The following is a 57,671-nucleotide window of genomic DNA, read 5'->3' as shown; positions in this document are numbered from 1 at the left end:
CTGTCTCAATATTTTCAATGGGTGTATTCTTTGAACCCCCTTCTTGTACTGTGAAATTAAAAGGAAGTGAAGTTCCCGTAAACTGAGATAAAGCTGAGGTAGCTTTTGGTACCAAGGAAATGACTAAATCAGCAGAATCTACCACAATAAACTCCGTTAATTTGTAAGTTCCGGGGTCCAACATTATTTCATCGGTTACATAATCACCTTCCTGCTCAATAACATCAAGTTTTTGTCTGTCCAAAATTTTATTGCCATTACTGGTTTCTACACTTACAAAAACATAGGCTGGTATAAATTCCTTGGCGGCAAGATTGGTAGAATTTTTAGCAGTGATATCTTTATTACTAATACTAAAAGATTGGGCACCTTGTTCTACTGCATTAGGGGTTTCGGGTGTCTCAGGAGGTGTAGGTTCTTCACTTTCCGAACATGAGATAAATAAAGTTAATAACAGAAGTAAACTGAAAGCTCTTTTCATAAATTGTTTTGGTTAGCTAAAGGCACATAAATGACTCATAGAAAATAATTTGTCAATGTTTTTCATGTGCTCTAAAAAAGTAGGATTAATTAAATTTTACTGTGCGGATTAAAAGTAGGATTTTTCTAAAAATAATTGAATGATATACTACAACCTGTATAATTTAATAGATAAAGTTTCCTGTTACTCATCCTTCAAATACTTCTTTGGAATATCCTTGCCATCATCTACACTTATGGCCCAAACCATATTGGCAATCCACCATCGGCCTTCGGAATACACCAATTGATAGCTGCCAACCCCTTTGCCTGTTTCGTTATCGGAATCTTTACCTTCAAAACTTTGTATAACCTGGGCCATGCCGTTGTATTCCTCAACAATTTCACCAGTGGATTCTTCGTGATACCCCAAAGAATAATATTCATCGGTAAGTGTTTCCAAAAATTCATCGAGACCCATGGTTTCCTGAGTATATTCTCCATCTTCTTTGCCGACCACACTAAAGTGTGCCGTTGGCAAAAATAAAGTTCGGAAATAGGCCGTGTCAATCACTTGTCCTGGGGCAATGGAAATAACTCGCTGTGTTTCCTTTACCAGTTTATTGGCATTTTGAAACACCGTTTTGTCCTGCGCGTTAGATAAGGTTCCTAAGTGTACTAGTACTAGGAGTGCAAGAATTTTGATTTTATTCATAGCATGTTGAGAATTTATTAAATATAGCCATAAACCCAGCTATCTTGTCTTCAAACCACTCTTATATAATAAATAACTGATGCCTTTGCTCTATCGTATTACTATATTTATACCTTGACAACCTATTCAACAATCAATTGTACTTGCTTCCAATTAGTTTAACATACCAAGACCCCGTAATATCCTCTACACTGGAGATTTCAAAATTTTATGGATGGTGGCAGTTTGTGGTTTGCCTATTCGCTTTTCTGGCCCTAATGTCCATTTGGTATCATATTGGGAAAAAACAGAAAGATTTTGGACCAGTATGGTTGGCCCTTTCCATTCTTTGTTGGGCATTTTCTGGATTGGTAGAGGTAATATATTTGGATGTCAATGAGGCTAGTTATCCTGTTAAAGAAGGTCTTAGAAGTGTATTTTCCTTATTGAACAGTCTTTTTATTTTATTGGCGCTGCCGTGGTTCAAATATTTACCCAAACCTTTTGCTGGGTTGATAAAAAATAAGTTTTGGCCCTACATTATAGGTATCCCTTTTGTATTTGCGCTACTTCCTACCCTACACAAAATGTTCCTTGGCCGGTCGGCATCGGCCATAAACGAACTCGATGTTTATTATGCGCTGTTGACCCTTGTCTTTTTAGGTTTTGTACTTTGGGAATCGTTTATTAAGCGACGACTTCGTTTATTGGGGGTTTTGGCCATCATCACGGTGCTGATTACCTTGATTGCACAAGTGTATAAACTGATGGACAATACCATAAACCTTTTATTGTTCTCTGCAATTTTCAAGACTTCGCTCATCATGCTCTTTTTTGCGCTGGCCTTGAGCTGGGTCAAAGAACTCACCGAAACCGTAATTCCCGAAACATACCAATTAAGGCTTCTCTTTAAGAAACGTGACAAATCCAACGGTTCCAACCATTATGAAGTGACCCTCAAGGGTTTTCCGGGCCATGGTGATAGAACGGTACAGCTAACCCCTGCCCTCCATCGGCTACTTAAAACTTTTGCAGAGCGAAGGCTGGTAACTACCGAAGGTTGGCTCGAAATCAAACCCAAAAACTTCGATGGTGCCAAAAACTATGACATCAACGATCATAATGAGCTAAAACGGTTGATGGAAGCCTTGCTCAATGGCCTTTTTGGGAAAAAAAATTGGACAAAGAACAAGCATTTTACACCGCTTAAAACCACTTTGTTCGAAATGTCGGAAAATAGGGAACGTAAAATTAGACTTCAGCTTCCCAAAGAAAATATTCATATTGAAAATGAATGACTTACAACAGATTTGTCAGCTTTTTGGTTACTGACATTTCAAGATTCTTTCCGACAACCGTCCATAAATTCAAATCAGCAATCGAAATTTCCAAAAATTTCAAGTTATGGGCAGATTACTGTTATTCAGTTTATTATCATTTTCAAGCACCTCATTATTCGCATCTTCTTCTGAAAAAGGATTGGATGAAAAAATAAATGACGGCTTTATGCCATTTGCTGAATGGTGGGAAGGTTTTGTTTTGGCCGAAGTTCCCATTTTTGGCCATAACATCCCTTTGGTCCTTATCATTCTGATATTGGGAGCCCTCTTCTTTACCCTGTACTTTGGCTTTGTCAATATTCGTCATTTTCCAACCGCCATACAGGTGGTACGTGGCAAGTATGACGATCTTGAAAAAAATCAACCCTATTTAAAAGCACAAGTTTATGAAGTGGAGGGCGATTTAATCGATACCATCAAAGATGAAGGTCACTTAGGCGAAGTAAATCACTTTCAAGCCCTTGCCACAGCCGTATCGGGTACGGTGGGTCTGGGCAATATTGCCATGGTGGCCGTTGCCATTTCCATTGGAGGGCCAGGAGCCACTTTTTGGATGATCTTGGCCGGATTGCTCGGGATGTCCTCAAAATTTGTGGAATGCACCTTAGGTGTAAAATACCGCGATATTGATAAAGATGGGACTGTTTTTGGAGGGCCCATGTATTATTTGTCCAGAGGATTAAAAGAAATGGGATTGACCCGTTTGGGCAAATTATTGTCCGTTGTTTTCGCCATTCTTTGTGTTGGCGCCTCTTTTGGAGGTGGAAATGCCTTTCAGAGCAATCAAGCCGCAGCGCAGATCATTGAACGCTTTGGACTTTCGGGGGAATCTTCCGGTAGTATCATTGGACTTATTTTTGCACTATTGGCGGGAATTGTCATTATTGGTGGAATAAAACGTATCGCCAAGGTTACAGAAAAAGTGGTTCCGTTCATGGCCATTTTGTATGTAGGTGCATCCTTGTTCATCATTTTTTCCAATATTCAATGGGTTGATGATGCCTTCGGTCTCATTTTTACGGAAGCCTTTACCCCCAAAGCCACCATTACTGGAGGATTCGTAGGGGTACTTATCCAAGGGTTTCGAAGAGCGGCATTCTCCAATGAAGCGGGTGCCGGTTCAGCCGCGATTGCCCATTCTGCGGTGAATACCTCTCACCCGGCATCAGAAGGGTTGGTGGGTTTGCTGGAGCCTTTTATAGACACCGTACTTATCTGTACTATGACGGCTATTGTCATCATTCTTTTTAATATGGATGGCATGTTTGTTTATGGCAATGTAGTGGATGGTCAAGCTTTGATGCATGATGGCAGCCGTTTGGGAGGGGTCAACATAACTTCCATGGCTTTCGAAAACGCGATCAGTGGATCCTCTTATGTACTCATGGCAGCCGTTTGTCTTTTTGCATTTTCCACTATCCTATCTTGGTCCTATTATGGTCTGCAAGCATGGAAATACCTTTTTGGGCGCGGAAAGCTTATTGATTTAACCTATAAGGTTATATTTCTTCTGTTTACCGTATTGGGTGCGGCCATCACCTTGGATGCCGTAATAAAATTCTCCGATGCCATGATCTTGGCCCTGGTATTCCCCAATATGATCGGGTTGCTGATTTTATTTCCAAAGGTGAAAAAAGAGTTTGTGAAATATATGTCACTCATTTCCAAAGGCTGATTATATGGAACCGGCTTCAGGAAATCTATCCCAACCCTTCAACCAACCGCAAAGCCTTATCAATTTCCTCTTTGGAATTATAAATATGTACCGAGTGACGTAGCATTTTACTGCCTACCGAACGGGGCTGCAAGCGTTCCTTTTCCCACATATATTTTTGGAGCTCTGGTCCGCTCATTCCCTCCACACCGTAAGTGGTGATTCCAGCGGCCATAGCTTCATTGGTGGAAGAATAAAATGTGACATGCTTCATCTCCTTGAGGCCATCACGCAAATATTTGCCCAACTCCTTTACACGGCCCAGCCATACATCATGGCCAATCGTATTAAAAAAGTCTACAGCAGCGTCATAACCGGCCATAAGACCGGCATTACCCGTTCCGTTTTGCATCAACCGGAAACCATGATCATCCTCATTATCCCAATTGTAACTAGCTATGGTGGTCCAAATATCGCCCACCACATCTTTATTAATGTACAACAACCCGCTTCCCGCAGGGGCCAGCAACCATTTGTGCAAACTGGAATAATAGGCATCGCACCCAATATCCTTAACATCCACAGATATTTGCCCCACACATTGTGCACCGTCCAAAACGGTGAAAATGCCTCGTTTTTTAGCCTCGGCACAGATTTCCTTTACCGGCATTACCGTTCCAAAACCGGAAATAATATGAGGAATGGCAATCACTTTGGTTTTTGGGGTGACCTCTTTAAAAATTACATCTACAATTTCTTGCGGGTCGTTTGCAGGCTCGGGCATCGTAGCCATTTTGTACACGCAGCCTTTGCGTTTGGCCAACAATCGCCATGCTCCAAAACCACCACCGTGTTCTTGATTGGTATTGAGCAATTCATCGCCTTCTTTGAGGTTAAGTCCCATACCCACGTAGTTCATGCCAAAAGTGGCATTTTGGGTCAGGGAGATTTCCTTAAAATCGCAATTGATGATCTTGCCCAGCTTGGTCCGTAGTTCCTCATAAGGGAAATAGCCGGTCAACAACTCGGGGCCCGAACCATTTTTGTAATCCACCGTAGCGGCTTCCACGTTCCAGTGCATCATGTGGTCGAACATTTTGTCCAATACATAACCGGGGGTAGGCCCCATCGTTCCATTATTAAAATAGGTCTGTCCCTCTTTCAAAGGAAATTGTTTGCGCACCATTTTCCAATACCCCTCATCCTTGGGTGCATTGGTTTGTAAAGATGCTATGGACCAGTTTTTTTGAGGGTCAAAGGATAATAATGGCAAGGAAAGCGCCGCCATGGCGCCTTGTTTCAAGAATTTTCTGCGTTGTGACATGTTATTTAGGTTGGTAGCACCTAAAATAACCATTATTCATCAATATTGAACTATCCTCTAAATGTCTATTTTGACACGATCATACCCTTTAAGGACCATAAAACGGCAAGTACATCCTTTTTAGAGTCTTCATCTATTCCGTTCGCATCCAATGCAAGCATAATATCATCCATTACATGATAATACTCGCTAGGACTAATGTTCATTCCCGTGTGGGCGGTTACCATATCCATTCCAGTATAATTTGCCGGTCCACCACTACCCATACTGAAAAAGTCAATCGTATGATCTTTAATGACCCTCAAACGTTCTGGTTGGTCTTTTAAAGGAAGAAATCTGGGATTGACCGCAGGATTTTCCATGTGGTTGTTAACAGTGGTATCCACAATAGCAGATATACCTTCTCTTCCTCCGAGCCGTTCAAAAAGTGTGCGTTCCATATGTTGTTTGTTTAGGTTGTTACGTATTCAAATAAATCGCTCGTATTGTAGGAAATGAACGATAATCATTGAAAGCCATGGGGTGATAACTACGACAAATAGATAAATCTATCTGCCTATATTTCAGAAAGTTAATCAAAATAAATTAAACCGATGATATCGCAGCGTTTAATTGTTTATAAATGATAGAGAGACGAAGGTCAATAAAAATCTATCTCTCGTTATACCCCTTTCCTTTGTAGATATTGGGAATACATTTTTCTATACGGTTGATACGTGTTTTGGACTGTTTGGCCTGAGCGATATGAAGCATATACCCACGCTGCCGTCCCGGGGTCAAGGCTTCAAAGGCTGTTTTGAACGCTTCATCTTCATCCAGTTTATTTTGAAGCTCTTCGGGCATATCAAACTCAGCCGTTTTCTTCAGTTTGACTTGCAAACCTGCTTTTTCTACTTCAATCGCTTCATAAATGTATGCTTTTAATACATTTTCCAGCTTACTAATCTGGTCAACCTGAGTAAACCGCAATACGCGAGCAACCTGCGAATTCTCGCCCGGCTTCTCCAAAATACCCTGCTCGTCCTTCAACAAGGAACCCTTAAAAAAGCTGAGCGTACAATTATTTTTAAAAGCCGTAATCATTAAGATATTCTTACTTTGATGGGTGTAGCAGGGCATGCTCCATTTCAATTCTTCGGTCAGTCCGCAGTCCAATACCAATCTTCTGAGGTATTTGAGTTCATCTTGCCAACTATGTACTTTGCATTCCGGGGTGCCGCCCAACGAACAGCGTCCACAACCTTCCGACAAGTAATGATCTATCTCGGCATTCATTTTGTGTCTTTTAATTTGAATGATGCTTTTCAAAGAAAATGCAATTTTTTTGAACATTTGCCATCACTTCTCCCCTTTTTGCTTTATTACCTTTAAACAAACCCTTAAATTTAAGTGCTAATTCAAACCAATGAAAAACAAATTACTTCCCCTACTCCTATTGTTAGGGACAATCAGTATTACGGCCCAAGACAAGATTATTGGGTTCAGTGAAAAAGCTTCCGAAGCGCAAGTACAGCTCGAAGCAGACTACGAGAAACAACTTTCCTCCGACAATTTGGACCAATGGATGAAACTATTGGCCGCCGAACCCCATTGGGTCGGTACCGAATACGGTGAAAAGAACGTAAAATGGATGGAAAAACAGTTCAAATCGTGGGGGTACAAGACCCGCATCGACACTTACCAAGTGCTTTTTCCCTATCCAAAAGTGAGGGTTTTGGAATTGACAGGCCCCACCACATACACCGCTTCTTTGAAAGCTATTCCCGTGGAGGGTGACCCGTACACCGCACAGGGCGATAAATTACTGCCCAGTTACAATGCGTTCTCCACCGATGGGGATGTGGAAGCCGAACTGGTCTTTGTAAACTACGGAATCCCCAGCGATTATGAAGAGCTCGAAAAATTGGGCATCGATGTAAAAGGCAAGATCGTTATTGCCAAATACCAAGGTTCTTGGAGAGGTATCAAACCAAAATTGGCTGCCGAAATGGGTGCCATCGGTTGTATCATCTATTCCGACCCTAAAGATGATGGGTATTACCAAGGCGACGTGTACCCAAAAGGTCCGTACAAGAACAAAACAGGCGTGCAGCGTGGTTCCGTAATGGACATGCCGCTCTACCCTGGTGATGTTTTAACGCCCGGCTATGCCGCCACCAAGGATGCAAAGCGTTTGGACCGTAAAAATGCACCTACCATCACCAAGATTCCGGTGTTGCCTATTTCTTATGAAGATGCACAACCGTTATTGGAAGCTTTGGAAGGCCCTGTGGCTCCTGCAAATTGGAGAGGTGGTCTTCCCCTAACCTATCATATTGGGCCCGGACCTGCCAAAGTACACCTAAAATTGGAGTTTGACTGGCAGTTGAAACCTGCCCATAACCTGATTGCTACTTTGGAAGGTGATGAGTTCCCAGATGAGTGGGTAATTCGTGGAAACCACCACGATGCCTGGGTACACGGAGCCAGCGACCCTATTAGTGGGATGGTCGCCTTGATGGAAGAAGCCCGCGTGGTCGGAAAATTGGCCAAAGCAGGCAACAAACCGAAGCGTACCTTGGTGTACTGTGCTTGGGATGCCGAAGAGCCCGGACTTATCGGTTCCACCGAATGGGTTGAGGACCATATTCCAGAGTTAAAAGAAAAGGCCGTGGCCTACATCAATACCGATGGCAACAGTCGTGGGTATTTGGGTGTTGGAGGTTCCCACTCCCTACAAGCCATGGTAAGCCAAGTGGCCAATGCCGTGACCGACCCACAAAAAGGGGTTTCCGTAGCGGAGCGTCGCAAAGCGGCCAATGTAATCCGTGGTGGTGACAACTCGTTTAAATTGAGCGCCCTTGGTTCTGGTTCGGATTATACGCCTTTTATACAGCATACCGGTATCGCCTCATTGAACTTGGGCTACGGTGGTGAAGGCCGTGGAGGAGAATATCACACCATTTACGATACCTACTCCCACTACACCCGATTTAAAGATCCTGGGTTCCAATATGGCGTTGCTTTGGCAAATACTGCCGGACGTATCTCTTTACGTTTGGCGAATGCGGAGGTATTGCCGTTTGAACTGACCCAATGGCACAGCACCATCGAAACCTATTTGGGCGAGGTCATCAACACCTTGGAAAAAATGCGTGGTGATGTGGAAAAACACAACAAATTGGTAAAAGCGGATACCTACGGATTGGTGATGGACCCGAAAAAACCGATAGCTCCCGCAAAAATGGAGGCCGAAGTACCTTATTTGGATTTCTCGCCCATCCAAAATGTGGTGGCAGAATTAAAGAAAAGTATCGAGACCTTTTCCAAGGCCGATGTACTAGCCCTCTCCCCTGCTAAACAAGCACAACTGAACCAAGAGTTGATGGGCATGGAGCAAGTATTGTTGCAAGAAAAAGGACTTCCCCGCAGGGATTGGTTCAAACACCAAATCTACGCACCCGGATTTTACACGGGTTATGGGGTAAAAACACTTCCAGGCGTGCGCGAGGCCATTGAGCAAAAGGAATGGAAAGAAGCTCAGGAACAAATCGGGGTATTGGCCACCACCCTAAAAGATTTTGATGCGCAGGTACAAAAACTGAACCGCATAGTGCAGTAAATGGATTAAGACTGATAAGCCAACACCGCCCCTGCGAACAACGTTTGGGGCGGTTTTTATTGAAAGAAACCTACTCCGGCCAATTGATTTGATTGTACAGGGCCACATACCGGGGGTCATTTGCCTTTCTGTACGGTTGTAGCCAATATTCCGTTTTCAGCCACAAGGTTTCCACATCCTTGCGTTCGACCGACTTTTTCAACCATTCAAAAGCGGTATCCTCATCCTTCAGGTAAAAATAGTACATGGCCAAAAACCACGCTGGCGAGCCTGCCATGCCTTGATCGTACTGTTCTTGCAGCAGGTCCAGTTTTTCCTGAATTTTGGCCGGGTCCACACCATCGTGGTGCAGGGCCACCGCATCGTAATAGAGATGTACCGACGCATTGTCCAGAAAGTTGGTTCGTAGGATATTGTTCATTTCCTTGAACGCCTCAAAATTGCCCATGTTCAGGTGTACCATGGCCACATCCCGTGTATAGAACAGATCGTGCTTGAAACGGCTGTCACAACGGTTCATCAAACTGTCGGCCTTGGCCCAATCCCCCGCCAGAAAATAGGCGCGGATCATCTGTGCATACCCGTTGCCCGCATCGGGGAAACGGTCGATGTAGTTTTCCGCAAAGTGGATGCTCTCGTCAAATCGGCCCAACATATTGCTGTACACCGAGTAGAAAGCCCCATCCGGAAAGGGAGGCAATATGGCCACCAACGACAAATGTTCCTCCGAATACTTAAAATCGTGTTCAAAGAAAAATTTGCTCACCAACAAATATTGTGACGCCTCCAAAGTGGGTTTCAACGCTATGGATTTTTCCAGGTACTCTGCGGCCCTCGTTCTGGACTCCTCTTGTTTAAAATAGCCCCAGATCATGCCGCCAATAGTGTAGATGCGGGCCAGACCGATATAGCCCTCGGCCCTATTCGGCTCCAATTGGATCACTTTTTGGTACAATGGCATGGCCTGGTACATGGATTCCTTATCCATTTTATTGGTAAGGGCATCGGCGCGGGCCAACAATTCGTTCACATCCTTATTGTCCAAAGTTTGGTTTTGGTCGCTGGTCTTTTCCCGATTCCGGTAATGAGTGCTCAATTCGGTGGTGATCACCCCACTGGTGCGGTCTTGCAGGGTGGCTGAAATATTGTCGCCCGATACATGGTCGTACCGTTCGGACCAGAGGTACACCCGCTCCAGGGCATCGGCCAAACGCAGGTCCAGATTGTACAGACTATCCGAATGGTGCAGTGCCCCTTCCAAAATATAGCCCACCTCCAATGCCATGGCCATTTGTTGTAACGATTTACCTTGGTCCAGATAGTCCTGCACCAAGGATTTGGGCACTACTTTTATGGTGATCAGCTTGTCGGACAATTGCGCTATCAGGTCGTCGGTGATGGTTTCGCTCAGCACATCGTTTTGTGCCTCGCCGGTAAGGTTCTGAACGGGCAACACGGCAATACTGCCCAACGCCTTGTTATTTGCGACGGACGCTTCTGCATTTCCTTTGCTAAATGCATTATAACCTACCACCAAAAGGCCCAGCACGATTACCGCGGCCACTGCCCACAAACGCAGCTTACGTTTACCGCCCCCTTTGTCTCGATATTTAGACAGCAAGTCGGTAATTTTCCCGCTAGGTTCCTTTTCGTATGTTATGCGTTCCGGTACCTCCAGGTGCTCATCCACAAGGGTGAAAACGGGAATGGGTTCCTTTACGTTCTTAAAATGAAAAACGTTGAGAAAGCGGGTCTCGAATTTTTTATGGCTTCGCAGTTGGTCGTTCACCAAGCCGGAAAAGAAGATACTGCCCGGCACGGCTGCGCTCTCTATTCGGGAAGCGATATTTACGGCATCGCCCATAATATCGTCCTCGGTCAATACAATGTCGCCCACATGGATTCCAATGCGTACGGGGATCACCGGTTCCTCCCGTAACCCTTTTTGGAGAGCCAGGGCACATTCCACGGCATCTACTGCGCTGTCAAAAATAGAGAGGGTGCCATCGCCAAAGTATTGCACCAAGGTACCCCGATACTGCTCGGTAAGCTCCTTGAACAGGGTACGGTGCCTTTGACGCAACACCAATGCCTGCTGTTCATCCTCGTGCATAATGGCAGTGTACCCCTGTACATCGGTGAACATTATGGCGGTCAATTTACGGTGCATGCCCATGGCGCTAACAATTGTAATCTCTAAAATAGTAAAATGGGGCCATACTGGAACACCCAAGGACTATTTGGTGCCCCAATGGGCCTATTTTTGTTTTTCTCGCGGGCATGGATTACCTTTCCCAGACCCAAATTACAAGACACCTACCATGAATGTACGGCTTACCAAAGAACAAAAGATCAAAGTGCTCAACTCCGTGGACATATATGCGATCATGCAACAGGTATTGCTGCGCGAAAACAAGATACGCCGCAACCAAGAGCATTTTTGGGTGGTGGGCCTAAACCACAACAACAAAATACTGTTCGTGGAACTGATCGGCCTTGGGGCCAGCAACCGGGTGAACGCCGACCCGCCCGATGTGTTTAGGATGGCGATCTACAAACTGGCCAGTAAACTGATCTTGGTGCACAACCACCCCAGCGGCTCGCACGAGGTTACCGATGCCGATATTACCTTTACCGACCATATGCTAAAAGTGGGGAAACTCATAAAAGTGGAGGTGCTGGACCATTTGGTGATCACCGAAACCAATTATACCAGTTTTGCCGACCAAGGGGTGATGGACGAACTCCAAAAAAGTGGCCTGTTTGAAATTATGGGCCCCGAAAAGCAAGAACTGGAACAGTTTAAAATTGATACCGAGAAAAAGCGGGCCGAAAAAGAAAAGGCTTTGGATATTGCCAAGAAATTAAAGGCTCAAGGCGTAAACAATGAGATTATTAAAAAGGCTACGGGATTGAGCTTAAAGGAGATTGGGGGGATTTGAAATTTAGTAATGAAATCAAATGAACTATACTAAGACAAAACATTTATTATTTGATCTTCTAAAGTATCCTTTGTAGAATAAAAAATATTATCAATCTCTTCATCAAATGTCTCCTCAAGTATCTTTTTAAGCTCACTTTCATTTTTTGCAGCAGAATAAAAAATAATAGGAATTTCCTTATTTGCTTTATAACCTCGGATTATCTTAATTATCTCATTACCGTTTATTCCTCCAGGAAGATTATAATCAATACATACCAAACCAATTGCTAATGATTCTAACTCTAAGTGAGAATCCTTGTCAAACTCTTCTTTACTTACATAATGCCAAGGGACTATTGCAAAACCAAGATCTTCTCTGTCTTCTTTAAAGTTGGCCAGAGTACCATCAACAAACTCAGTATCATCTTCAATCCATAACAAATCCGTAACTATCATTCTTTTATTATTAAATTAAATTCAGTAGGTTTCTTTGACGCTTTGTTTAGTGTTATATCTCCTCCCATTTCATTCAACATTTTTTTCACATGATATAATCCGATACCAGACCCTGAGGTGGTGGTGAATCCAAAATTAAATATATTTTTTGCAATATCATCTTTAATTCCTGAACCATCATCCGCGAAATTAATATTTAGATTTCCATCCACAATTTTAAATGAAATAAATATATTTTCAGCTTTGGCTCGTCTCGAATTACTAATCAAATTATCTATTATTATATTTAATTCTATTGGTTTTAATTCCTTTATGAATTTAACTTCCGTTTTGTTATTTATATGGACTATTGGTTTTTGTGAAGAAACTAATCCTAAAATGTTTTGAATGTATTCAGTAATATATTCCACAACATCAATTTCAATTGAAGATGTGTATAATTGAAAATTAGCTTTAGATGCAAACTTAGAAATAGATAAAATTTTTCTGTTTTCAAAAATCACTTTTTGAATAATTTCTACCAATTCCACATTTGAGATTTCCTTACCCTTTCTAATTCTCTTAACTAAAAGTTTTAGATTGTTGTCAATATTTTTTGATGAAATTCCAATGTGATGCAAAAAACTTACGACCTCTTCAAATTCCTGAGATTTGATTGATTTTAGAAAAAGATTTTCGGATTCTTTTTGATCCAATTCTTTCTCTGTTTTTTCAGCAATATTCCTCTGCTCATCTGCTTCTTTTTCAGCAAAAACTCTTGCTTTCTGAAGTTCTTTTAATTTTTTCGCAGCTAACTTTGTTTGCTTAATTAAATCCTCATCACCACTCCTCGATGCTATCCGATTAAGATTACTTACAAGAGTTTCAGCACTGCTACTTTGGTTTTTTTCAATAAGAGACAGGACATTTTCTGAATATTCAAAATCCACAATATTATCCGACCCTGAAAGTTGAGCAATTAATGAAGTAATACGTGTTCTCATATCTTGTATGTCAACATCTGTATCTTCAATACTTAACCCCCACTTTTGAACATCAACAACATATCGTTCCAACCGTCTTAAAGTGTTCCAAAAGAATTCTTCTAAACTTTCATAAGTTTTAGTTTTAATTAAGCCATCTCCCCTACTTGAAGTTTCTTTCAACTCTTCAGAATCTTCAAGTATGTTAATTTGCCCCATTACTTCTCTAGTACCTAAATATCTACTATAACCTTGACTTTTCCTTCGATCTATTTTTAAAGGATCTTCCCCTGGTTCACCATAGGGGTAAATCCTAAATCCATTTTTATATAAAAAAATATGGCCATAATTTATTACGGGCACTCCCATTCTTCTGGCAAAAGTCAACTTAGCAGATTGATTAAGGTAATAGATAGTTATATCTATTGACTTCAATAAAGGAAAGTTATTTTTCTCTTTAACTTTATAAACCAAAGTTCCTCCATCCGACAATGAGGTAGTGATATAATCACCATTTCTATCTATTCTTGAAGTAATCTTTGTTGTTTTCAACCCTAAAGTGTCGAATATAAAATTTCTAACTTCACCATTGACTTTTTCATAATACTCGTCAGATTTCGAATCCTCTTGTTCTTCTTCCTTACAATGGATATAAACTTTAAATTCATTATCAGCTTCGTCACTAATTCTAGGATTGATTAGTTTGGCTATGGAATCCTTTAATTTTAATAATTTTTTCCTATTCCAATCACTTCTTAAATCACCTATTTCTAGCACGGTTCCATGACTCAAACCGTAAGCACTGATTGATTTAGTTTCATGCAGAACACTTATATCTATAAAATTCCTTTTTGTATCCTCTTCGAACTTTTCCCATTCTGTAAAAAGCATTTCGGTTCTACCATTTTTTTTAGTAGATTCAAGCATTAAGGTTTTTCCCAATCTATCACAGGAAAACCTACCAATACCCTTAGCTCCTGCAAAAGCCCTTTTAACGTAAATTCTATCTCGATAATCAAATCCCTCATCCTCGGTTCCGTCTTTTTTTGCTGAATAAGCGACAAAAAGCCATTTAGATTTTATATCATCCAGACTCATTCCCTTACCATTGTCTTTAATAATGATTTTAGGATTATTCCCATAGATATCATTAAAGTATATATCAACTTGGTCAGCATATGCGTCAAAAGAATTTTTAACCAATTCAAAAACAGCAATGAAATCATCTGTAATTAAATCCTTGCCAATGATATCCTTTAAAGCAGCGCTAACCTTAAATTTCAGTTCCTTTTTCATATGATCATCAAGTTATGAATCTTACTCGGTGGAAACAAAAGATCAAGACTGTTAGGTTTTATTTTAAACAATGGTCCTTTTTCAACCACTTTTCCCTTTGCATTTCTTTTAATTAGATGGTCTAGAGTAATTATGCCTTGCTCTAAAAGAATATCGAATTGAGAAACCAAAGGCTTTCTGGTATGCTCTACTTGTTTATACTGAAAATACTCCTTGCCATCGACATGGATAACATCCGCTGCAACCCAAAACGTTTCTTTGTGTTTTTCCAATAATCTTTGATGAAGTTTTTCCAAAGACCACACCACAAACTCTCCTATTCTTTTATCATTGGAATACTCTATGAGTTGGTTTATATCCATATCCAACTTTAAAGATAGACCCTGAGAGTTTGAAACTATGGAGGAAACTGTACAATACAACTTAAAGTCTTCTTCTCTCCAATATCCAAATGCATCCAAAATCTCTGCTGAACTTTTGAACTTGCTTAGATTCCAATCAGGTACTTGTGCAAATAAATTCTTTCTATTTCCTTTTTTGGCACGAAATGATTTAAGCTCTATTCCTTTATAATCGGGTAGTTTTGAAGAATTTATATCTATTCCCAAAGCAGTCTCCAAAGTTCTTCCAACTGATGTATCAGCATTTACAATGGATAAGATTGGTCCTTTTTGTGCAAGTTCTATTAATTTTTGAAGCAATTCTGAAGAAGTTTCACTTTCTATTGCATTTATTTCTTTTACCAACTCTCCCAATGGATTCGAAATTGAGCTTTCCAATAAATGACTCACTGGAAGCTTGGTCAAATTGATTACATGCAATTGATTTTCAAAAGTGATTATAGACAAGATATCATTTGGGTCCGAATATTTGGATAAACCAGAAAACCAGATTCTAGGATCTCCTTTTTTAGTTTTTGGTCTATAAAGTGACGCATTTGATTTATGAATTTTATCCGACTCATAAATAAATGCTTTAATTATTACTTTATGGTCAGGCCCTTGAGATTGCAAATCATAATCATGAAGATTATTGTTCTTTAAATAATTTCTAATAGTACCAGTAGCATCCATGATTGACTTTTTTAAACCTGTTTCCGTAGGTTCAATTAGAGTCAATGAAATAGAATTTTCAGTTAGAGTTTTAAGCTTTGCTTCTTCTGATTGGGTTAGTTTCCTCATTTAATGTTTTTCAATATTTCCATGGCAACTGCCCTAGCCATTAATGGAGGAACTGCATTGCCAACTAAAGTGTATTGTGGCAATTCTGACTTTCTATTGTTCCCTCCAGTTGATCGTTTGCCTTGAAACACAAATGAATCATCGAAAGACTGTAATCTGGCCATCTCCCTAACCGTAAGTGCACGAGGAGTATTGTAATGTATATAATCATCAGGTATGGTCATTACAGTTGGACTCTGCCTATCTGGTTTTAAAACATTATAATTTCTTTTATTGGAAGCTAATCCACACTGCTGCAACTTAGGTTGTGCCTTTCTATAGTCACCCTCTTTTAAAATAATGTCCAGACGCTCAATTACATCTTTATTTTGGTTGCTTGTTTTGTGATTGTGCAATACGTCAAATGTTCTTTCACCATTTTCAAGAGCTTGTGCATTTCTCACGTAAAATGGGTTTGTGGCATTTTTAAATCTTCCGTTAAGCCTCCCTTTTTTGCTCCAATCCGAAAAAGTCATACCATTTGAGTTAACAGGTTTTCCGTCTATCATTCGCGTCTTAAGAAGATTTTTCATTTTTCCGGCAGTACCGTTATATTGACTTGATAAATCAACTTCTTGATAGGTATGTGCTTCTTCATTATTTTCAACAAAATCAAGATCATATAAAGCTTCAAACACAGAAACCTTTTCATCTTCTGAGACAGTAGCTGGAATTTCGGAGATAAACTTCTGGTCTTTTCTACACCCAATAAACAGCACTCTTTCTCTATTTTGAGGAACACCATAATTAGATGAGTTAGCTATGAATGGTGCTTTAATTCTATAAAGACGTATATCCTCAATTATTTTATTCAATTCTAAAATCTGAAAATCATTGCAAAACGAACGAATGACTTCCAAACAATCATCAATATTAAGAACATAAATTTTTAAGGCCTGAACAATGTCCCCACAGTCCTTTTTGAATTCATTCTTAACGTTAAGGTCTTTAAAAGCAGCCTCTATTTTACCAATAATCTCATTAGAATCAATTTCTGAAATAAAAGAAGTGAATGCATCAACGAAATAGTCATTATCAATATTACAGAAGTCCTTTTCTCTTATGATATCACGTTTTAGCTTCTCCCATTCTTTGCTTCTTATCAAAAGATTGAAACCATGTCGAATTGTACTAATTCTGACATCAGTTTTGCTTGTTTTGTAATCAACAATTTCTGGGGTCAGTTTTTTGAACTTAGAATCAATAACCTTAATGTAGTTTTCTTTTGATTTCTCTGATTTATCATCAGTGAACTGCTCCAATTCAACCCTTTTAACCAAACAGTCCAAAAGGAAGTTTTCGTCAAGATTGTTTTTCTTTAAAGATTTTATAAATGCTGCTAATCTTGGTATTTCATTGATATCGACAATTGAATTTATCTCTTTCAATATCAACTCTTTGATTTTTCCCTTTTCCTTGGTGAGAATGCCTTTTACATTCTCCATCACAAAATATTTGGGCTGTAGAATTTTTATGACTTCCAAATAATGTGAGAAAAGGTCATCTTTTTTATCAAATTTCTTTCTTTTTCCAGCAAGACTAAAACTTTGGCAAGGTGGCCCTCCGCAAACAACATCAACTTTTTTACCATCAATCTTTTTGAGCAAATTGTCAATGAAATCAGGCTCTGTAATATCTTGACATAAGAATTCAGTTCCCAATCCCAATTGATGATTATATCGAACTAAATGGGTCAATTCCGAATTTTCATTGATATCATTAGCCAAAAGAAAATCAAAAAACTTTTCTTCAGTATCAGCCTGCAAAAAACCCTCGCTAAAACCGCCTGCTCCAGCAAATAAATCAATAAAAGTTATTGGTGTTCCGTAAATAGGTGATTCTTCACTAACAATATGGATATTATTACTATCCTTGTAGGCTGCAACAAATTCATTTAATATTACTTTTATTTCTTTGTTGGTGTATTTTTTTCGGTAAGAATTATTAAATAATTCATCGGTCCTATCTTTTAAATAATTCAGATAGTGATTAATTTCAACTGCATTTTCTGCACTATTTTTCGCCAATTGGCTTTCTTTATCAAAATCATCTGGACGAATCTTTTCGCCAGTAGATAATTTAACTTGTTCTGAATTGCAATTTATTCTTAAATGAATTGGTGCAAACCCTTTTTTATCAGACTTATCGAGGTAAAAATTAATAGTCGCCATTTTTTTACGGACATTATTACGGACACGGACGAATTTACGGACAGGTTTTTTGTATTGCAAATATTGCATTGCAATAATTGCAATATTTTATTAACAATTTATATTTGGCTTTTATTTAAAGATTACGGAAAACCGTAACCCCATAAAAAAAAGCCCTAAAGGGCTTTCTTTATCATTCCAAAAACTAAGTATAAAACCGCCCCATACAGCCTACTGCGGGGGCGGTTTTTTTACTAGATAATTAATAGTTGTCGACTATTCTCTTTACCCGTTCCAACATTTCGGCTGCCATGGCAGGGTCCAAGCCATAATCCTGTAGGCTGCCCACAGGGTTTTTAAAGCTCAGTTGGGTGGTTTGGGCATCAATTTCTTGTAGTACCAGTTTTAAGGGGATATCGTTTATGGCCAGGGGGTCGTTCTCCATGATCTGGGCAATGTATTTGGGCTCAAAAAAGAGCAATTGCCGCAATTGGGATATAGTTACGCCATGTTTGGCCACAATGGCCTGGGTATCTATCTCGTGCAACAGCAAAAAGCCATGTTCCACTATGCGCTGTTGTAGGGTTTTGTACACCTGCCCAAAGGGCAGCGGCAAGGTTTGGTCTATTACATTTATTTTCATTAAGTAAGGGTTTCGTTTAAGCTACGGCGCCACGGGCAAAGCCCACGGTTTCGCGATAAGTTTTGGGAGATATTTCGGCATTGTTCTTAAAAAAGCGGCTAAAGTAGTGCTCATCGTCGTACCCAAGGTCGTAGGCGATCTCTTTTACCGTTTTGTTGGTGAGGTACAGCTCGCGCTTGGCCTCAATAATGATCCGTTCGCTGATCAGGTTGGTCATGGTCTTGTTAAAATGGTTCTTGGTCATTTTGGCCAGGGCCTTGGGGCTAATGTTCAGCAGATCGGCATATTCTCCTGCGGAGTGCATGGTCCTGTAGTGGGTCTCTATCAGGTTTTTGAGCTTTTGGAGGATAAAGGGCTCCTTTTCGCCCGGCGTGCCCTCCAAGGCTTCGGGCTGTTGCTTGGCCTTGGCACGGGAGGCCGTGATCAAGAATATTTTAAGGTAGGAGACCAACAGCTCGTACTGCGCCATTTCCGATTTTTGCACCTCGTTGTACATCTGCTGCAACATCAGTTCAAAATTTTGGCACATATCCTCCGTAACACAGAGCATGGGCGGACTGTAAATGTTGTTAAAGAGCACTCCGTTACAGGCCACTTGTTCGTGGTGCTTGTGAATGCAGAAAAAATCGGGATGAAAATTTAACACCACGCCCTCCAACGGTTCTTCCTCGCTTATGGTAAAAGGTTGGTAGGGCGTTACGGCAAATAGGGTATTTGGCGTAAACGTGTACTCCGTAAAGTCCACTTGGGCGGTACCCCTCCCCTTTTTTATCCAGATCAAGGAATAGTAGCTAAACCGGTGCGTGTCGCAAAACTGGCAGCTATCCTCAAAATTGGAGAGTTTAAAGGCCAGGTTGCCGGTTTGTTCGTCGATGAGCGTGTTGGTGTTGTAGATCTCCATATATAAATACTATAAATTGAATATCAGCAATCAAAATTTGTCATTTCGAACGGTGTTTTGAGCCGTAGGCCAAAAACTGTATCGAGAAAACCCGAACTGACGGTCCTTAAAATGTACTTTCTCTTCGAACTGTCATCCTGAGCGCAGTCAAGACCTCATTTTAAAATGATGAGATTGGCAACTTTTCGACTGCGCTCGAAGTGACAATACATTAAAATTGATAACGAACAACAAATTATTATAATCGTCTTTCGGTTTCCGCTATGGGCAGATCGTTGATACTGGCGTAGCGTTTCTGCATAAGCCCGTGCTCGTTGAATTCCCAATTCTCGTTTCCATACGCGCGTATCCACGCTCCTTCGGCATTCTGGTATTCATATTCAAAACGAACTGCAATCTTATTGTCGGTAAAGGCCCATAGTTCCTTTCTTAATTTGTAGTTTTTTTCTTTTTTCCACTTTTCTGTTAAAAATGAAACTACCTCCTCACGGCCGTTGACAAACTGGGAACGATTGCGCCATTCCGTGTCCACCGTGTAGGCTTTGCTCACTTTTTCGGGGTCTTGGCTGTTCCAGGCATCTTCTGCCAATTGTACTTTTTCCTTTGCGGTTTCCTCGGTAAAGGGGGGCAACGGGAATTTTTTCTCTATTTCCATGTTGGGAATTTTTCACAAAAAAAAAGGGTAGGACCCATGACATGGCCCTACCCTAAAACTAATTAAAACTACTACTTGCTATTTTTAACCTTGGGCCATTTGGCGTGTGCCGCCTTAGTAAGCTCAGTGGTTCTTTGGTTCCAATCCAAAGAAGTATCCAATGTACCACCGTCGAAAGGTCCGTTGTAGAACAAATACAATTTACCATCTACGATATCGTAGGTTTCCGGGTTGATGGGGAACTTAGTGTCCTTAGCGGCTACACCCCAAGCACACCAACCATCGAACTGTGGCAAATATTTTTCAGGTGCTTTTGTAAATGCCATTTTGTTGGCATTGCTAGAAAAGTAGTAAGTAGCACCATTGTGCTTGGCCATATGGCTCTTGCTACCTTTTTTTGCTCCACCCGAAAAGTAGGCCACAACATCGTAACCACCAATGGCAAGACCGTTATCGTCTACCGGCTGGGTCTGTGCTTGCACGCTGATGGCGGCAAACAACATAATTCCAAAAAGAAATAAATTTTTAAACGTTTTCATCTTTAATTTAATTTAAGTGTTAATTATACCGTAGCGGCTTCCACTACTGGGAAATCGATATCGGTGTTAGCTGTGTTATTGAAATAGTTGGTAAAAATGTTCAAAGCTACATGTGCTATGATCTCACCTATTGCACCATCGGTATATCCGGCATCTTTAACAGCTGCTACGTCTTCAGAGGAAACGCGTCCGTTTTTGGCGATCAATGCTTTTGCAAAGTTCAAGGCGGCAGCAATTTTTGGATCTGCGTTCTTACCATCTCTTGCAGCACTCAAAGTATCAGTATCGATACCTACCAATTTTTCACCGATAAACGAGTGAGCGGATAGGCAATAGTTACAGGCGTTGGATTCTGCTACGGTCAAGGCGATCAATTCGCCCAATTTTCCACCCAAAGATCCTTTGCCCAAAATATCGCCTAGGTTCAAGTAGCCTTCCAAAACAACTGAAGAGTTACCCATAGTTCTCATCATGTTGGGAACCATACCCAATTTACTTTGGATACCTTCGAATAATTCTTTTGATCTTCCGGTTGCTTCCTTTGGATCTAATGCTTGTAAACGTGTCATAATTTTCTGTTTTTTTATTAAAAATTTGCTTGTCAACTTGTGACAATGCAAAGGTGTTACAATGTAAGCTGGGATAAAATGGACAGATGTCGCAACTCCTTGGACAATTTTCCCCATTTGAGTTCAATTACCTGAACATCAATAAAAAAGGGGCCAAACCTAAGTTTGACCCCCAACACTTCAACTTCAACATCACTAACACTTAAGTTTTACTTCATGTCGTGCATTTTCAATTCTTTCACCAATTCTTTTGTAGTGAAGACACGGCTAGAAATCATTTTGTAGTTGGTCTGAGCAGCTTGGTTACCGTCCAATCCAGGTAGTTTAGCAGAAGCTGTAGCGTCACCCACTACGGCAACTTCAAAACCGTTTTCCACCAATTCCCTCATGTGTGATTCAGCACAAAGGTTACCGGACATTCCAGCCAAGATTACTTTGTCCACACCTTGTTTTCTCAATTGTAGGGCCAAATCGTTGGACTCGGAACCGAACACTTTGTGAGGACTTGTAACCACTACCCTATCCTTGTTGATGTACTTTTTGTAACGGGGCAACCAATCGGCACCGGAACCTTCAAAACCTTTTACGTTCAATTGGTCCCCACGATCGAACATGTTGATGTTGTGCATCAATTTTTCGAGGGTTCCCTCAAACTTCCACACGTGATCGTGCTTGTAGTAGTAATGGGGAGAAACAAATACAGGAATGTTGTAATCTTCGCCCAACTTAAAAATGGTCTCCAAGTTCTCGATGGTGTTGTTCTCCTGAACGCTCTCTCCCACGGCACCCCATGCCACACCGTCGGGGCTAAGGAAATCGTTTTGTGGGTCGGTAATTACAATGGCGGTAGTTCCGTCAATAACAAAACCTGGTTCTGGTAATTGAGCATAGAGTCCTGAAATGGTAATCATGAACACGGTAAGTGTTCTCATCAAATTTTTCATGGTATTTTTATTTTACTGATTAAACTTAAATTTTGATGGGACAAAGTTGCGGCAATACCACGCATGATAAAATGGATAAACTACGCCAGTGAATGGACTATTTTACTTCCCTTTGATTTATCGCAATATCAAACTGATAATCTCGTCCATTCAAACAGGCTATTGGTGAACTCGAATGGGGCATTCGTCAATTGCGTGCGTAAAATAATTGCGTATGATGTAGTTTAATCAAAAAATAAGAGTATGACTACACTTGAAACTATAAATGCCTTACAGATATTTTGTTTGATTATGTTGGGAATCATTATTTACGTTGCCGGTTGGTTGTCCGGTGCAGAATGGGGGAAAAGAAACAAGGTTTGATGCAATACCAGAATTGTATTGACGTTCAACCAAACCTGAACCTACTTAAACCTACTTAACCATTTTTTGGAGAGCACCCAATATTGAATCTATTCTGGCCTACTTTGGAGATGGACAGTTCATTGTAAGAATCGATAGGCTGCGTACTGGAGAAATCCGCTATCTCTGCTGGCACAAAAGCAACAGTATTTTGGCCAAGCCCAATTTGATCTTGCGGCATGGAAAAATAAATGAAACACCCAATGGAGAGGTAACCGAGTTTATTTTTCACCATAACGAATCAATATTTACCGTGGAACACATTGTTTCTAAAATGGAGGGAGGGGCCAATTACTTTTTTATTGAGGTTACGGACAAAGACCAAAAAAAAAGTACTTGGAAAATGAGCCAAATGCCAATTCCCAAGTACTTTCAATAATTAATGTGATGTAATCTTATCCTTTGTAGGTAACCCTATAAATAGCATTGCCCTCATCATCGGATATGAGCAAAGAACCATCTTCCAAGAACAATAGATCTACCGGTCTACCAAAAGCCTCTTGAGACTCCTCGTCCAACCAACCATCAATAAAAGGTTCATAACTAACAGCTTTGCCATTTTCCAGTTTAACCATGGTTATCCTGTACCCCACTTTCGAGGAGCGGTTCCAAGAACCATGCTCGGCCAAAAATGCATGGCCTTGATATGCCTCTGGGAACATAGGGCCTTTTCCAAACTTAACACCCAAGGCAGCGACGTGGGCGCCCAAAGGTTGTACCGGGGCCACAAAATCGGAACATGGGTGCTGATCACCAAATTCTGGGTCTTTTACGGTTCCACCGTGGCAGAATGGGTAACCAAAATGCTGCCCCACTTCGGTAAGCTTATTCAGTTCACCCGGAGGTACATCGTCACCCATCATATCCCTTCCATTATCGGTAAACCATAGTTCATTGGTGTCTGGATGCCAAGTAAAGCCTACGGTGTTTCGTACACCTCGTGCCACGATCTCACGGTTACCGCCATCGGCATCCATTCGGGTAATTGTACCGAAACGCTCATCCTCATCGGTACGGTCACAAATATTGCAGGGCGCACCTACGGGTACATATAATTTGTTGTCAGGACCAAAAGCGATGTATTTCCACCCATGGTGAAATTCAGTTGGGTAATCGTCATAAATCAATTCGGGCTCTTGCGGATTTTCCAGTTGTGATTCAATGTCCGAGTATTTAAACAAACGACTTACTGCGGCCACGTACAAGGCACCGTCCCTAAAAGCCAGTCCGTTAGGCTGCTCCAAATCGGATGCAATGGTATAGGTTTCATCAGCTTTATAATCTCCATCGGTATCTTTTACGGCATATACTTTACCTTCATTTCTAGTTCCCACAAACAAAGTGCCGTCAGCACCCATGGCCATGGAACGAGCGCCTTCCAAATTTTCTGCATAGACATCAATGCTAAATCCTTCGGGAAGGTTAAGGCGATCTAAAGGCAAGTTGGTAGTTGATCGAGGAGTTGTTTCTTCCAGGTTTTCTGATACTTCTTCTGCGGTCGTGTCATTGTTACCTTCTTTGCCTTTACATGCGATAAAGGCTACCGAAAGCATTAACATTAGAATTGACCTTAGGGTCAAAGAATATGTTTTCATCTTGAGTTTTTAGGTATTTTGGTTTCTGAATCAATAAAGCTATGATAAAATGATGGAAAGAGGAAAAAGTTTAGGGTTTGATATCATTTGTCCGTAGCCAAAAGTCTGCAACGAATTTCACGTATTACCCCTAATTACTTTTAACCAGGTCTATTTTTCCTTGTATTCGGAAAGATTGCCTTGGTACCACATATTTGTTCGGTGGGTACTGGAAACGGTAAGCCTTGCCGTACCATTGGGGTACAATAGTGCAATTACCTGAAATCCTTCGGATTCTTCACTTATTGTAAAACGCATGGTTTGTCCGTCCCCTTTTTTATTGCGAGAAAATGAGAGATCCTTGGGAATACCCTCGAATATGATTCCAGTTTTGTTTTGATTGTAGTATCCGCCCATTCTACGTTCGCCGAAAAAGGGAAGGTCGGCTATAACGCTATCGCCTACCATGCGAAAATATCCTCGGGTTCCCGAGATATCGATTCGGCTTGCAGTGCTTCCTGGCGGCAACAAGCCGGAATTGGCAATATTATTAAAACTTTGGGTCGCCATAGGTTGGGCCCAATTGGCTTTAATCTCAAATTGTCTATTGGAAATCATTTGGTCCAATGCGGCAATTTCTTCCTGAGTTGCATTGTTTTTACTCGATGCGCATGCTATAGAGGTCAACAGTATGATGTATGCCCCTACTTTTACTATAGACTTCATTGATTTGATTATTAACTTCCATCAAGTTACAAAATGCCACAATCAAATCCGTGATAAATAACTGTGTTTTAACGTTTAAAGCGTTCAAAAATGGCCAACGTCTTTTTAGTGTTGATAAAATAAACACCTGTCAACAATATTACCGCTGCCATTATAGACCGTAACGTAATCTGTTCATCCAAAAAATACCATCCTAAAAGCAATGCGACAATGGGGTTAACGTAAGTGGATGTCGCCACCTTTTCCGGTGATACCGCCTTTAAAAGATAATTAAAGGATGTGAAGGCCAATATACTTCCAAAGATCACCAAGAGAACCATGGAAATTTGCACCTCTCCGCTCCAAACCATTGGGGAAGACCATTTTTCACCAAACCCAATGCTCATCAAAGCCAAAATCAGTCCTGCCGTAAACATTTGATAGCCAGTGTTGACGAAATAATTGGTGGGAAGGTCAGCTTTGGCCACAAAAAGACTTCCGTAGGCCCAACTGAGCATACAAAAGAATATCATGATCATTCCAATAATGGAATCTTCCTGTGCAATTACCTGCTTTTGACTTACCAGTAAATAAATTCCAACAATACCCAAAATGACTCCTATTACCGACATGGGTTGAATTTTTTTGCCTTGCAAAACACGCATCAACAATAAAATAATCAAGGGTTGGGAAGAAATCTCCAATGCGGCAAAACCACTATCCACGTAGCGAAGTGCCCATACCACTACTCCATTTCCAAAACTAAGAAATAGAATTCCCGCGATTATGGTGTTTAGCAACTGCTTTTTAGTAATTGTCAAGGGGATTCCCATAATCTTGGCCAAAAGGAAAATACATAATCCTGCTGTAGTGAACCTACAACTGGCCAGCATAAAAGGCTCCAGTTCCAATACGGCTATCTTGTTTAATAAATATGTAGATCCCCAAATAACATAGATGGCAAAAAAAGCCAAGATGACGAGGACAGAGTTTGAGGATTTGGCCATAAGAAGACAGATTAACTGCCTTGCAATATTACGTATGTTTATGGAAGAAATTATCTATGTCAATAAATTTTAGAATAATTTATTGTACCGATTACTTAAGTGAGATTATTAATCTACTAGGTATGAAGCAATATCGTTTTCCAATTTTTTGAAGTGATTTAAGTGTTGCTCAACTTCTTTATCGTTCGCATCTTTTAAATCTGCCTTTCGCTGTTGAATCTTGGACACGATCTGTTGGTGTTCTTTTGTATAGTTTTGGATGCTCCTTTTCAATTCATAAAACTTTTCAAATCGTTGAGGGCATTTTGGTTCGTAGGTGTAAGAGCTTAATTTTTGCGATAGGCACTGTACCATTCTATTATTTCGCTCCACCCTCACCAGTAGTTCTTGCTTATCCCTAAAACTATTCTGAGTGATGTTTTCCATAGAATATCAATAGTTTTAACATTAACAGATTGACCTCTATTAAGTTACATAAATTCTTTCAGATTCCCGATGGCTTAACTCACATTTAATGGTTTATTTAACATCTACAAACAAAAAAGCCCGGTAAATACCGGGCTTTTTATCCAATTTTAGGTTGATTCCTAATTTTCGGTTTTCTCGTAAGCTTCTTCTTTAAGCTCGTCACTTGCAACAATGGCAAGCTCTACACGCCTGTTGGCAGCTTTACCTGCGGCAGTTTCATTGCTTTCCACAGGTTGTTCTTCACCATACCATTTTGTGGTAAACCGTCCGTTGGAAATGCCCTTGGCCACCAAATAACCAGTTACGGCTTGTGCCCTACGCTGGGAAAGACCCATATTGTATTCGGCCGCACCGTCACTGTCGGTGTGTCCTTCCACCAATATGTTGGTTTTTGGATATTCCTTAAAGATTCCGGCCAATTTATCCAAAGTGGTAGCAGAAGTACCTTTAATGTCGGATTTGTTAGTGTCAAAATAAACACCGTTCTCTCCACTAAAGGTAACATTGATTCCCTCTCCTACTCGTTGTACTTCGGCACCCGGGATTTCTTGTTCGATTTGTTCTGCCTGTCGGTCCATACGGTTTCCAATGTAACCACCGGCAGCACCACCCACAACAGCACCAATAATAGCACCAAGAGCAGTATTTCCTTTACCTACATTGTTTCCGATAACACCACCGATAACCGCACCGCCACCAGCGCCAATTGCAGCGCCTTTTTGGGTGTTATTTGCGTTTTTGATGGCATCACAACTTGTAATCATGGTCAACGCTAAAAAAGCTGTTGCTCCCTTTAAAACTATATTTTTCATGTAATTATTTTTTTGAGAATTCGTAAACAATAGTCACGGGTTTTCCGTCAACTGAAACATTGGAATTAAGGGTCATGGATTGCTCCGATAGACTCACAATGTTAAGACGGTACCCATATCCTCCAGAGATATCCTTTCTGTTTTCGTCAATAAACTTAAACTGGAGTTGACTTTGGTAGTTCTGTTGCGGCTCCACCACGGACCATCTAAAAAAACGGTCTCCACCTTGGCAAAGCGAGCTTTGCTTTATGGTATAGCGCCCTGTACTATTGTTGTCCCTAAAGAACCATTCACTGTCTTCAAAGCAAATATCCTCTGCATCATTGAAGATGGTCGATTTAAAGTTTCCAGTATTGTTTTCGTAGTAAACGTTATCCAAATTCCAAGTGCCGCTGAACAGATTTCGCTGCGTTCTAGCGCTTTTGGAAACGGAACAAGACGAGAGCAAAAGTCCCATCACTGTGAAAAGTAAAAGTGATCGTTTAATCATAAGAATTAAGTTAATGTTCAAAAAATATACGATTCGGGGTATGTTTCTAGTTGTTAAATTATTAAAAAAATAGCTAACTAACTGGTTTTAATATTGATATAATCCAATTAGTTCCTCTTCAAATCTTTTTTTAGGCAAATAGTCAGCTTCAAGAGATTTTGCAAAGGGTACCGGAGTTTCCAGACTCCCCACCCGTTTGACCGGGGCATCCAAATATTCGAAACAGTTTTCCATCACCATGGCCGAAATATCGCTTGCTATCCCACCGAACAAGGTATCTTCTTGAAGCACAATCAATTTTCCTGTCTTTTTTACCGAAGCAAAAATGGTTTCCGTATCCAAAGGTTGAAGCGTTCTTAAATCCACAAGGTCTGCATCAATTTCTGGATGCTTTTCAAGAGTTTCTATGGCCCAATGCACTCCTGCACCATAAGTTACCACCGATATGGAATTTCCTTCCCTTAAAAGACTGGCCTTACCAAATGGTAACGTATAATAATCGGTGGGAACATCACCTCTAATGCTTCTATACAATCCTTTGTGCTCAAAAAAGAGAACGGGATTCGGGTCGTTTATGGCCGTGTTCAACAATCCTTTGGCATCATAAGGAAATGCTGGATATACGACTTTGAGCCCGGGGGTTTTGGTAAACCAGGCTTCATTGGTCTGTGAATGAAAGGGGCCCGCCCCTACACCGCCTCCGCAAGGCATTCGGATTACCACATCCGCTTTTTCGTTCCAGCGGTATTGTACTTTGGCCAAATAGTTGACAATCGGATTGAACCCGGAACTCGCAAAATCGGCAAACTGCATCTCCATAACAGCTTTCATTCCGTTGATGGACAATCCCATGGCAGCGGAAACAATCGCCGACTCACAAATGGGTGTGTTTCTTACCCGGCTCCTCCCAAATTTCGGTACAAAACCTTCCGTAATTTTAAAAACACCACCATAATCAGCAACATCTTGCCCCATGATTATCAGTTCGTTGTGACGATACATGGATTGTTCCAATCCTTGAGATATGGCATCAACAAATCGAATGTTTTCAGATTTGTTTGATTTTGGTTCAATATTCTGATATTCAAAATCTTGATAAACCTCTATTAATTCTTTACTTTCATTTGAAGACACTTCTGGCTCATCGAAAGCGAGCTGCAAATTAGAGTTGATTTCCTCGGTAAAACCTGCTTTGATTTCCTCAATCATTTCTTCTGTAAGCACCCCTTCCTCCAACAGAAAGCTTTCATAGTTGGAAATAGGGTCCTTCTTTTCCCATTCCTTCATTAATTTGTCCGGGACATACTTCGTGCCGCTAGCCTCCTCATGTCCACGCATCCGAAACGTTTTGAACTCCAAAAGTACTGGACGAGGTCTTCTACGAATTGCCTTGCACAGTTCATCCACCTTGGCAAATACCTCCAAAATATTGTTTCCATCAATAATTCTGGACTCAATTCCATACCCTTTGGCTCTATCCGCCAAATGTTCGCAATTATATTGCTCGTTTGTTGGAGTGGAAAGACCATACCCATTATTTTCAATGCAGAACAGAACGGGCAAATTCCAAACAGAAGCAACATTTAAGGCTTCATGGAAATCACCTTCACTAGTTGCGCCTTCTCCTGTGAAAACAGCCGTGACCCGTTTTTTTCTTCGCAACATATCCGCTAAAGCGATACCATCCGCAACCCCAAGTTGAGGGCCTAGATGGGAAATCATCCCAACAATTTTGTATTCCTGCGTGCCAAAATGAAAACTACGGTCCCTACCTTGGGTAAACCCGCTTTGTTTTCCTTGCCATTGCGCAAAAAGTCGATTTAAAGGAATGTTTCTAGAAGTGAAAACGCCCAGGTTTCGGTGCATGGGAAGGATATATTCATTTTCCTTGAGCGCCTTGGTGACACCCACGGAAATGGCCTCCTGCCCTATCCCACTAAACCATTTGGAAATTTTGCCTTGCCGCAGAAGAATCAACATTTTTTCCTCTATCATTCTCGGCATCAGCATGCCTTTGTACAAATCCAGCAACTTTTGTTGTTCCAAGCTGCCAACATGATACCTCATACAATAAAATTCTGTTGGATAAATGTAGTAAAAAGCCTTTCAAAACACCTTAAAATTCCAAAACCTTCGGCATTATTACTTATTTTTGACATATTTCAAAGATGATAATATGAGTGCTATTCCAAGTGTGGACCTGAAAGATTTTGTTTCGGGCGACCCAAAAAGAAAAGAAAAATTTGTCAAAGAAATAGGTACTGCTTTTGAAGATATTGGCTTTGTGGCGCTAAGCGGACATTTTTTATCCGATGAATTGGTGGAAAACCTATATGCCGAAATAAAAAAGTTCTTTAATCTTCCCCAAGAAGTGAAAGATGAATATGAAATTGAAGGCATTGGCGGTCAACGAGGATATACTTCCTTTGGAAAAGAACACGCCAAAGGCAAAAAAGAAGGTGACCTTAAAGAATTTTGGCATTTTGGGCAATATGTAGAGGATAATCCGAAGCTAGAAGCCGAATACCCCGACAACGTAACCGTGGAGGAACTTCCTGATTTTAATGAGGTGGGTAAGGAGACCTATAAAATGTTGGAAAAGACCGCTAAATATGTACTTCGCGCGCTGGCTTTGCACCTAGGTCTGGAAGAAACCTATTTTGATGATTTCATAAAGAACGGCAACTCCATTTTAAGGCCCATCCACTATCCGCCGATTACCGAAGAACCTAAAAATGCCGTGCGAGCGGCCGCTCATGGCGACATTAACCTTATTACCTTATTAATGGGAGCTCACGGGAAAGGACTTCAGGTAAAAGATCACGAAGGGAATTGGGTGGATGCCATTGCAAAACCAGACCAGTTGATGATCAATGTTGGGGATATGCTCTCCAGACTATCCAACAATAAATTGAAGTCAACTATCCACCAAGTAGTAAACCCACCCAAAGAGCTATGGGGCACTTCAAGGTACTCCATTCCGTTTTTTATGCATCCCGTAAGCGATATGCCTTTGGATTGCTTAGAAAACTGTATTGATGACAAGCACCCCAAAGCCTTTAATGATATTACTGCCGGGGAATATCTACATGAAAGATTGATTGATTTAGGATTGATAAAAAAATAGCAATGGACTTAGGAGACCAGCTTAAAAACTTATTTCCAGACCACGTTCCAGTAGAGCAACCTGAAAACAATAATGAAAAACCTGCTTATTGGATACAGGACGACCCTATTATCTGCAAATATGAAAAACGCAAAGGCAAACCCGTTACTATACTTGAAGGATACAATGGGGCCGATAGCGATTTTAAAAAGTTGACGAAAGACCTAAAAACGCTTTTGGGAGTTGGTGGAAGCTTTAAGAATGAAGCTATTATCATTCAGGGGGATTACCGGGACAAAATCATGGATTTCCTAAAGGAAAATGGTTTTTCTGTAAAGCGTGTTGGGGGATAACTGATAATTCGGCAATAAACCATTGCGGTTTTTTCTACATGTTAAAAAGTAGCCACATATACCAATGTTTTGTGAAAAAATTTTTGTGTTCCTGCTTTATAGCTTACTTTTATTATTCCTAACCAACGAAAACTGAACTGAAAATGAAATCACTGTTGCACATAACCAACGGGGACAGTTTCACGTCTAGATTACAATCTTTGCAATTTAATGGAGATGTAATTACCTGGAGGGAAATGCTTTGCGAAGGCAAAACCCTCTCTACAGTAGGAAGCGAATCTTTTTGGAAAACAAGATTTGAGTTCCTAAATAAAAATTACAAAGTTTCCAAATCTTGGTTTATCGAGAAAACCCTTAAGGAATATCGATCTCTTTGTAATCACAAACAACAGGACCAAATTGTCCTTTGGTTCGAATATGATCTTTTTTGCCAAATAAATATGCTAGCTGTAATCAGTTGGCTAAAAACTCACCGAAGGCATGCTGAAATTTCATTGGTATGCAGTGGCAAAGTTGAGGGTTCCGATAAACTTTATGGTCTTAATGAACTCAACAATGAAGAACTGCTTGAGCTCTACGAAAACAAAAAAGTTCTTTCGCAGGACGACATAGAATATGCAGATTATATCTGGCAATTGTATTGCAGCGATAACCCAATTCGATTGGAAAACCAGATTGCCAACAATGATTTTCAATTCGAGTATCTATCTGACGCCTTAAAAACGCATCTAAAAAGATTCCCTACCATTAAAAACGGACTTAACGATTTGGAGAACCACATTTTGGAGGTGGCCAAGCTAGAAAAACCTAAGTCCAGAAAAGAGTTAATGCAGGAATTATTGACAAACCAAGGCTTCTACGGTTTCGGGGATACACAATACGACCGAATGATTTCTTCTTTGAAACCACTTTTTAGTTCGTTTAATCCTGTCAAATTGACCAAAAAAGGGATGGATGTTTTAAAACTAGAGGCAAATTACTATTCGGAACTACGTGATAATCAAATGTATTTGGGCGGTTCCTTAAAGTATAACTTCCTGTATAATACAGAAACGGACCGAATCCTTAAATTATAGCAAATGGGCTCATCACTGGGCAGTTCAGAGCTTATTCTGAATCCTGATGGGAGCATTTACCATCTCAACCTTCTTCCCGAAGATATTGCGACCACCATTATAACAGTAGGGGATCAAAACCGCGTACACGAGGTTTCCAAATACTTTGACTCTATCGAAGTGAACAAAAGCAAACGTGAGTTTGTTACCCACACAGGGTACTATTCAGGAAAACGGATTACCGTAATCTCCACAGGTATTGGAACCGACAATATCGACATTGTTTTTAATGAATTGGATGCCCTTGCAAACATCGATTTCACTTCTAGGCAAATCAAACCCCAAAAGACACGACTCAATTTTATACGGGTCGGTACATCAGGTTCTCTCCAGCCCGACATCGCCGTGGATAGTTTTTTGATGAGTACCGCCGGCATTGGGTTCGATAATCTGATGCACTTTTATGACTGTGGACACATCAAAAATAAGGAACTGGAACAAACGCTGACAGAATACTTGGGTTGGGAGAAATACAACATTCACCCTTATGTCGTTGATTATAACAAGGCGTTGGGGGATGTTTTTGCTTCAAATCGTATACGATTTGGTGTAACAGGTACAAATTCAGGATTTTATGGACCGCAAGGCAGGTCGCTTCGGTTAAAGCCAACCATTCCAGACTTTAATGAGAAACTCGCTGGTTTTTCTTATCAAAATATACAGATTACCAATCTAGAAATGGAGACAGCTGCCATGTACGGGATTGCAAAGCTACATGGACACCGAGCGGTTTCCCTTAATGCCATATTGGCCAACCGGGCCACGGAAGAGTTCTCCAAACAAGGACATCAAACTATTGATAAATTGATTCAATACACCTTGAACTGTATTGTCAAAAGTCAATTGGTATAATTTTTCAAAGCGTATTTTTAGAAAAATACCGCACGGAATCATAATTTTAACTTCCAAAGAAGTCAGACATATGAAAACCATAAAAATAATAGGTGTCCCCGAACATTTCAATCTTCCTTGGCACTTGGCCATGGAGGATAATGCTTTTAAAGACCGTGGCATTCAACTGGAATGGACGGATATTCCCGAGGGCACCGGAAAAATGACGCAGATGCTTCAGGACGGTGAGGCAGATTTGGGCATTATCCTAACCGAAGGCGTCATCAAGAGCATTTCACAAGGTAATCCAAGTAAAATTGTACAGGAATACGTTTCCTCTCCCCTTCTTTGGGGCATTCATGTAGATGCCAACAGCGATAGAGATTCCATCAAGTCTTTAAAAGATGATAAAGTGGCCATCAGCAGAATGGGTAGCGGAAGTCATTTGATGGCCTACATCAATGCGCAGAACCAAGGGTGGAACACAAAAAATCTTGAATTCGAAATTATAAATAACCTGAATGGTGCCGTTGAAAATCTATCAAGTGGCTCCAACGCTTATTTTATGTGGGAGCACTTCACCACCAAACCGCTTGTTGATTGCGGGACCTTTAAACGGGTGGGTGACTGCCCTACCCCTTGGCCTTGTTTTGTGATTGCAGCTTCAGATGCATTTCTAAAAGAAAGCGAAGGTGTCCTCAAACACATTTTAGAAATAATAAATACCTACACCTCAGAATTCAAGCAAATCCCGAGTATTGACAGGACCTTGTCCAACCGATACGAACAGAAATTAGAGGATATTAAGGAATGGCTATCCAAATCCACTTGGGGACAGGAACAACTTTCAGAAGAAACGGTAAATGAGGTGCAATCCAGATTGTACGACCTGAATTTAATCGAGGAAATCAAGGATGCTTCGTATTTTCTCTGGAAATAGCCTTTCAAAAGGGAAGATGTCAGGTCGAGCGCAGTCGAGACCGATTAGCTCAGTTATTATTTCACCAATACACCTCTCGACTTGAGTTTATCTTGAGCGCAGTCGAAAGACTCGAGGTGACTCATTTTACCAATCAATAGGCTCTTTGCCCATCTGAACCAGTAGCTTGTTTGTTTTGCTGAAATGCTGATTACCGAACCACAGTCCACGATTGGCGCTCAAGGGCGAAGGATGTCCAGAGGTAAGAATGTGATGTTTATTTTTATCTATCAAAGATGATTTCTTCTTGGCAAATCCTCCCCAAAGCAAAAAAATGACACCATCCAGTTCACTGGAAACTGTTTTGATCACAGCATCGGTAAATTGTTCCCAACCTTTTTTCTGATGGCTCCCTGCCTGATGGGCACGAACCGTCAAAGTGGCGTTCAACAAAAGTACGCCCTGGTCCGCCCAATGCTCTAAGTTTCCACTTTCGGGATAGGTTTTTCCCATATCCACTTTAATTTCTTTAAAAATATTAACTAAGGATGGCGGATGCGGAATCCCATCCTTTACCGAAAAACACAAACCATTCGCTTGATTGGGCCCATGGTACGGGTCTTGACCAATAATCACAACTTTGGTTTCCTGGAACGGGCAATGGTCAAAAGCTGAAAAAATAGCCGCCCCTTTTGGGTAACAGGTATGCTGTTGGTATTCCTGCTTCACAAAAGCAGCCAATTGCTGGAAATATGGTTTTTCAAATTCATCATGTAATGGTGCTTTCCAACTTGGCTCAATATTTACCTCCATACGATGATTTTACTTCTTTTTGGTCAATTTATAGATCAAGTACCCAATGCCTACAACAAAATGGAGTAAAATAACACCGGCGATAATATAAATTACAGTATTGTCACTCCTCATATGATAACTGTTTAAAGGAATAAATCAGGCATGTATCAAAAGTACGGATTGCAAATTGTTTTTGCTAGGGCGGTACACTTCAAAAACACATCAAAATCCTATCTTTGCGCTGCTAGTAGAAAAAGATGCGAAACATTCACCCCAAAACACTTCAAGATCTAGAGTTCCCATCGGTATTAACCCAAATCGCTGCGCGATGCAATACGGAGCTGGGCAAGGAGGATGCCTTGACCATAAAACCGTTCCGCGACAAAGGGGAGCTTATGCAGGTTTTAGGGCAGACTTCTGAGTATTTGGCTTCTTTTTCCAATGACAACCGTATTCCCAACCACGGTTTTGACCATATCAACAGCGAATTGGGCCTGCTCAAGATTGACAACAGTACTTTGGAAATCTCCGGCTTTCGGAAAATTGGTGGCATCTGCAAAACAGTGGCCATTCATCATAAATTCTTCAAGAAGTTCAAAGAATACTACCCTTTGCTCTTTGAAAAAGCAAATGCTTTGGAGTTGCACCCCGAAATTCCCGACACCATTGATGACGTCATCGATAAATTCGGGGAAATCAAAGATTCAGCTTCCGACGAACTCCTGTATATCCGCAGGCAAATCAATGAAGTGCGCGGCAAAATCAATCAAAGTTTTAGTGCTGCACTGGGGCGTTATCAATCTTCGGACTTTTTGGATGAAATCCGTGAATCCGTGGTCGAGAACCGTCGTGTTTTGGCCGTAAAGGCCATGCACCGCAAAAAAGTGAAGGGTACCGTGATGGGCACTTCCAAAACAGGGAGCATCGTGTACATCGTGCCCGAAGCTACGTTGTCCTATACGCGGGAGCTCAATAATTTGGAATTTGAGGAAAAAGAAGAGATTCAGCGCATCCTCAACAAGCTCACCGACGAGATACGCCCCTATTTGGAGTTGCTGCTGGAGTATCAAAAATATCTATCCGATATTGATATTACAGCAGCCAAGGCTAGATATGCCAACGAGATGGATGGTTTATTGCCTGAAATCAATGAAGAGCGGGAGATGTACCTTCGAGATGCCTACCATCCATTACTTTATCTTTCCAACAAACGAAAGAACGAAAAAACTTGGCCGCAGACCATAAAACTGCACAAAGAGAACCGAATCATTGTGATTTCGGGGCCCAATGCAGGAGGAAAAAGTATCACCCTGAAGACGATTGGGTTGCTTCAGGTGATGCTTCAAAGCGGTATGCTAATTCCTGTGCACGAACGTAGTTCTGTTTGCTTTTTTGATCAAATTTTGACAGACATTGGAGATAATCAATCCATTGAAAATCATTTGAGTACATACAGCTATCGGCTTAAGAACATGAACCGTTTTCTACGGAAGTGCAACGACAAAACCTTGTTCTTGATCGATGAGTTTGGAACGGGAAGTGATCCCGAATTGGGCGGTGCCTTGGCAGAAGCTTTTTTGGAAGTCTTCTACGAGCGCGAAGCTTATGGGGTGATTACTACGCATTACGCCAATTTAAAGGCTTTGGCCAACGAATTGCCGCACGTTACCAATGCCAATATGCTGTTCAACTCCAAAACTTTGGAACCTACCTTTCAATTGGTTTTGGGAGAAGCGGGAAGTTCCTTTACGTTTGAGGTGGCCCAAAAGAACGGTATCCCCTACTCCTTGATCAACAAGGCCAAGAAGAAAATTGAACGCGGAAAAGTCCGTTTTGATGCCACTATTGCCAAACTGCAAAAAGAGCGCAGCAAAATGGTGGAAACAGGCTCCAAACTTAAGGACGAAGAGGCTAAGGCCCGTGAAGAAAACGAGCGTTTGGAAAAGCTCAATTCCAAGATCAAATCCAAGTTGGAGAGCTACCAAGAAATGTATGATCACAACCAACGTATGATCCAGTTGGGCAACAAGGTCAATACGGCCGCGGAAAAATACTTTATTGATAAGAAAAAACGTCCGTTAATCTCGGAAATGCTCCGCATTGTGGAAACGGAGAACAGCAAACGTAAAAAAACCACCGCCAAAAAAGCCAAGGCCAAACAGCAAGAGAAAAAACAGGTAGCAGAGGAGCTGGAACAAAAGATCAAAAAAGTGCGGGTAGAGAAGAAAATCCAAAAGAAGAAAGAGATTCAAGCCGAAAAGAACAGACCACGCCCTGTATTTAAAATTGGGGACCGTGTCCGTTTAATGGACGGTAAAGCAGTAGGCAGTATCGACACACTCGAAAAAGGCAAGGCCGTGGTCAATTACGGGATGTTTACCACCAATGTGAGCGTGGACCAATTGGAATTGGTGGAGGCGAAGAAATAACTCGATGTCATTCCTGGACCCTATTTTTAAGGAGGTGAACAGAGCTTTTTTGCTCTTCTTGATTGAGTGTGCATAAATGCTTATCATATTCTGCTATCGTTTCAAGGATTTACCACTACCCTATTTAAATCTAAATCTTGAAAATCAAAACTGAAATCGATAAAACGGGAAATCCCTTTCATTTTGATGTTCTGTGCCTTACCATTTTCGTCTAGCGAAAAAATGGCAAAAGCATCCGCTTTCATATCTTGATATTCCCACTTTATTGCAAATGTATTGCCTTTGTAAAATGACATTTTACCGCTTAGTCTTGGCGACTTATATGATTTAAACCATAAATCTCCACTTTTTTCAAATATTTCTACTCTCCCAAACCAATTGTCTTCGTAAATTCCAATATAGCTATCCTTTCTAATTTTAGCATCTTTGTTTAATTCGATTACCTCCCAAACCTTTTCCAAATCAGGGTCGCCCATTTGTTGTCGTTGCTGCTGCATCCCTTTTGCCATTTCAAGCCAATTAACCCCAGTTTCCAACTGTAAATACTCATCCAATAAAGTGAAACCCATCAAACCATTTAAAAAACCAGCTCCTTCAGAATTGTTCAAAACCACGATTCCAAGTTCGAGTTCTGGAATTAAAGTAACCTCCGATGACATGCCCGCAATCAATCCTGAATGTTCGACTTTGAGAAATCCATTGAAATCTGACAAAAACCAACCCAATCCATATCCCGAAAAATGAACTTTAAAAGGTGATCTTGGATCTTGCTGCCTGTTTATGGGCGTGTGCATACTCCACATTTCTTGCTGTTGCCGTTCCGAGAATAAAGTTTCTTCCAAGTTAGTGCCATATTTACCCTCGTTCAATTGAACCAACATCCATTTGCACATATCATTCGCGCTAGCCCAAATTCCGCCGGCAGCACCATTCATCTTTTGTTTCGAATTGATATTCAAATCTGATTTTGGATTTTGTATTGCATTCAAGGTTTTACCATTAAAAGCATGTGCAACGGCAAGTTTTCCATTTTTAAAAGCAGTACTGTAGCTTGGGTACGAATGGTCCATTTGTAAAGGTTCAAGAATTTCCTCATCAACAAATTCCTCCCATGTTTTGCCGCTAACTCGTGCCGTAAGTTCTCCGGCAACCAAGTATAATACGTTATCATAATCAAATTGAGTTCTAAATGCTGTGGTTGGTTCAAAGTATTGAAATGAGGTGAGTACATCATCAATTGTAAAATTCGATCCATCTGGAAAAATCATCAAATCACCTGCGCCAAGCCCCAAACCACTTCGATGGGTCAAAAGGTCTTGGATATTAAAATTGTTCGTCACATAATCGTTGTACATTTTAAATTCGGGAATATAGTCTATAACCTTATCATTCCAGTTAATTTTTCCTTGGTCGACCAAAATCGCCAAAGCTGCGGACGTAAAAGCTTTGGAATTGGAGGCAATTCCGAAAGGAGTATCAGCGGTCACAGCATCTTTTGAATCCACTGAATTGATGCCATAGCCTTTAACATGGACAATCTGACCGTCTTTGACGACACCAATTGCAAATCCCACAGTATTATCAACTGTTTCAATTGCCTTATCAACTATGCTATCGATTTGTTTTGCATTTAATTGGGAATTTGCTCTAACCGCGAACAAGAGCGCGGTGAGCACTACGAACTTGGAAGTTACAGAGTGTTTTACACTACTCTTTATTTTATTGATTCGTCTTATATTTTTCATGATAAATTATTTTTCAGATTGTTGAATATTCTTGCTCTCCCCATTTCGAGCTGAATAAAAAGAATAAGCAGTGTTAAGACTATCGAAGTGTATGTTACAATTGAACTTTCAAACGAACGAACCCTATTTGGCAGGCTAAAAAGTATTCCAAGGATTATCATCAATATACCCGACACCACTAAAGCCGTTATGCCTTTAGCTTTATAATGGGCTATTTGAACTTTTGAATGTTCTTCCTTCTGTATTGCATTCAAAATAACGCCCTCTAAGTCAATAGGCTCAATTACTTCATCTATGTTTTTCAATATTTCTTTTAAGTGGTCTTTATTTTCCATCTTAGTAGGGTTTATTGATTTTTTCATTCTTTAGAATCGTATAAAAATTTGCTCTTCCTCGATGCAAAAGGACTTTTACGTTAGATGTGGTAAAAGCGGTTATTTCCTCTATTTCCTTAATGCTTAGGTCATCGATGTAATGTAATTGCAAGACCACAGTTTCTTTAGCGGGTATTTTTTTAAACACTCTTTTTATAAGCCTCTTTAAATCTTGTTTTTCCAATTGGCCGATGGCGTTATTAAAAGCGGTTTTTTCATCTTCTGTAATGGAGTATTCTACTACCACTTCTTCTTTCCGTTTTTCTCGTTTTATAAATTGCAATGCCGTATTGACCACTATTCGGTAAAACCAAGTGGAAAACTTTGCGTCATTCCGAAAGTTGACCAGCGAAGAATAGGCTGTAATAAAACTGTCTTGAACAACATCCTTTGCATCATCTTCACTCTTGACAATTGAAATCGCCACGCCAAAAGCCTTGTTTTGATATGTTCTTATGAAATAACCAAAAGCGTTGGTGTTTCCTTTTAAAACCTCATTTATGTAATGGGCATCCATTAAGGATTATTTGTTTTTCTGTAACTTCCTTGCCCAAAAAAATGATGCGATAAGACTTATACCTCCAAACAAAAGCATTGAAGACGGATAGAAAACTACTTCGTCAATTTTTAACGTTTTTTCTATCAAGTACGCCAAAAGCAAACCGAAAGCAATACCTACCATTAACATTCCCAGTTTTAGTTCCAGGTATCGACCATTGGAAGGTGTATTTGTATCAATGCCTTTTTCAATTTTTGCCATTCGCTCTAAATGCGATGCTTTGATAAAAGCGTAGATTGCGTATCCTGCAACGACAAACAAAGCCATCAATACAATTCCAGGTCCAAAAACAAAGTCATTCATTGTTTATGTTTAAAAAGTTATATCTATATGATTGTTGTCAATTCAATTAGGTTACAGAATTTATGATATACTTTTAAAATATGTCATCGATAAGAAGAAATGCCCACTGACCTCGGAAACGCTCCATATTGTAAAAACGGAAAACAGTAAACGCAGAAAAACAATCGCCAAAAAGGCAAGGCCGTGGTCAATTACGGGATGTTTACCACCAATGTAAGCGTAGACCAATTGGAATTGGTGGAGGCGAAGAAATAAGCCTTTATTATCGTTCTACTTGGATGCTGGACGTAGTGGAAGTATGAAACTCAATTTCACTATCCTGCATCCGACATCATATGGATTTCTGCTTTTACAGGAATGGCAAACCATCAATTTTGGCAATCTATGTCATTTAGAACGTACCGATAACCATCGGGAGTGAGAAATCTAACCCTATAAGAGATTTCTCGTCGCTACGCTCACTCGAAATGACAAATACGCTTTCGTTTAATGTTAACAACTCCTCATAAATCAGTCACTTACCCCATTGCATGCCACGGTTTTTTCTGCGAACTTCGTTATCGGTTGATATAAATCATTAAAACAAAATATATCTTAAAACGTTACCTAGCCATTAAATAGACAGACAGATAATAAATGAGAGACTACTTTGAATTGCAGTTAGTAATGACTAATCGAAAGATTAAAGAAGCAGGTGTAAATCCAGCTCTCGGTTATTTTCTTGGGTTAATTGCTTTTGTCTTGCTCTCGGAATACATTTTTCATAAGACCGAATTCGCTAAATATTTGGTCATTTTAGCTTGTCTTGGTTTTCAACTCAGGCTTTCCGAAAAGAGCAGAACGGATTTCTTGCTTGCCACCTTTGGAGATAAATCAAAAATGAAAATAAGGGTCTTAGAAAATTTAATTATTTCCTTTCCATTTGCTTTGATCCTAGTATACAAGAGTTCATTCCTCGAAGCCATCATTTTGCTTTTGTGTTCAATCACTATTGCTCTTTTCTCTTTTCATTCTAATTTAAACTTCACTATTCCTACACCCTTTTCTAAAAATCCATTTGAATTTACCACAGGCTTTAGAAAGACCTTTTTAATTTTCCCTTTGACTTATGCATTGTCTGTTATTGCAATCAATGTAGGCAATTTTAACTTAGGGATATTCTCAATGTCACTTATGTTTCTAATCACTTTGAGCTATTACTCAAAACCTGAAGAAGAGTTTTATGTATGGGTTCATGCCAATACTCCAAAATCATTTTTGATGAAGAAAATGATGATTGCAACAAAAAATTCTACCCTACTGACGATTCCAATTTCCCTTGGGTTATTGATTTTTTATCCAGCTGAGTATAATTTGATACTACTCTTTTTATTCATTGGTATTTTGTTTTTATGGACAATGGTTTTGGCTAAGTACTCTGCATTCCCGTCAGAGATTAATTTACCAGAAGGAATTATAATCGCTTTTGCTCTATCTTTTCCTCCATTGATTTTATTGATAATTCCATATTTCTACACAAAATCTATTAAGAACCTTAGATTGATATTGAATGATTAGAATTAAAGAGCTTAGTAAGCACTATGGAAATAATCAAGTGTTAAAAGAAATTAACATGGATTTTTTAAGAGGCAAGGTTTATGGCATTGTTGGAGAGAATGGTGCAGGGAAAACCACCTTATTTAGATGCATTGCAGGTTTAGAAAATTATAGCGGAGAAATAATTTCCCAAATTACACCTTTAAAAAATCATTTAGGATTGCTTCTTACAGACCCTTTCTTTTTCTCAAAGATAACAGGAAAAGAGTATATAAGGCTTTTGTGTAATGCACGGAATAAGAAAAATATCAATATCGATCAAAAGAATATTTTTGACTTGCCGCTAAATCAATATGCTTCCTCCTACTCAACAGGGATGAAAAAGAAGTTAGCAATAACGGCAATTCTACTTCAAGAAAATGAGTGCTTTATTCTTGATGAACCTTTTAATGGTGTTGACATTCAGAGTAACATTGTTTTGACTGAAATAATATTGAAGCTTAAAGAATTGAACAAAACAGTTCTAGTTTCATCCCATATTTTTTCAACCTTAAGTGATACTTGTGATGAAATACATCTTTTGAGAAAGGGGGAGCAAATCAAATCAGTTCAAAAGGAGGACTTTAAATTATTAGAGCAAGAAATGAAAGATTTTACCATTGGAAACCGAATTAAAAAACTTGATCTTAAATAAGAAAAACGGCTTGTAACAAGGTGTATAGTGCATACCCTTCGGGATACGCACCATACACAGAACGATAACGAAACCCTTCCAATTTCACCCTCATCACAAAATCGCATCAGCCGTTCAGTTCATTTTTTCCTATCTTGTTTAGCAATTAAATAGTAAGCCAACCTAAACAAACAATGAAAAAATCAACCTCCTCCTCCAGTAGAAGAAACTTTGTGAAAAACACCGCACTGGCCTCCAGTATTTTTATTGTGCCACGCCACGTGTTGGGTGGTCCGGGCTTTTTGGCCCCCAGCGACCGTTTAAATATTGCTGCCATTGGCGCCGGTGGCAAAGGTGCATCCGACATTGCCAACGCCTCCGTGAATGGCCGTGAAAATGTTGTCGCGCTTTGCGATGTGGATTTTTCCGGGTCCGCAAAACAATCCGTGGAGCGTTTTCCCAAAGCCAAACTGTTCAACGACTACCGAGAAATGCTCGATACCATGAAGGATATCGATGCCGTGACGATCAGTACCCCAGACCACGTGCATGGACCTGCCGCGGCCAATGCCATGGAGCGCGGCAAGCATGTGTATGTTCAAAAACCCATGACCCACAACATCCGTGAAGCAAGAATGTTGACCCAGATGGCCCGTGATAAAAAAGTAGTGACCCAAATGGGAAACCAAGGAGCATCTAATCCGCTATTGGGCTTGGTACAAAAATGGGTGGATTCTGGAGCATTGGGCCGAATCACCAAAGTGGAAATATGGACCAATCGTCCTGTTTGGCCACAGGGATATGCCATGCCAAAGGCAGACCCGGGAAGTAAACCAGATGATTTATTTTGGGATTTATGGTTAGGACCTGCTCCATTGCGCCCGTACACACCAAATCTGCATCCGTTTAATTGGAGAGGCTGGTGGGATTATGGCACAGGTGCTTTGGGTGATGTAGGCTGTCACTTGATCGATATTCCTTACCGAACCTTGAAGTTGGGCTACCCTACAGCCGCAGAATGTAGTGTGGGCACGGTATTTTCTCAAATGTGGAATCCCGATTACCATCCGGAAGGCTGTCCGCCCTCTTCATTTATCACCTTAAATTATGAGGCCACTGATAAAACTGCTGCTCCCTTGACCATGACTTGGAGCGATGGAGGTATTCGCCCATCCCACCCCGACATTATTCCTGCCGATAGTGATATTGGTGGGCCCGGAAGCTATAACGGAGTGTTGATCCATGGAGAACACGGGGTGATTTCCACGAACATAAATGACAGCTCACCATTGACCCCTAAATTATACATGAGCAATGGTGTTACTGAATTCGGTCCCGAAGTGGAAGACATGCCTGAACCGGAATATGGTCACCAACGCAAATGGGTGGATGCCTGCAAAGCAGGGTTTGGAAGTCAGGAACACCAAGATCTCACTTCCTCCTTTGATTATGCCGGCCCTATGACCGAAACCGTGTTAATGGGTAACTTGGCCATACGTAGTTATATGCTACGCAAACAAAATGATAAAGGCAACATGGAGTTTTATGGTCGTAAAAAACTGCTGTGGGATGGGGAGAACATGAACATCACCAATTTTGAAGATGCCAACCAATTTGTGACGCGAACCTATCGTGAAGGTTGGGAAATGTAAATTTTTAAACCTTATAATATTTAAAAGGGCCGTGTATTGTGGCCCTTTTTGTTTCTGGCATTTATAAATTCTATCTCATTTTGAGAAAGCGTAGCGACGAGAGACCCTTATTTAGATTCCCTATTTCAAGGGAATAAAAACAGCCGGCATCAAATGGTTGAACCCCACTTGAGCGGCCGACTGCACTTTTAAAGTCTTAGTCTTTACAATTGTTGTCGTAAGCCGAATTTTCAAAACCTGAAGGATTATAGGCCCTATAACATTTTTTGGAGCTTACATAGCCCAACTCCTCATCAACAAGATCGTTCCAACCAAAATTATAATAGTCAATGGTTACATCTACATTATATGCCCCGGGTGGCACCTGAAATTCCATTTCAGTTTCATCTTTTATGGTAATGAACTCACCTTTCTGCCATTCAGTATCGGTGGGTAAATCACTTCCTCCGTCATAATTGATTTTAACACGTATATTTTTTACATCAAAATCATTGATCACTTTAATTTTGTCGTGGAAATAGTCCTCAGCTGAACAAGTTGTAGCGGTGTAGTCCGTGGAGTACCCCATTTTGGCAATTTTATCATCCTTTAAATACTTAATGGTGTAGGCAATGGGAGCACCGGGGTTGTCCCTACTGTACAGGGCATTTTCACCACCGATTACATCATTGAGGCTTCCCGGTCCTTCTTCAAGGCTTGTACCGGTAATAACTTGCGAAGCAACCTCTGCATTACCACCTATGGTCACTACACTAATAGTAGATTTTTCCAATACTTCCTCATAATCCGAATTTATATCGACCTCACCTTTTTTTGAAACCGCGGCATACTCCAACGCAGCAGCTAAATTGACGGTGGTAATAATTTCTTCGGCCTCCAATCGAATCATAATAATACGACCATAAGAAACAGAACTTACATACGCCGGTGGTGTGCCTGCATTAATTACAGATTCGATATCCGCTAGACTAACATCATCAGCAAATACGGATGCGGGACTTGCTGGCGACTCCATGATTACGTCATAAAACACTTGACGGTACAAAACGGCCGCTGTATTACTGGTTGTTGAGGTACTATACTGGAATTGGCCTTCGAATGACGAGCCTTTGGACCATTCGGCACTTACGCCCAAATCAAGACTAAATTGTTGTGAAGAATAGGCTGTGGTTGATTCAAAATACGCATCCGAGTCAATTTCATAGCCCTGAGTTGCAATTTCACTGTTCCAGTATTCCAATACTTCATCAATACTGGCATCCACATTGGTGAAACTCGGATTATCTACGGTGACATTCCCGCCTGAGCCAATTCCAGGTAAGAGCACCCTTAACTTGGCAGGGGCGCGAGGCACTTGTAACGGTTCTGGAACACCATCTAACATTCCCGAGTTACCTTTTACCAAAGCTCCTGGGTAAATCACCCCCAATCCGGGGTCAAAAATGGCAACGTTTTCAAAATTTGAACGAATATTGTAAGAATCCGTACTACAATTTACAGTTATACCAGCCGCTGTTCCGGCAGAACTGGCCAAGTTTTCCGAGCTAGTTCCGGTATCGGATTGTACGTTCAACATTTCATCCGGATTATAACTTAGATTATTGAGGTAAGTTTTAATGTCTTCGGATTCCTCCTGTTCTCCACCTTGCTCTGGACCAGGATTGGAACTTTCTTTGCTGCAACCATTAATAATGGTCAGGGCTAAACTGAAAACCAATATATACATACCGGTTTTAAAATGTGATTGTGTTGTTTTCATAATTATTTGGTTTTTGAGGTTCAACAGGCTCGAAATTAGAGGCATACACTCCTCAAACCTATTTTTGAGCATGGACAAAGTATGGACAGCTACCATGGACGATACCCAAAATCCACATGGACAACGTGATTTTAAATTTTGTACCGTTCATCGATTAAATACAGTAAAATCAATGGGTTTGAAACTTTTTTTGGATACAATCCCTCTTAAAAAGCATGGATTTTATATGGACAAGCCTTTCTTTGACCTTATAATCCATTGGGATTCAAATGCATAATATTTCTACCTTGTAGGACAAAATTCAACCTTAACTATGAGAAAATCGGTATTACGAATCCTCTATTTACTCGTTTTGGCACCGAGTTTAAACTTTGCTCAATATGATGCTTCACCACAACAAATCGATAGTCTTCTCGAAGCATTGGCAAGTACCCCACCCGATTCCTCCAGGACCCCCATACTGGTCAACCTTTGGCGGGCCCATATTGATAGGGATATCGACAAAGCTTTTGGGTATGCCGACCAACTCATTGATTTAGGGAAACAGTTGGACAATGTCCCCATTCAGCACACGGGCTACCAAAGAATGGGAATCGCCTATTCCTACATTGATGATTACCCCTCTTCCAATACCTATTATAGGAAGGCCATGAAACTGAGTGAGGAACACGAGCGGTATAGCTCCACGGCGGCCATGCAAATCAACATAGCTATGAACCATTCCATCATGAACCAGCATGACAGCACTTTGTTCTATGCCAAAAAATCCATGAAAAATTTCGCAAAAGAGCAGGATTCTACCGGTATCGCAGCATGTTACAATGTTATTGCCACAATGCATTTTTCCAAAGGTGAATATCGATTGTCCCTAGAGAACAATATTAAGGCCATGAACATTTACGAACGGTATAACGATCGCTACAGTTTAAAAGATGCCATGCGGGGTATTTCCAAAAATTATTTGAAAATGCGGGATACCACAAACGCCATCAAATATCTATTACAATTGGAAAAATTGAACAGAGAGGATAACGACAAACACGGGATAATTGCCACGCTCAGTAATTTGGGCGGCATTTACACCGAGATAAAGGACAGTCTGGAAATTGCAAAAGTTTTATTGGATGAGGGTTTGGAGCTATCACAAAACATGAAATTCCCTACGGGTCAAATAAACAATTTGTCCGCATTGGGCAGATATCACCAACAAAAAGGACAATATACCGAGGCCAAAACATACTATAAACGTGCGCTGAACATGGCAGATTCTATAGACCAAAAAGGGAATTTGGTCATCAACCAATTGCGTTTAGCAGAAATTAATGCGGAAGAAAACGAACTGGCCGAAGGAGAATCATGGGCCAAAAAAGCCCTATCACTTGCAACAGAAAGTGAACAATTGGAAAATCAGGCAAAGGCCTACCAATTATTATCGGAAATCTCAAACAAGCAAAATAACGATGGTTTGGCGTTGACCTATTTTAGGGAATACAAAACCTTGCACGATAGCATTTACAATATTGAGAACGGCCAACGTTTGTCCGAACTCCAAACCATCTACGAAACCGAAAAAAAAGAAGCCGAAATCGCTTTGCAAGAAGAGGAAATCAACACCTTGAACGCAAAAGCCAAAGTAGACAAACTCACCAAAGGACTCTATGCAGGAGGTATGGCCTCTGCCCTGGCCCTCTCCGGATTATTGGTGTTCGGTTACCGACAGAGAATAAAGAAAAACAAGATTGCCCGGGAAAAACAAGAGGAAATCTACAAACAGGAAATTGCCCACAAGAAGAAGGAACTCACCAGTCAGACCCTGCACTTAGTGCAAAAGAACACCTTTATCCAAGAGTTGATGGAGAACTTGGAGAACATCAAAAATTCCCCCGAAAAGTTCAAAATGGAGTTTAGGCGTATGGTAATGTTGCTCAAAAAAGAAAATGCCTCGGATAAGGATTGGGAAGTCTTCAAAACGTACTTTTCCGAGGTCCATAATGACTTTGACCAAAAGTTAAAAACCATTTACCCCGACATCTCCGAAAAGGAAATCCGCTTGGCGGCTTTTTTACGCATGAATCTCACCACCAAGGAAATTGCCGCTACGCTGAACGTGCTTCCAGACAGTATTCTTAAATCCAAATACCGTTTAAAGAAAAAGTTGGAGCTGGACAAGGAGACCGATTTAGTGAATTTTTTGAATACGCTCTAAAAATCAATCCGCAGATGTCAGTTCGAGTGATTTTCAAGGAAAATCGTATCGAGAACGGTTTCCACCCTGGCCTAAAGCTGATTCTCGATACTAATTTAGCCCAAGACCATGGGCTAAACTCACTCGAATTGACAATTTTATGTCCACAAGCTCCTCGCTGGTCAGGGATGACCCAGAAACCGATTTAGTGAATTTTTTGAATACGCTCTAAAAATCAATCCGCAGATGTCAGTTCAAGTGATTTTCAAGGAAAATCGTATCGAGAACGGCTTCCACCCTCGCCTAAAACTGATTCTCGATACTAATTTAGCCGAAGACCATGGGCTAAACTCACTCGAATTGACAATTTTATGTCCACAAGCTCCTCGCTGGTTAGGGATGACCCAGAAACCGATTTAGTGAATTTTTTGAATACGCTCTAAAAATCAATCCGCAGATGTCAGTTCGAGTGATTTTCAAGGAAAACCGTATCGAGAACGGTTTCCACCCTGGCCTAAAGCTGATTCTCGATACTAATTTAGCCCAAGACCATGGGTTAAACTCACTCGAATTGACAATTTTATGTCCACAAGCTCCTCGCTGGTCAGGGATGATCCAGAAACCGATTTGGTGAGTTTTTACAATTCGTAATAGCAAAATTCCTCCTTTTGTTAATAACAATACAAAAGAATACTGTTTAACCTATTGATTATTAAGGCTAATTCACCGAATTTAGTTATTCAACCCAACCAAAATGATCAAAACGAATTCATCAGTAAAATCCGTAATGGTGCTATTACTATTTTGCTGTGTGGCGTGTCAGCCCAAAATAACCGAAAAGGAGGCTTTAAAAGCCAAAGTCAGTAACCAAATCGATTCCATTAAAGGCGATGTCGCAGTAGCCTTTTTAAATCTTTCAAACCCTGAGGACAGGCTTTACATAAATGAAGAGGAAGAGTTTCATGCGGCCAGTACTATGAAAGTTCCCGTTATGATCGAGCTTTTCAAACAAAAGGAAGCGGGAAAAATCAATTTGAACGATTCCATCCTTTTAATAAATGAGTTTAAGAGCATTGTTGATGGGAGCCCGTACAGCATGGATATTGGGGATGATAGCGACGATGTGATCTATGGCAAGATCAACACCAAGGTGGCTCTCAAAGATCTGATGTACAGTATGATTACCGTTAGCAGTAACTTGGCCACCAATGTTTTGATAGAGCTGGTGGATGCCAAAAAAGTTACGGCCACCATGCGAAACTTGGGCGCGGATAAAATCGAGGTCCTACGAGGTGTCGAAGACCAAAAGGCCTACGATTTGGGCCTTAGCAACGCTACAACGGCAAAGGATTTATTAATAATAATGAAGGCCATAGCAACCAATTCTGCTGGATCCGAAGCCGATTGTACGGAAATGGTCCGTATTCTAAAAGACCAACAGTTTAACGACATTATTCCGCATAACCTGCCCAAAGATGTAGCGGTAGCCCATAAAACAGGGTCAATAACCGGGGTTCACCATGATGCGGGCATTGTTTATTTGCCGGATGGGAACAGTTATGTGCTGGTTTTACTTTCCAAAAACTTAACCGATTTTGATAAGGGTACGGCACAGTTGGCAGATATTTCAAAAATCTTTTACGATTACATGACAAAAGAATAACAACACCTATCCATGGAGTGATATTAAATGAATTTAGAACATATTTAAGAAAGAATAACCTTATAAACCTAAGAGCTGTTTTTGAATCGAACCCACACAAAGATGATTTTGACAGATATGTGTTTTTCAACCAAAATAAATTGATAGATAAATTCGGAACAGATGAGTTGAATTCAATTCCGATCTAAATAAAGTTCAGCAACTGAATTATGAGAAAAACCACCACCCTCCTATCTTTTGTAGCAATGCTCCTGATGAGCTGTCAAACCGAAAAGAAAGATAGCACCACAGAAACACCGACCAAAACTGAAAATTTCACTTCCAACGAGTATCAAGACTTGGTTTCCTTGTTTAAAGAGTGGCGAACATTCGAAAACCCTCCACTTTTGGACGGTGCTCCCGATTATACCGCAGAAACCTTTGAAAAACGCTGGCCAAGGTTCAAAGAATTACAGGCAAGCTTACAAGCAATCGACACCACCAATTGGTCCGTGGAAAACCAAGTGGATTGGATGATTGTTTGGGCCGAAATGAATGGCTACGATTTTAACCATCGAATCTTGAAACCTTGGGTGCGCGATCCCGCTTTTTACAAAGTGGTTTGGACCGCTAAAAGCGATGTGCCCGCCCATGAGGGGCCGACCAATCATGGCACCACGGAACTTTGGACCTATACCTTTCCTTTATCCACAGAAGAACGATCTAGGCTCCTGTCCGACTTAAAGGTAATTGTACCTTTCAATACGCAAGCCAAGAAAAACTTGACCGGAAACGCCCGGGATTTATGGGTCACCGGTATTCGGGATATCCAAAACCAGAGTGTGGTGCTCACCGAGTTAAAAGCGAACGAAGCCGTTACAAAAGATGCCGAACTGGTTGCCGTTATCGATGAGGCCATAGCGTCCACCAACGACCTTGTTTCTTGGCTACAGGCCGAATCCGAATCCAAAACCGGTCCTTCGGGCATTGGCAAGGACAATTACACCTGGTATCTACAAAACGTACACTTGGTGCCCCTCACATGGGAGGACGAAGTAATGATCCTAAAACGGGAGCTCTCCCGTGCATGGGCTTCGTTAAAATTGGAAGAGCACAGAAATAGAAACCTGCCCGAGTTAATCGCTGCAGACTCCCCCGAAGCTTATGATAAAATGGCCGATGCCTCTGCCAAAAGTTTGATGAACTTTTTGGAACAACAGGACATTGTTACCGTAAAACCCTATTTTGACCCTGCCCTACGCGAACATTTGGGCGAATTTATACCCATAGAGACCCGTAATTTTTTCGCCATTGGCGAGCATTACGATGCCAGACCGCTATACTCCCATTTTTACCATTGGTTTGAACTGGCACGAATGGACAATGAACCCCATAAAAGTGAGATACGAAAAGGCCCTTTATTATATAATATTTGGGATTCGAGGAACGAGGGAACCGCCACCGCCGTGGAAGAAATGTTTATGCAAGCAGGTCTTTATGATGATAGCCCAAGAACCAAAGAGATCGTTTACATTATGATCGCGCAGCGTGCGGCCAGAGGTTTGGGATCGTTATATGCACACGCCAACGAAATGACCATGGAAGAGGCCGGAGGCATCCACAGCGAATACACCCCTCGTGGATGGATGAAGACCGAAAAGGAACTGCTCATTTTTGAGCAACACCTCTATTTGCGCCAACCTGGGTATGGCTCCAGTTATATTACCGGTAAATATTTGTTGGAAAGTGCCTTGGCCGATTATGCCCGACAAAAAGAGCTACAGGGCGAACCCTTTGCCCCGAAAGGCTTTTTTGACACCCTGAACAGTATTGGCAATATCCCAATTTCGTTGGGCCATTGGCAAATGACGGGCTCCAAGGAGCATTTAAAGATCATTACAGAATAAAAACAACACCAAGCATAAAAACAAAAGAGGGCCGCAAAGGCCCTCCCACCCTTTACCATTTTCCAATGAACAATTGGCACTGATCAATAGCCATTCGAGTAATTCGTGAAATGTATTCCAATTTGCTTTAATTTGAGTCTTGTTTCTTGACTCCTGACTCCATTTTCAACGTTCCATCTCCTTTCACCCTTCACTCTTCACCTTTCCCTAACAATCCCCTCAACACACTCCCACAGCCCTTTTATAAGGTAGAGGGCATCCTTTTCTTCCTCATCAATGGGTTCGGTGGAGTGGTACACGGCAATATTGTGCAGCAGTTTTAGGGATTTTACCAGATGGGGACCATCCAGCGCATCGGCGTAGTGTAACAATTGTACCTGGGCCGGGCTGAGCATGTGGAGAATTTTGGGAGCGCTTTGCGCGTCCGCGCTACTGCCTTGGGGGCAGTTTTTTTGACCATCTTGTGTTGACATAAGTAAGTAGGTTTTTAATGAAACAAAAAGGGAAGGTCACCGTCAACACATTCCAAGCAATGCTCAGATAGGTCTTGGGACTTACACCCATATGCCTTCCCAGTTTTTTCTGTTTAAACCGATTTTGAAATTTTCGCATTGCGAGATTATTAAAATGTGTTGACATTTCAAATATACATTTTATCCGGAAACACAAAAGGGTTGTTGGTTAATAACTTTCTTACAACTCAGAAGGTTAACGTATTGGTTTTGAGGGAAATTTCGGTGAAATTAGTAACCGATGATCAAATACATCGGTTATAGGCCCTATTGGGGGTATAGGGATGTATTTTATATTTATATAAAGAAGTTGGCAACAATTTATGAGTGAGCTGGAAACATCAATAATTGAGAAGGTAAAATCAGAACTTAAAATAACCGAAGAGATTGATGCGTTTGGACTTTACGACATTCTATACAAATCAAGAAATCTTTCTCATCCAGACTTGGTTGAGCCAAAGCTGCAAGAAGAGGCCAACGAAAGATTTAAAAGACTAAATGGGCTGCTAACCGAATTAAAGGTTTACTTAGATAATTTAAAACTTTCAAAATCAGCAAAAGAACTTGTTGTTTATGAAAAAAACTATCAATCTATAATTGACAAAAGTTTAATAGTACAATTAGAAGAGAAAAATAAAGGATTAAAAGTTTCTTTATCTCTTAAAGAACACGAAATAGAAAGATTAAAAAAAATTATTACCAAGGCTCAAGAAGATAAATCGGAAGAACTTAATACTCAATTAAAAGGCCTATACGAACCGAAAAATTCAAATTTTATAGTTTTAGGTATTTCTGCATTTCTGTTGTTATTTGTTAACATATTATCCCAAATAAGCTCTTTAAAAGATTCAATAGTTGATTTAATTCCTTTTGACATCATATATCTCAATTATTTATTATTTGGACTCTTAATTATAATTGGATTAAAGCTCTATTATAAAAACTGGAAACTTAAAAAAATTCAAAACTTCGCTGAAATACTTAAATCCTCAAAAACCATAAGTGACTTTTTCATTTTTAATGGAAAAGAACACGATGACTATTTTAATAAAAAGTACTTCTTGGAAAGTGATTTAGAAAATTTTATCGACTCAAGATTTTCCAAACAAAAATATAGAGGTTACGATTACAGATATAGAGGCGAAAAAAGTTTATATCAATTTTATAAGAAAAAATTAATAGGTGATTTTAAATCACTTTTTACTATTAATGACCAAAAGAGTTTGAATTACTTACGAGATATTTTTATTTATAATTTATTGACCAAAGGCTACATAAAATTTGGGAAAACAGACAATTTGGATCGTGAGTTTATTGTGGAATAAAAACTTTTGCTAACAATGGCTAAAAATATTGCTGTCCTACAGGGTAGCAACGCTTTTTAGAACCGTTGGCAGTAATTAAAACCAATATCGAAAACATTGATAATGCTTCAGCTTCTTTTTCAAACAACTTCACCTAATTGGTTTGACTTTTTAAGTTTAGCTGTAACGGTTTTGAGTATTCTTGGAGCATATTGGATTGCTGAGAACGTTTATAGCAGAGAAAAAGGAGATAAAAAAGTGGAAGACATTTCCCTGCAATACTCTGAAAATGAACTTTTCAAAAATAACTTAAAATCAATTCTACAACCAATTTCAAATCAAATTGATGCGATAGAAAGTTACTTGGGAAAAAAAGATTTCAAAATGAAATTTTATCCAGAAATACAAGTCGATTTTTTACAATTTGTGAGTATTAAAGATATTTATCGAAAACATGGGTTCAATGACAAGGAAAAAATTCAAGATATAAACAAACTAATGACCTCACTTTATTCTTTATATGATTTTAGAGAATCTTTACGAAGTGAAATACGAACCTACATTGAAAAGTATAACTATCACGAAGAAAAATTCTATTCCTACAGACTTTTACTGTACACTCGTTATTTTGAATTATGCAATAAACGTAGCATTGATATAAAGTTTGAGGATGGTATAAAAAAATGGAGTTTCAATGCAGAAGATAAGTTTATGACTGATTATTCTAAATTAACTTTAGACGCATTTCATGACGAAGAAATAATGTCGAATAATGTTCTAATAAACAGAAATAAATTGATAGAAAAATTTGTGGAACCATTAAGTGTAATCTCTGCCAAATACATCCCTGAAGATTATAACGCTATCGAGATAAACGAAATTTCTAATGAAGTTATTGCTGCGTTTCAAGACATGGAGTACATCACCAGTAAGCATTTTGAAGTTCTTAATGGATTTATAGAATCACTTAACATTGTAAAAGAAAAAATTAATTCATTCTTGAATTAAAAATAACTACTCCCCCGCTACCGCAAGATTGTATCTTGTGGGGCACTTGGTTTACACCGTCCATCGTTATTTCGACATGAGGAGCACGGCGACGATTGAGAAATCTCCTGTAACCATTCCCATTTCTCACACTCCCTTCGATCGGTTCGAAATGACAAGTATCCAATTCATTAAAAATCCTATCTTTAGAGAAACCAACCGCTTGTGATTAAATTCTTTAGGAAAATCCGTCAACAACTACTCTCTGAAAATAAGTTTGGAAAATACCTGACCTATGCCATTGGAGAAATCGTGCTAGTGGTTATTGGAATTTTGATTGCACTTCAAATTAATAATTGGAATGAAGCCAAAAAGGACCGAGCCTATGAAGTAAAAATGTTATCAGAAATCAAAAGAGGGTTGAAGGGAGACCAAATTAACTTACAAGAGCAAATTCAGGCTTATGAAGCTCTAAAGAATACGGTAGATTATTTTACAAGCTTGACTCAAAATAGAGTTACTTTTCATGATTCTTTGCAGTCCGAATTATGGAATTTAAATATTGGAAGATATTATCAGTTCAATACTGGCCCCTATGAAGCATTAAAAACTTCTGGAATAGATCGTGTTTCCAATGATAGTCTACGAAATCACTTAATAAATTTCTTTGATTTCGAGTTGATATTGTTCAAAACTCAAATTGACCATGCAACAAGACGATATAGGTCCAATGTAGAACAATTGCTCTCACTTCGTGAGTTTCCATATCTTGATGAAAATAACAATTGGATAGTTAATCGTATTCCTAACGATATCTTACAAAAACCAGAATTTATTTGGCTTCTTGCAGATATTGAATGGAGAGCATCCAGTGCGAAAAATACCATCGAAAAATTCACCCCAAAGATAAATGCTCTATTACATCAGGTAAATAATGAAATTGATAAATAATGATAGCACAACAATGGCTTTGATTCATTGTTTCCCTCCTCCCCTAAACTAAATTCCCTACTTTTAAGACAACAAACGATCATAGCCAAGAACATGATAGCATGTTTGTAAAAACCGAGGGATATGCTAAACCCAAAAGGCTTATTAAAATTTCTTCCTACCATAGGAATACTGGTGTTCATCGGTATTTACATTTATGCTTCCAAACTATACCCCGGCGGTTCGCTGGCAGATATAAATTCAGCAGGTTTTGATTGGCTCAACAATCATTGGTGCAACTTAATGCGTGAAAACGGCTTGAATGGGGTTCAAAATCAAGCAAGACCCGTTGCCATTGCCGGCATAACCATCCTTTGCGCTAGTATGATCATCTTTTTCTTTCAGTTTGCAGATCACTTTGAAAAAAGCAGAAATTGGAAAATAATAATTAGAATCTCGGGAACTTTAGGAATGTTGTCAGCAAGTTTCATTTTCACCAAATACCATGATATTATGACAACTATCTTAAGTGTATTTGGCACCTTGGTCATTATAGGAATGTTACGAGCACTTCACAAAAACCAATTAACCGTTTTAATGGTAATGGGTGTGTTTTGTATGATCATTGTTGGGTTAAACAACTTCTTTTACTACAATGAAAATCTAACCCAATATTCTCCTATAGTTCAGAAAACCGCTTTTTTACTGATACTTTCCTGGACGGTCTGCCTCAATTTAACCATTAATAAAAATGTGTTGAAACAATGGCTATAATGCATCGTCCCCCTCCTCTTCTTAAACTAAATTCCCTACTTTTAAGAAAACCAATAACCAAAGGTCGAAATCATGGCCGAGACCGTTGTGTGTCACTTAAAAAAGGGAAATCAATTTCTAAAATGTACATTGGTTCAAAAATATAAATATTATGAAAGTATTAAATTTGTTCTTAATCAGTTTCATTATGGCAACTACCCGTTGCTGTTGGACAATGAAGTGATGAAATAAAAATCAAAGAAGGATGGCAATTAGCGGCACGACAATCAACACAAATTCTTTCAGAATAAAAGATTTTTCAAATAAATTCAACCTTTCTATTTAAAATTGAACAATATGAAAATCATAACATTTTTAATATCCTTTCTCTTTTTGGCCATTAACACCCAGGCACAAAGCCAAAGTAAAGTTTTCGATTCAAAAACACTTCATAGTAATATTTTAAATATGGAACGTAAGTATTCGATTTATTTACCAGAGGGTTATGAGTCGTCTGAACGTACGTACCCGGTCTTATATCTATTGCATCCGGCAGGTCCGTCTAACACGATTCCAAATCAGCAATCATGGTACTATTATGGAGGATTGAAACAATATTTGGATAAAGCCATTGAAAGTGGTGAAATTGCACCAATGATAGTTGTAACACCCGACGCCAACTTCGACACAAAAAGAATCAGTTATTGGAATGACCCCGAAGGTGATTTTAATTTTGAAAATTACTTTTTTGATGAATTCATGCCCTACATAGAAAAAAATTATCGTTGCAGAACAGAGAGGGGCAGCAGGGCTTTGGCAGGTGCTTCATTGGGAGGAGCAGCTGTTATACAATATATCCAACACCACCCTGAAGAATTTTCTGTTGCCTGTGCATTGGCTGGTGCTGTAAGAAAATATGATTACGAATATTTGAGAAAAAGGTATCCGAATGTTAATGAAAAAGGATTGATGGAATGGTATAAACCGTATGATGTTTTTGCGTATTACGAAAATTTACCTGATGATACAGAGAGTGGGATAAAGTTGTATATCAGTTGTGGTGATGATGACCACTTATCCCCGAATAATGTAATGTTACATACTGTTCTTAAAAAGAAAGGTATAGAACATGAATTCAGGATCCAGAATGGAGCTCATAATTGGAGCTACTGGCGTTCTGTTACACCTGAATTTATAAAGTATATTTCGGATTCCTTTCTTAAATAAATAATATAGTAATGCATCTATCCCCCGCTACCGCAAGATTGTATCTTGTGGGGCGCTTGGTTTACACCGTCCATCGCTATTTCGACATGAGGAGCACGGCGACGATTGAGAAAACTCCTGTAACCATTCAGATTTCTCACACTCCCTTCGGTCGGTTCGAAATGACGACGATTTTATCCCATTTAGGGAGGGTTGCAAACAATGGCAATAATTCATCGCTCCCCTCCTCCCTAAACAAAATTCCCTACTTTTAAGAAAACCAATAACCAAAGAAATGGTTTCGTCCT

53 protein-coding genes (1 of these 53 only partly in view) are annotated in these 57,671 nt (G+C 40.1%); 22 read left to right on the top strand and 31 right to left on the bottom strand.

What is annotated here, in order from left to right; translation table 11 throughout:
* Both ACQQ5U_RS02835 and ACQQ5U_RS02830 read right to left on the bottom strand, forming a co-directional pair.
* Nucleotides 1–481, bottom strand: partial view of a leucine-rich repeat domain-containing protein gene (locus ACQQ5U_RS02835; protein ID WP_437395425.1) — the beginning only. 1,208 nt of this gene lie to the left of the window's left edge; only the first 481 of its 1,689 coding nucleotides appear in the window; the start codon lies at nucleotides 479–481; the stop codon falls past the left edge of the window.
* A gap of 183 nt (nucleotides 482–664) precedes the next feature.
* Entirely contained in the window at nucleotides 665–1,174 is a 510-nt protein-coding gene (locus ACQQ5U_RS02830; RefSeq protein WP_437395424.1) for a hypothetical protein, read from the bottom strand.
* A 143-nt stretch (nucleotides 1,175–1,317) separates the two neighbouring features.
* Here ACQQ5U_RS02830 and ACQQ5U_RS02825 point away from each other — a divergent pair, with 143 nt between their 5' ends.
* Together ACQQ5U_RS02825 and ACQQ5U_RS02820 are read left to right on the top strand one after the other, a co-directional pair.
* Complete coding sequence (locus ACQQ5U_RS02825; protein WP_437395423.1) at nucleotides 1,318–2,451, top strand: hypothetical protein; 1,134 nt, start codon at nucleotides 1,318–1,320, stop codon at nucleotides 2,449–2,451.
* A gap of 106 nt (nucleotides 2,452–2,557) precedes the next feature.
* Nucleotides 2,558–4,168, top strand: coding sequence for an alanine/glycine:cation symporter family protein (locus ACQQ5U_RS02820; RefSeq protein WP_437395422.1), 1,611 nt, complete (start codon nucleotides 2,558–2,560; stop codon nucleotides 4,166–4,168).
* A 25-nt stretch (nucleotides 4,169–4,193) separates the two neighbouring features.
* On the opposite strand, the gene ACQQ5U_RS02815 is transcribed toward ACQQ5U_RS02820, so the two are convergent.
* The 3 genes from ACQQ5U_RS02815 to ACQQ5U_RS02805 form a co-directional block, all read right to left on the bottom strand.
* Nucleotides 4,194–5,471 carry an aminotransferase class V-fold PLP-dependent enzyme gene (locus ACQQ5U_RS02815; RefSeq protein ID WP_437395421.1) on the bottom strand — a complete coding sequence of 426 codons (1,278 nt, stop codon included), beginning with the start codon at nucleotides 5,469–5,471 and terminating at the stop codon, nucleotides 4,194–4,196.
* 65 nt (nucleotides 5,472–5,536) lie between these two features.
* Nucleotides 5,537–5,911: a group I truncated hemoglobin gene (locus tag ACQQ5U_RS02810; protein ID WP_437395420.1), complete on the bottom strand. Its 375-nt coding sequence runs from the start codon at nucleotides 5,909–5,911 to the stop codon at nucleotides 5,537–5,539.
* 211 nt (nucleotides 5,912–6,122) lie between these two features.
* A complete protein-coding gene (locus ACQQ5U_RS02805) occupies nucleotides 6,123–6,746 on the bottom strand; it encodes a YdeI/OmpD-associated family protein (RefSeq protein WP_437395419.1) in 624 nt (207 codons plus the stop codon).
* 130 nt (nucleotides 6,747–6,876) lie between these two features.
* Here ACQQ5U_RS02805 and ACQQ5U_RS02800 point away from each other — a divergent pair, with 130 nt between their 5' ends.
* On the top strand, nucleotides 6,877–9,072 hold the full coding sequence (locus ACQQ5U_RS02800; protein ID WP_437395418.1) for a transferrin receptor-like dimerization domain-containing protein: 2,196 nt from the start codon (nucleotides 6,877–6,879) through the stop codon (nucleotides 9,070–9,072).
* Between the two features lie 70 nt (nucleotides 9,073–9,142).
* Here the strand turns inward: ACQQ5U_RS02800 and ACQQ5U_RS02795 are convergent, their stop codons facing one another.
* Nucleotides 9,143–11,248 carry an adenylate/guanylate cyclase domain-containing protein gene (locus ACQQ5U_RS02795; protein WP_437395417.1) on the bottom strand — a complete coding sequence of 702 codons (2,106 nt, stop codon included), beginning with the start codon at nucleotides 11,246–11,248 and terminating at the stop codon, nucleotides 9,143–9,145.
* On the opposite strand from ACQQ5U_RS02795, the gene ACQQ5U_RS02790 reads away from it, so the two are divergent.
* Nucleotides 11,247–12,014: a JAB domain-containing protein gene (locus ACQQ5U_RS02790; protein ID WP_437395416.1), complete on the top strand. Its 768-nt coding sequence runs from the start codon at nucleotides 11,247–11,249 to the stop codon at nucleotides 12,012–12,014. The genes ACQQ5U_RS02795 and ACQQ5U_RS02790 overlap by 2 nt on opposite strands.
* 29 nt (nucleotides 12,015–12,043) lie before the next feature.
* On the opposite strand, the gene ACQQ5U_RS02785 is transcribed toward ACQQ5U_RS02790, so the two are convergent.
* From ACQQ5U_RS02785 to ACQQ5U_RS02700, 18 genes are all read right to left on the bottom strand, one after another.
* Nucleotides 12,044–12,451, bottom strand: coding sequence for a hypothetical protein (locus tag ACQQ5U_RS02785; RefSeq protein WP_437395415.1), 408 nt, complete (start codon nucleotides 12,449–12,451; stop codon nucleotides 12,044–12,046).
* A complete protein-coding gene (locus ACQQ5U_RS02780; protein WP_437395414.1) occupies nucleotides 12,448–14,709 on the bottom strand; it encodes an ATP-binding protein in 2,262 nt (753 codons plus the stop codon). The genes ACQQ5U_RS02785 and ACQQ5U_RS02780 overlap by 4 nt, the downstream gene beginning before the upstream one ends.
* Complete coding sequence (locus ACQQ5U_RS02775) at nucleotides 14,706–15,890, bottom strand: MvaI/BcnI family restriction endonuclease (protein WP_437395413.1); 1,185 nt, start codon at nucleotides 15,888–15,890, stop codon at nucleotides 14,706–14,708. The genes ACQQ5U_RS02780 and ACQQ5U_RS02775 overlap by 4 nt, the downstream gene beginning before the upstream one ends.
* On the bottom strand, nucleotides 15,887–18,100 hold the full coding sequence (locus ACQQ5U_RS02770; RefSeq protein ID WP_437395412.1) for a DNA cytosine methyltransferase: 2,214 nt from the start codon (nucleotides 18,098–18,100) through the stop codon (nucleotides 15,887–15,889). The genes ACQQ5U_RS02775 and ACQQ5U_RS02770 overlap by 4 nt, the downstream gene beginning before the upstream one ends.
* Nucleotides 18,101–18,341: 241 nt before the next feature.
* Nucleotides 18,342–18,722: a DUF302 domain-containing protein gene (locus ACQQ5U_RS02765; protein ID WP_437395411.1), complete on the bottom strand. Its 381-nt coding sequence runs from the start codon at nucleotides 18,720–18,722 to the stop codon at nucleotides 18,342–18,344.
* A 16-nt stretch (nucleotides 18,723–18,738) separates the two neighbouring features.
* Nucleotides 18,739–19,623 (bottom strand): helix-turn-helix domain-containing protein, encoded by an 885-nt coding sequence (locus ACQQ5U_RS02760; RefSeq protein WP_437395410.1) that lies wholly within the window; start codon nucleotides 19,621–19,623, stop codon nucleotides 18,739–18,741.
* Between the two features lie 238 nt (nucleotides 19,624–19,861).
* Complete coding sequence (locus ACQQ5U_RS02755; RefSeq protein ID WP_437395409.1) at nucleotides 19,862–20,278, bottom strand: DUF1348 family protein; 417 nt, start codon at nucleotides 20,276–20,278, stop codon at nucleotides 19,862–19,864.
* A 71-nt stretch (nucleotides 20,279–20,349) separates the two neighbouring features.
* Nucleotides 20,350–20,817 (bottom strand): YHS domain-containing (seleno)protein, encoded by a 468-nt coding sequence (locus ACQQ5U_RS02750; protein ID WP_437395408.1) that lies wholly within the window; start codon nucleotides 20,815–20,817, stop codon nucleotides 20,350–20,352.
* Between the two features lie 23 nt (nucleotides 20,818–20,840).
* Nucleotides 20,841–21,386, bottom strand: a complete 546-nt coding sequence (locus ACQQ5U_RS02745) for a carboxymuconolactone decarboxylase family protein (protein ID WP_437395407.1) — start codon at nucleotides 21,384–21,386, stop codon at nucleotides 20,841–20,843.
* Between the two features lie 209 nt (nucleotides 21,387–21,595).
* A complete protein-coding gene (locus ACQQ5U_RS02740) occupies nucleotides 21,596–22,330 on the bottom strand; it encodes a cysteine hydrolase (protein WP_437395406.1) in 735 nt (244 codons plus the stop codon).
* 418 nt (nucleotides 22,331–22,748) lie between these two features.
* The gene (locus ACQQ5U_RS02735; RefSeq protein ID WP_437395405.1) at nucleotides 22,749–22,967 is read right to left on the bottom strand and encodes a hypothetical protein; all 219 of its coding nucleotides are present in this window, start codon (nucleotides 22,965–22,967) and stop codon (nucleotides 22,749–22,751) included.
* Between the two features lie 160 nt (nucleotides 22,968–23,127).
* The gene (locus tag ACQQ5U_RS02730; RefSeq protein ID WP_437395404.1) at nucleotides 23,128–24,327 is read right to left on the bottom strand and encodes a PQQ-dependent sugar dehydrogenase; all 1,200 of its coding nucleotides are present in this window, start codon (nucleotides 24,325–24,327) and stop codon (nucleotides 23,128–23,130) included.
* Nucleotides 24,328–24,477: 150 nt separating this feature from the next.
* On the bottom strand, nucleotides 24,478–25,032 hold the full coding sequence (locus ACQQ5U_RS02725; protein ID WP_437395403.1) for a DUF4251 domain-containing protein: 555 nt from the start codon (nucleotides 25,030–25,032) through the stop codon (nucleotides 24,478–24,480).
* Between the two features lie 68 nt (nucleotides 25,033–25,100).
* Entirely contained in the window at nucleotides 25,101–26,018 is a 918-nt protein-coding gene (locus tag ACQQ5U_RS02720; protein WP_437395402.1) for an EamA family transporter, read from the bottom strand.
* 108 nt (nucleotides 26,019–26,126) lie between these two features.
* A complete protein-coding gene (locus ACQQ5U_RS02715; RefSeq protein WP_437395401.1) occupies nucleotides 26,127–26,444 on the bottom strand; it encodes a hypothetical protein in 318 nt (105 codons plus the stop codon).
* 161 nt (nucleotides 26,445–26,605) lie between these two features.
* Nucleotides 26,606–27,298, bottom strand: a complete 693-nt coding sequence (locus ACQQ5U_RS02710) for an OmpA family protein (protein WP_437395400.1) — start codon at nucleotides 27,296–27,298, stop codon at nucleotides 26,606–26,608.
* Between the two features lie 4 nt (nucleotides 27,299–27,302).
* On the bottom strand, nucleotides 27,303–27,788 hold the full coding sequence (locus ACQQ5U_RS02705) for a lipocalin family protein (protein WP_119608359.1): 486 nt from the start codon (nucleotides 27,786–27,788) through the stop codon (nucleotides 27,303–27,305).
* An 87-nt stretch (nucleotides 27,789–27,875) separates the two neighbouring features.
* Complete coding sequence (locus ACQQ5U_RS02700) at nucleotides 27,876–29,855, bottom strand: alpha-ketoacid dehydrogenase subunit alpha/beta (RefSeq protein ID WP_437395399.1); 1,980 nt, start codon at nucleotides 29,853–29,855, stop codon at nucleotides 27,876–27,878.
* Nucleotides 29,856–29,964: 109 nt separating this feature from the next.
* On the opposite strand from ACQQ5U_RS02700, the gene ACQQ5U_RS02695 reads away from it, so the two are divergent.
* From ACQQ5U_RS02695 to ACQQ5U_RS02675, 5 genes are all read left to right on the top strand, one after another.
* Nucleotides 29,965–30,915, top strand: a complete 951-nt coding sequence (locus ACQQ5U_RS02695) for an isopenicillin N synthase family dioxygenase (RefSeq protein WP_437395398.1) — start codon at nucleotides 29,965–29,967, stop codon at nucleotides 30,913–30,915.
* 2 nt (nucleotides 30,916–30,917) lie between these two features.
* Nucleotides 30,918–31,247 (top strand): translation initiation factor, encoded by a 330-nt coding sequence (locus ACQQ5U_RS02690; protein ID WP_437395397.1) that lies wholly within the window; start codon nucleotides 30,918–30,920, stop codon nucleotides 31,245–31,247.
* Nucleotides 31,248–31,390: 143 nt separating this feature from the next.
* Nucleotides 31,391–32,323 (top strand): DUF1835 domain-containing protein, encoded by a 933-nt coding sequence (locus ACQQ5U_RS02685; protein ID WP_437395396.1) that lies wholly within the window; start codon nucleotides 31,391–31,393, stop codon nucleotides 32,321–32,323.
* Nucleotides 32,324–32,326: 3 nt separating this feature from the next.
* Nucleotides 32,327–33,214, top strand: a complete 888-nt coding sequence (locus tag ACQQ5U_RS02680; protein ID WP_437395395.1) for a nucleoside phosphorylase — start codon at nucleotides 32,327–32,329, stop codon at nucleotides 33,212–33,214.
* 70 nt (nucleotides 33,215–33,284) lie between these two features.
* Complete coding sequence (locus ACQQ5U_RS02675; protein ID WP_437395394.1) at nucleotides 33,285–34,133, top strand: substrate-binding domain-containing protein; 849 nt, start codon at nucleotides 33,285–33,287, stop codon at nucleotides 34,131–34,133.
* A gap of 126 nt (nucleotides 34,134–34,259) precedes the next feature.
* Here ACQQ5U_RS02675 and ACQQ5U_RS02670 read toward each other — a convergent pair whose 3' ends face one another.
* Nucleotides 34,260–34,925, bottom strand: coding sequence for a uracil-DNA glycosylase (locus ACQQ5U_RS02670; RefSeq protein ID WP_437395393.1), 666 nt, complete (start codon nucleotides 34,923–34,925; stop codon nucleotides 34,260–34,262).
* A gap of 239 nt (nucleotides 34,926–35,164) precedes the next feature.
* On the opposite strand from ACQQ5U_RS02670, the gene ACQQ5U_RS02665 reads away from it, so the two are divergent.
* Nucleotides 35,165–37,336: an endonuclease MutS2 gene (locus ACQQ5U_RS02665; protein WP_437395392.1), complete on the top strand. Its 2,172-nt coding sequence runs from the start codon at nucleotides 35,165–35,167 to the stop codon at nucleotides 37,334–37,336.
* Nucleotides 37,337–37,437: 101 nt separating this feature from the next.
* Here ACQQ5U_RS02665 and ACQQ5U_RS02660 read toward each other — a convergent pair whose 3' ends face one another.
* Genes ACQQ5U_RS02660 through ACQQ5U_RS02645 form a run of 4 tightly spaced genes read right to left on the bottom strand, consistent with a single transcriptional unit; the run spans nucleotide 37,438 to nucleotide 40,317 of the window.
* Entirely contained in the window at nucleotides 37,438–39,081 is a 1,644-nt protein-coding gene (locus tag ACQQ5U_RS02660) for a serine hydrolase (protein ID WP_437395391.1), read from the bottom strand.
* Nucleotides 39,078–39,416: a hypothetical protein gene (locus tag ACQQ5U_RS02655; RefSeq protein WP_437395390.1), complete on the bottom strand. Its 339-nt coding sequence runs from the start codon at nucleotides 39,414–39,416 to the stop codon at nucleotides 39,078–39,080. The genes ACQQ5U_RS02660 and ACQQ5U_RS02655 overlap by 4 nt, the downstream gene beginning before the upstream one ends.
* Nucleotide 39,417: 1 nt before the next feature.
* On the bottom strand, nucleotides 39,418–39,972 hold the full coding sequence (locus ACQQ5U_RS02650) for an RNA polymerase sigma factor (RefSeq protein WP_437395389.1): 555 nt from the start codon (nucleotides 39,970–39,972) through the stop codon (nucleotides 39,418–39,420).
* A gap of 6 nt (nucleotides 39,973–39,978) precedes the next feature.
* The gene (locus ACQQ5U_RS02645) at nucleotides 39,979–40,317 is read right to left on the bottom strand and encodes a DUF6249 domain-containing protein (protein WP_437395388.1); all 339 of its coding nucleotides are present in this window, start codon (nucleotides 40,315–40,317) and stop codon (nucleotides 39,979–39,981) included.
* A gap of 636 nt (nucleotides 40,318–40,953) precedes the next feature.
* On the opposite strand from ACQQ5U_RS02645, the gene ACQQ5U_RS02640 reads away from it, so the two are divergent.
* The 3 genes from ACQQ5U_RS02640 (at nucleotide 40,954) to ACQQ5U_RS02630 (ending at nucleotide 44,178) form a co-directional block, all read left to right on the top strand.
* A complete protein-coding gene (locus ACQQ5U_RS02640; RefSeq protein ID WP_437395387.1) occupies nucleotides 40,954–41,874 on the top strand; it encodes an ABC transporter permease in 921 nt (306 codons plus the stop codon).
* Nucleotides 41,867–42,547, top strand: a complete 681-nt coding sequence (locus tag ACQQ5U_RS02635) for an ABC transporter ATP-binding protein (protein ID WP_437395386.1) — start codon at nucleotides 41,867–41,869, stop codon at nucleotides 42,545–42,547. The genes ACQQ5U_RS02640 and ACQQ5U_RS02635 overlap by 8 nt, the downstream gene beginning before the upstream one ends.
* Nucleotides 42,548–42,720: 173 nt before the next feature.
* The gene (locus tag ACQQ5U_RS02630) at nucleotides 42,721–44,178 is read left to right on the top strand and encodes a Gfo/Idh/MocA family protein (protein WP_437395385.1); all 1,458 of its coding nucleotides are present in this window, start codon (nucleotides 42,721–42,723) and stop codon (nucleotides 44,176–44,178) included.
* A gap of 196 nt (nucleotides 44,179–44,374) precedes the next feature.
* On the opposite strand, the gene ACQQ5U_RS02625 is transcribed toward ACQQ5U_RS02630, so the two are convergent.
* Nucleotides 44,375–45,937 (bottom strand): thiol-activated cytolysin family protein, encoded by a 1,563-nt coding sequence (locus ACQQ5U_RS02625; protein WP_437395384.1) that lies wholly within the window; start codon nucleotides 45,935–45,937, stop codon nucleotides 44,375–44,377.
* A 70-nt stretch (nucleotides 45,938–46,007) separates the two neighbouring features.
* Between ACQQ5U_RS02625 and ACQQ5U_RS02620 the strand changes: the two genes are divergently transcribed.
* The 4 genes from ACQQ5U_RS02620 (at nucleotide 46,008) to ACQQ5U_RS02605 (ending at nucleotide 51,671) form a co-directional block, all read left to right on the top strand.
* Nucleotides 46,008–46,214: a hypothetical protein gene (locus ACQQ5U_RS02620; RefSeq protein ID WP_437395383.1), complete on the top strand. Its 207-nt coding sequence runs from the start codon at nucleotides 46,008–46,010 to the stop codon at nucleotides 46,212–46,214.
* Between the two features lie 36 nt (nucleotides 46,215–46,250).
* Nucleotides 46,251–48,143, top strand: a complete 1,893-nt coding sequence (locus ACQQ5U_RS02615) for a tetratricopeptide repeat protein (RefSeq protein WP_437395382.1) — start codon at nucleotides 46,251–46,253, stop codon at nucleotides 48,141–48,143.
* Nucleotides 48,144–48,876: 733 nt separating this feature from the next.
* Nucleotides 48,877–49,785, top strand: a complete 909-nt coding sequence (locus ACQQ5U_RS02610; RefSeq protein WP_437395381.1) for a serine hydrolase — start codon at nucleotides 48,877–48,879, stop codon at nucleotides 49,783–49,785.
* 209 nt (nucleotides 49,786–49,994) lie between these two features.
* Nucleotides 49,995–51,671 (top strand): hypothetical protein, encoded by a 1,677-nt coding sequence (locus ACQQ5U_RS02605; protein WP_437395380.1) that lies wholly within the window; start codon nucleotides 49,995–49,997, stop codon nucleotides 51,669–51,671.
* Nucleotides 51,672–51,868: 197 nt separating this feature from the next.
* On the opposite strand, the gene ACQQ5U_RS02600 is transcribed toward ACQQ5U_RS02605, so the two are convergent.
* Nucleotides 51,869–52,066 carry a hypothetical protein gene (locus ACQQ5U_RS02600; protein ID WP_437395379.1) on the bottom strand — a complete coding sequence of 66 codons (198 nt, stop codon included), beginning with the start codon at nucleotides 52,064–52,066 and terminating at the stop codon, nucleotides 51,869–51,871.
* A 440-nt stretch (nucleotides 52,067–52,506) separates the two neighbouring features.
* Between ACQQ5U_RS02600 and ACQQ5U_RS02595 the strand changes: the two genes are divergently transcribed.
* The 5 genes from ACQQ5U_RS02595 (at nucleotide 52,507) to ACQQ5U_RS02575 (ending at nucleotide 57,384) form a co-directional block, all read left to right on the top strand.
* Nucleotides 52,507–53,508 (top strand): hypothetical protein, encoded by a 1,002-nt coding sequence (locus ACQQ5U_RS02595; RefSeq protein WP_437395378.1) that lies wholly within the window; start codon nucleotides 52,507–52,509, stop codon nucleotides 53,506–53,508.
* 102 nt (nucleotides 53,509–53,610) lie between these two features.
* Nucleotides 53,611–54,495, top strand: a complete 885-nt coding sequence (locus ACQQ5U_RS02590; protein WP_437395377.1) for a hypothetical protein — start codon at nucleotides 53,611–53,613, stop codon at nucleotides 54,493–54,495.
* Nucleotides 54,496–54,699: 204 nt separating this feature from the next.
* Nucleotides 54,700–55,425 carry a DUF6090 family protein gene (locus ACQQ5U_RS02585; RefSeq protein WP_437395376.1) on the top strand — a complete coding sequence of 242 codons (726 nt, stop codon included), beginning with the start codon at nucleotides 54,700–54,702 and terminating at the stop codon, nucleotides 55,423–55,425.
* A 123-nt stretch (nucleotides 55,426–55,548) separates the two neighbouring features.
* On the top strand, nucleotides 55,549–56,178 hold the full coding sequence (locus tag ACQQ5U_RS02580) for a hypothetical protein (RefSeq protein WP_437395375.1): 630 nt from the start codon (nucleotides 55,549–55,551) through the stop codon (nucleotides 56,176–56,178).
* A 336-nt stretch (nucleotides 56,179–56,514) separates the two neighbouring features.
* A complete protein-coding gene (locus ACQQ5U_RS02575) occupies nucleotides 56,515–57,384 on the top strand; it encodes an alpha/beta hydrolase (protein WP_437395374.1) in 870 nt (289 codons plus the stop codon).
* Nucleotides 57,385–57,671 lie beyond the last annotated feature (287 nt).

The organism is Flagellimonas lutimaris (assembly GCF_051494225.1).
GTDB classification, from domain to species: Bacteria; Bacteroidota; Bacteroidia; order Flavobacteriales; family Flavobacteriaceae; genus Flagellimonas; species Flagellimonas lutimaris_A.
Note: the sequence above shows the minus strand (reverse complement) of the source record. Positions and strands in the feature narration are given on the sequence as shown.

Coding starts and splice junctions, on each gene's coding strand:
- ACQQ5U_RS02745 (WP_437395407.1), bottom strand. CDS start 21,386: ATGACACGTTTACAAGCATTAGATCCAAAGGAAGCAACCGGAAGATCA.
- ACQQ5U_RS02710 (WP_437395400.1), bottom strand. CDS start 27,298: ATGAAAAATATAGTTTTAAAGGGAGCAACAGCTTTTTTAGCGTTGACC.
- ACQQ5U_RS02795 (WP_437395417.1), bottom strand. CDS start 11,248: ATGGGCATGCACCGTAAATTGACCGCCATAATGTTCACCGATGTACAG.
- ACQQ5U_RS02810 (WP_437395420.1), bottom strand. CDS start 5,911: ATGGAACGCACACTTTTTGAACGGCTCGGAGGAAGAGAAGGTATATCT.
- ACQQ5U_RS02695 (WP_437395398.1), top strand. CDS start 29,965: ATGAGTGCTATTCCAAGTGTGGACCTGAAAGATTTTGTTTCGGGCGAC.
- ACQQ5U_RS02760 (WP_437395410.1), bottom strand. CDS start 19,623: ATGGAGATCTACAACACCAACACGCTCATCGACGAACAAACCGGCAAC.
- ACQQ5U_RS02640 (WP_437395387.1), top strand. CDS start 40,954: ATGAGAGACTACTTTGAATTGCAGTTAGTAATGACTAATCGAAAGATT.
- ACQQ5U_RS02680 (WP_437395395.1), top strand. CDS start 32,327: ATGGGCTCATCACTGGGCAGTTCAGAGCTTATTCTGAATCCTGATGGG.
- ACQQ5U_RS02765 (WP_437395411.1), bottom strand. CDS start 18,722: ATGAAAATAAATGTAATAGACCAAACCTTGCCGCTGCCCTTTGGGCAG.
- ACQQ5U_RS02605 (WP_437395380.1), top strand. CDS start 49,995: ATGAGAAAAACCACCACCCTCCTATCTTTTGTAGCAATGCTCCTGATG.
- ACQQ5U_RS02715 (WP_437395401.1), bottom strand. CDS start 26,444: ATGGAAAACATCACTCAGAATAGTTTTAGGGATAAGCAAGAACTACTG.
- ACQQ5U_RS02830 (WP_437395424.1), bottom strand. CDS start 1,174: ATGAATAAAATCAAAATTCTTGCACTCCTAGTACTAGTACACTTAGGA.
- ACQQ5U_RS02690 (WP_437395397.1), top strand. CDS start 30,918: ATGGACTTAGGAGACCAGCTTAAAAACTTATTTCCAGACCACGTTCCA.
- ACQQ5U_RS02700 (WP_437395399.1), bottom strand. CDS start 29,855: ATGAGGTATCATGTTGGCAGCTTGGAACAACAAAAGTTGCTGGATTTG.
- ACQQ5U_RS02675 (WP_437395394.1), top strand. CDS start 33,285: ATGAAAACCATAAAAATAATAGGTGTCCCCGAACATTTCAATCTTCCT.
- ACQQ5U_RS02610 (WP_437395381.1), top strand. CDS start 48,877: ATGATCAAAACGAATTCATCAGTAAAATCCGTAATGGTGCTATTACTA.
- ACQQ5U_RS02590 (WP_437395377.1), top strand. CDS start 53,611: ATGCTTCAGCTTCTTTTTCAAACAACTTCACCTAATTGGTTTGACTTT.
- ACQQ5U_RS02615 (WP_437395382.1), top strand. CDS start 46,251: ATGAGAAAATCGGTATTACGAATCCTCTATTTACTCGTTTTGGCACCG.
- ACQQ5U_RS02775 (WP_437395413.1), bottom strand. CDS start 15,890: ATGAGGAAACTAACCCAATCAGAAGAAGCAAAGCTTAAAACTCTAACT.
- ACQQ5U_RS02670 (WP_437395393.1), bottom strand. CDS start 34,925: ATGGAGGTAAATATTGAGCCAAGTTGGAAAGCACCATTACATGATGAA.
- ACQQ5U_RS02780 (WP_437395414.1), bottom strand. CDS start 14,709: ATGAAAAAGGAACTGAAATTTAAGGTTAGCGCTGCTTTAAAGGATATC.
- ACQQ5U_RS02620 (WP_437395383.1), top strand. CDS start 46,008: ATGGACAAAGTATGGACAGCTACCATGGACGATACCCAAAATCCACAT.
- ACQQ5U_RS02655 (WP_437395390.1), bottom strand. CDS start 39,416: ATGGAAAATAAAGACCACTTAAAAGAAATATTGAAAAACATAGATGAA.
- ACQQ5U_RS02595 (WP_437395378.1), top strand. CDS start 52,507: ATGAGTGAGCTGGAAACATCAATAATTGAGAAGGTAAAATCAGAACTT.
- ACQQ5U_RS02740 (WP_437395406.1), bottom strand. CDS start 22,330: ATGAAAAATTTGATGAGAACACTTACCGTGTTCATGATTACCATTTCA.
- ACQQ5U_RS02805 (WP_437395419.1), bottom strand. CDS start 6,746: ATGAATGCCGAGATAGATCATTACTTGTCGGAAGGTTGTGGACGCTGT.
- ACQQ5U_RS02685 (WP_437395396.1), top strand. CDS start 31,391: ATGAAATCACTGTTGCACATAACCAACGGGGACAGTTTCACGTCTAGA.
- ACQQ5U_RS02750 (WP_437395408.1), bottom strand. CDS start 20,817: ATGAAAACGTTTAAAAATTTATTTCTTTTTGGAATTATGTTGTTTGCC.
- ACQQ5U_RS02645 (WP_437395388.1), bottom strand. CDS start 40,317: ATGAATGACTTTGTTTTTGGACCTGGAATTGTATTGATGGCTTTGTTT.
- ACQQ5U_RS02650 (WP_437395389.1), bottom strand. CDS start 39,972: ATGGATGCCCATTACATAAATGAGGTTTTAAAAGGAAACACCAACGCT.
- ACQQ5U_RS02720 (WP_437395402.1), bottom strand. CDS start 26,018: ATGGCCAAATCCTCAAACTCTGTCCTCGTCATCTTGGCTTTTTTTGCC.
- ACQQ5U_RS02635 (WP_437395386.1), top strand. CDS start 41,867: ATGATTAGAATTAAAGAGCTTAGTAAGCACTATGGAAATAATCAAGTG.
- ACQQ5U_RS02755 (WP_437395409.1), bottom strand. CDS start 20,278: ATGGAAATAGAGAAAAAATTCCCGTTGCCCCCCTTTACCGAGGAAACC.
- ACQQ5U_RS02785 (WP_437395415.1), bottom strand. CDS start 12,451: ATGATAGTTACGGATTTGTTATGGATTGAAGATGATACTGAGTTTGTT.
- ACQQ5U_RS02665 (WP_437395392.1), top strand. CDS start 35,165: ATGCGAAACATTCACCCCAAAACACTTCAAGATCTAGAGTTCCCATCG.
- ACQQ5U_RS02580 (WP_437395375.1), top strand. CDS start 55,549: ATGCTAAACCCAAAAGGCTTATTAAAATTTCTTCCTACCATAGGAATA.
- ACQQ5U_RS02630 (WP_437395385.1), top strand. CDS start 42,721: ATGAAAAAATCAACCTCCTCCTCCAGTAGAAGAAACTTTGTGAAAAAC.
- ACQQ5U_RS02815 (WP_437395421.1), bottom strand. CDS start 5,471: ATGTCACAACGCAGAAAATTCTTGAAACAAGGCGCCATGGCGGCGCTT.
- ACQQ5U_RS02730 (WP_437395404.1), bottom strand. CDS start 24,327: ATGAAAACATATTCTTTGACCCTAAGGTCAATTCTAATGTTAATGCTT.
- ACQQ5U_RS02705 (WP_119608359.1), bottom strand. CDS start 27,788: ATGATTAAACGATCACTTTTACTTTTCACAGTGATGGGACTTTTGCTC.
- ACQQ5U_RS02735 (WP_437395405.1), bottom strand. CDS start 22,967: ATGGTGAAAAATAAACTCGGTTACCTCTCCATTGGGTGTTTCATTTAT.
- ACQQ5U_RS02770 (WP_437395412.1), bottom strand. CDS start 18,100: ATGGCGACTATTAATTTTTACCTCGATAAGTCTGATAAAAAAGGGTTT.
- ACQQ5U_RS02660 (WP_437395391.1), bottom strand. CDS start 39,081: ATGAAAAATATAAGACGAATCAATAAAATAAAGAGTAGTGTAAAACAC.
- ACQQ5U_RS02575 (WP_437395374.1), top strand. CDS start 56,515: ATGAAAATCATAACATTTTTAATATCCTTTCTCTTTTTGGCCATTAAC.
- ACQQ5U_RS02600 (WP_437395379.1), bottom strand. CDS start 52,066: ATGCTCAGCCCGGCCCAGGTACAATTGTTACACTACGCCGATGCGCTG.
- ACQQ5U_RS02790 (WP_437395416.1), top strand. CDS start 11,247: ATGGCGCTAACAATTGTAATCTCTAAAATAGTAAAATGGGGCCATACT.
- ACQQ5U_RS02625 (WP_437395384.1), bottom strand. CDS start 45,937: ATGAAAACAACACAATCACATTTTAAAACCGGTATGTATATATTGGTT.
- ACQQ5U_RS02800 (WP_437395418.1), top strand. CDS start 6,877: ATGAAAAACAAATTACTTCCCCTACTCCTATTGTTAGGGACAATCAGT.
- ACQQ5U_RS02725 (WP_437395403.1), bottom strand. CDS start 25,032: ATGAAGTCTATAGTAAAAGTAGGGGCATACATCATACTGTTGACCTCT.
- ACQQ5U_RS02820 (WP_437395422.1), top strand. CDS start 2,558: ATGGGCAGATTACTGTTATTCAGTTTATTATCATTTTCAAGCACCTCA.